The sequence below is a fragment of the Pseudokineococcus sp. 5B2Z-1 genome (genome assembly GCF_037482305.1).
GTDB lineage: Bacteria > Actinomycetota > Actinomycetes > Actinomycetales > Quadrisphaeraceae > Pseudokineococcus.
Map to the genome: position 1 here is coordinate 119693 of NZ_JBBHZG010000004.1, position 57671 is coordinate 177363.

The 57671-nt window shown below is 78.2% G+C and carries 46 protein-coding genes (1 of these 46 cut by a window edge); 28 read left to right on the forward strand and 18 right to left on the reverse strand.

The window, feature by feature from the left end; all coding sequences use genetic code 11:
• Positions 1–192 precede the first annotated feature (192 nt).
• Positions 193–1623 carry a chromosomal replication initiator protein DnaA gene (dnaA, locus tag WDV85_RS11355; RefSeq protein ID WP_445263306.1) on the reverse strand — a complete coding sequence of 477 codons (1431 nt, stop codon included), beginning with the start codon at positions 1621–1623 and terminating at the stop codon, positions 193–195.
• Between the two features lie 624 nt (positions 1624–2247).
• On the opposite strand from dnaA, the gene rpmH reads away from it, so the two are divergent.
• The 9 genes from rpmH (at position 2248) to WDV85_RS11400 (ending at position 9907) form a co-directional block, all read left to right on the forward strand.
• The gene (rpmH, locus tag WDV85_RS11360; RefSeq protein WP_298804998.1) at positions 2248–2385 is read left to right on the forward strand and encodes a 50S ribosomal protein L34; all 138 of its coding nucleotides are present in this window, start codon (positions 2248–2250) and stop codon (positions 2383–2385) included.
• Positions 2386–2392: 7 nt separating this feature from the next.
• Positions 2393–2839, forward strand: coding sequence for a ribonuclease P protein component (rnpA, locus tag WDV85_RS11365; protein WP_339570713.1), 447 nt, complete (start codon positions 2393–2395; stop codon positions 2837–2839).
• Positions 2836–3192 (forward strand): membrane protein insertion efficiency factor YidD, encoded by a 357-nt coding sequence (gene yidD / locus WDV85_RS11370; RefSeq protein ID WP_339570714.1) that lies wholly within the window; start codon positions 2836–2838, stop codon positions 3190–3192. Before rnpA ends, yidD begins: the two co-directional genes overlap by 4 nt.
• Positions 3193–3264: 72 nt before the next feature.
• Entirely contained in the window at positions 3265–4548 is a 1284-nt protein-coding gene (gene yidC, locus WDV85_RS11375) for a membrane protein insertase YidC (RefSeq protein WP_339570715.1), read from the forward strand.
• 165 nt (positions 4549–4713) lie between these two features.
• On the forward strand, positions 4714–5289 hold the full coding sequence (locus WDV85_RS11380) for a Jag family protein (RefSeq protein ID WP_339570716.1): 576 nt from the start codon (positions 4714–4716) through the stop codon (positions 5287–5289).
• Complete coding sequence (rsmG, locus tag WDV85_RS11385) at positions 5286–6026, forward strand: 16S rRNA (guanine(527)-N(7))-methyltransferase RsmG (RefSeq protein ID WP_445263307.1); 741 nt, start codon at positions 5286–5288, stop codon at positions 6024–6026. Before WDV85_RS11380 ends, rsmG begins: the two co-directional genes overlap by 4 nt.
• A 720-nt stretch (positions 6027–6746) precedes the next feature.
• Complete coding sequence (locus tag WDV85_RS11390; RefSeq protein ID WP_445263308.1) at positions 6747–7754, forward strand: ParA family protein; 1008 nt, start codon at positions 6747–6749, stop codon at positions 7752–7754.
• 108 nt (positions 7755–7862) lie between these two features.
• Entirely contained in the window at positions 7863–8960 is a 1098-nt protein-coding gene (locus WDV85_RS11395; protein ID WP_339570719.1) for a ParB/RepB/Spo0J family partition protein, read from the forward strand.
• Positions 8961–9226: 266 nt separating this feature from the next.
• Positions 9227–9907 carry a GNAT family N-acetyltransferase gene (locus tag WDV85_RS11400; RefSeq protein WP_445263300.1) on the forward strand — a complete coding sequence of 227 codons (681 nt, stop codon included), beginning with the start codon at positions 9227–9229 and terminating at the stop codon, positions 9905–9907.
• A 183-nt stretch (positions 9908–10090) separates the two neighbouring features.
• Here WDV85_RS11400 and WDV85_RS11405 read toward each other — a convergent pair whose 3' ends face one another.
• From WDV85_RS11405 to WDV85_RS11445, 9 genes are all read right to left on the reverse strand, one after another.
• On the reverse strand, positions 10091–11251 hold the full coding sequence (locus tag WDV85_RS11405; RefSeq protein ID WP_339570721.1) for an N-acetylmuramoyl-L-alanine amidase: 1161 nt from the start codon (positions 11249–11251) through the stop codon (positions 10091–10093).
• A gap of 187 nt (positions 11252–11438) precedes the next feature.
• The gene (gene trxA / locus WDV85_RS11410) at positions 11439–11762 is read right to left on the reverse strand and encodes a thioredoxin (RefSeq protein ID WP_171203822.1); all 324 of its coding nucleotides are present in this window, start codon (positions 11760–11762) and stop codon (positions 11439–11441) included.
• 95 nt (positions 11763–11857) lie between these two features.
• On the reverse strand, positions 11858–12871 hold the full coding sequence (trxB, locus tag WDV85_RS11415; protein WP_339570722.1) for a thioredoxin-disulfide reductase: 1014 nt from the start codon (positions 12869–12871) through the stop codon (positions 11858–11860).
• Positions 12872–13099: 228 nt separating this feature from the next.
• Entirely contained in the window at positions 13100–14233 is a 1134-nt protein-coding gene (locus WDV85_RS11420) for a hypothetical protein (protein WP_339570723.1), read from the reverse strand.
• Positions 14230–15000, reverse strand: a complete 771-nt coding sequence (gene sigM, locus WDV85_RS11425; protein ID WP_445263301.1) for an RNA polymerase sigma factor SigM — start codon at positions 14998–15000, stop codon at positions 14230–14232. The genes WDV85_RS11420 and sigM overlap by 4 nt, the downstream gene beginning before the upstream one ends.
• A 277-nt stretch (positions 15001–15277) precedes the next feature.
• Positions 15278–17299, reverse strand: coding sequence for a hypothetical protein (locus WDV85_RS11430; protein WP_339570724.1), 2022 nt, complete (start codon positions 17297–17299; stop codon positions 15278–15280).
• 207 nt (positions 17300–17506) lie between these two features.
• Complete coding sequence (murJ, locus tag WDV85_RS11435) at positions 17507–19246, reverse strand: murein biosynthesis integral membrane protein MurJ (RefSeq protein WP_339570725.1); 1740 nt, start codon at positions 19244–19246, stop codon at positions 17507–17509.
• Positions 19243–21993 (reverse strand): DUF6049 family protein, encoded by a 2751-nt coding sequence (locus WDV85_RS11440; protein ID WP_339570726.1) that lies wholly within the window; start codon positions 21991–21993, stop codon positions 19243–19245. Before WDV85_RS11440 ends, murJ begins: the two co-directional genes overlap by 4 nt.
• Positions 21986–22690 carry an NUDIX hydrolase gene (locus WDV85_RS11445; RefSeq protein ID WP_339570727.1) on the reverse strand — a complete coding sequence of 235 codons (705 nt, stop codon included), beginning with the start codon at positions 22688–22690 and terminating at the stop codon, positions 21986–21988. Before WDV85_RS11445 ends, WDV85_RS11440 begins: the two co-directional genes overlap by 8 nt.
• A 340-nt stretch (positions 22691–23030) precedes the next feature.
• On the opposite strand from WDV85_RS11445, the gene WDV85_RS11450 reads away from it, so the two are divergent.
• Positions 23031–24509 (forward strand): CCA tRNA nucleotidyltransferase, encoded by a 1479-nt coding sequence (locus tag WDV85_RS11450; RefSeq protein WP_445263309.1) that lies wholly within the window; start codon positions 23031–23033, stop codon positions 24507–24509.
• Between the two features lie 38 nt (positions 24510–24547).
• Here WDV85_RS11450 and WDV85_RS11455 read toward each other — a convergent pair whose 3' ends face one another.
• Positions 24548–25957, reverse strand: coding sequence for a hypothetical protein (locus tag WDV85_RS11455; RefSeq protein WP_339570729.1), 1410 nt, complete (start codon positions 25955–25957; stop codon positions 24548–24550).
• A gap of 490 nt (positions 25958–26447) precedes the next feature.
• Here WDV85_RS11455 and WDV85_RS11460 point away from each other — a divergent pair, with 490 nt between their 5' ends.
• The 6 genes from WDV85_RS11460 to rplI all read left to right on the forward strand — a co-directional run bounded on the left by WDV85_RS11460 (position 26448) and on the right by rplI (position 32487).
• Complete coding sequence (locus WDV85_RS11460; protein WP_339570730.1) at positions 26448–28799, forward strand: transglycosylase domain-containing protein; 2352 nt, start codon at positions 26448–26450, stop codon at positions 28797–28799.
• 34 nt (positions 28800–28833) lie between these two features.
• Complete coding sequence (locus WDV85_RS11465) at positions 28834–30423, forward strand: hypothetical protein (protein WP_339570731.1); 1590 nt, start codon at positions 28834–28836, stop codon at positions 30421–30423.
• 161 nt (positions 30424–30584) lie between these two features.
• A complete protein-coding gene (gene rpsF / locus WDV85_RS11470; RefSeq protein WP_171203111.1) occupies positions 30585–30875 on the forward strand; it encodes a 30S ribosomal protein S6 in 291 nt (96 codons plus the stop codon).
• 141 nt (positions 30876–31016) lie between these two features.
• A complete protein-coding gene (locus WDV85_RS11475; RefSeq protein WP_339570732.1) occupies positions 31017–31610 on the forward strand; it encodes a single-stranded DNA-binding protein in 594 nt (197 codons plus the stop codon).
• 176 nt (positions 31611–31786) lie between these two features.
• The gene (rpsR, locus tag WDV85_RS11480; protein WP_171203113.1) at positions 31787–32023 is read left to right on the forward strand and encodes a 30S ribosomal protein S18; all 237 of its coding nucleotides are present in this window, start codon (positions 31787–31789) and stop codon (positions 32021–32023) included.
• A gap of 14 nt (positions 32024–32037) precedes the next feature.
• Positions 32038–32487, forward strand: coding sequence for a 50S ribosomal protein L9 (gene rplI / locus WDV85_RS11485; protein WP_298804954.1), 450 nt, complete (start codon positions 32038–32040; stop codon positions 32485–32487).
• A 275-nt stretch (positions 32488–32762) separates the two neighbouring features.
• Here rplI and WDV85_RS11490 read toward each other — a convergent pair whose 3' ends face one another.
• Positions 32763–34121 carry an MATE family efflux transporter gene (locus WDV85_RS11490; RefSeq protein WP_339570733.1) on the reverse strand — a complete coding sequence of 453 codons (1359 nt, stop codon included), beginning with the start codon at positions 34119–34121 and terminating at the stop codon, positions 32763–32765.
• Between the two features lie 420 nt (positions 34122–34541).
• On the opposite strand from WDV85_RS11490, the gene dnaB reads away from it, so the two are divergent.
• Positions 34542–37112, forward strand: coding sequence for a replicative DNA helicase (dnaB, locus tag WDV85_RS11495; protein ID WP_445263310.1), 2571 nt, complete (start codon positions 34542–34544; stop codon positions 37110–37112).
• A gap of 437 nt (positions 37113–37549) precedes the next feature.
• Here dnaB and WDV85_RS11500 read toward each other — a convergent pair whose 3' ends face one another.
• Positions 37550–39082, reverse strand: coding sequence for a dihydrolipoyl dehydrogenase family protein (locus tag WDV85_RS11500; RefSeq protein ID WP_339570735.1), 1533 nt, complete (start codon positions 39080–39082; stop codon positions 37550–37552).
• A 223-nt stretch (positions 39083–39305) separates the two neighbouring features.
• Here WDV85_RS11500 and WDV85_RS11505 point away from each other — a divergent pair, with 223 nt between their 5' ends.
• The 5 genes from WDV85_RS11505 (at position 39306) to WDV85_RS11525 (ending at position 46355) form a co-directional block, all read left to right on the forward strand.
• Positions 39306–39953 carry a class I SAM-dependent methyltransferase gene (locus WDV85_RS11505; protein ID WP_339570736.1) on the forward strand — a complete coding sequence of 216 codons (648 nt, stop codon included), beginning with the start codon at positions 39306–39308 and terminating at the stop codon, positions 39951–39953.
• 66 nt (positions 39954–40019) lie between these two features.
• Positions 40020–42488 (forward strand): SpoIIE family protein phosphatase, encoded by a 2469-nt coding sequence (locus tag WDV85_RS11510; protein ID WP_339570737.1) that lies wholly within the window; start codon positions 40020–40022, stop codon positions 42486–42488.
• Positions 42489–42583: 95 nt separating this feature from the next.
• Positions 42584–44416 carry an asparagine synthase (glutamine-hydrolyzing) gene (asnB, locus tag WDV85_RS11515; protein WP_339570738.1) on the forward strand — a complete coding sequence of 611 codons (1833 nt, stop codon included), beginning with the start codon at positions 42584–42586 and terminating at the stop codon, positions 44414–44416.
• Positions 44417–44501: 85 nt separating this feature from the next.
• Entirely contained in the window at positions 44502–45737 is a 1236-nt protein-coding gene (locus tag WDV85_RS11520) for a cysteine desulfurase-like protein (RefSeq protein WP_339570739.1), read from the forward strand.
• A gap of 9 nt (positions 45738–45746) precedes the next feature.
• Complete coding sequence (locus WDV85_RS11525) at positions 45747–46355, forward strand: GNAT family N-acetyltransferase (protein WP_339570740.1); 609 nt, start codon at positions 45747–45749, stop codon at positions 46353–46355.
• A gap of 55 nt (positions 46356–46410) precedes the next feature.
• Here WDV85_RS11525 and WDV85_RS11530 read toward each other — a convergent pair whose 3' ends face one another.
• The gene (locus WDV85_RS11530) at positions 46411–47163 is read right to left on the reverse strand and encodes a TetR/AcrR family transcriptional regulator (protein ID WP_339570741.1); all 753 of its coding nucleotides are present in this window, start codon (positions 47161–47163) and stop codon (positions 46411–46413) included.
• 212 nt (positions 47164–47375) lie between these two features.
• Between WDV85_RS11530 and WDV85_RS11535 the strand changes: the two genes are divergently transcribed.
• Together WDV85_RS11535 and WDV85_RS11540 are read left to right on the forward strand one after the other, a co-directional pair.
• Positions 47376–48086 (forward strand): GAF and ANTAR domain-containing protein, encoded by a 711-nt coding sequence (locus WDV85_RS11535; RefSeq protein WP_339570742.1) that lies wholly within the window; start codon positions 47376–47378, stop codon positions 48084–48086.
• Positions 48087–48223: 137 nt separating this feature from the next.
• Positions 48224–49138, forward strand: coding sequence for a manganese catalase family protein (locus WDV85_RS11540; RefSeq protein WP_339570743.1), 915 nt, complete (start codon positions 48224–48226; stop codon positions 49136–49138).
• Between the two features lie 511 nt (positions 49139–49649).
• Here the strand turns inward: WDV85_RS11540 and WDV85_RS11545 are convergent.
• Entirely contained in the window at positions 49650–50429 is a 780-nt protein-coding gene (locus tag WDV85_RS11545; protein WP_339570744.1) for an STAS domain-containing protein, read from the reverse strand.
• A 325-nt stretch (positions 50430–50754) separates the two neighbouring features.
• Between WDV85_RS11545 and WDV85_RS11550 the strand changes: the two genes are divergently transcribed.
• Both WDV85_RS11550 and WDV85_RS11555 read left to right on the forward strand, forming a co-directional pair.
• Positions 50755–51624 (forward strand): GAF and ANTAR domain-containing protein, encoded by an 870-nt coding sequence (locus WDV85_RS11550; RefSeq protein ID WP_339570745.1) that lies wholly within the window; start codon positions 50755–50757, stop codon positions 51622–51624.
• Positions 51625–51667: 43 nt separating this feature from the next.
• Positions 51668–52660, forward strand: coding sequence for a quinone oxidoreductase family protein (locus WDV85_RS11555; RefSeq protein WP_339570746.1), 993 nt, complete (start codon positions 51668–51670; stop codon positions 52658–52660).
• Between the two features lie 58 nt (positions 52661–52718).
• Here the strand turns inward: WDV85_RS11555 and WDV85_RS11560 are convergent, their stop codons facing one another.
• Positions 52719–53072 carry an STAS domain-containing protein gene (locus WDV85_RS11560; RefSeq protein WP_339570747.1) on the reverse strand — a complete coding sequence of 118 codons (354 nt, stop codon included), beginning with the start codon at positions 53070–53072 and terminating at the stop codon, positions 52719–52721.
• A gap of 227 nt (positions 53073–53299) precedes the next feature.
• Between WDV85_RS11560 and WDV85_RS11565 the strand changes: the two genes are divergently transcribed.
• Together WDV85_RS11565 and WDV85_RS11570 are read left to right on the forward strand one after the other, a co-directional pair.
• On the forward strand, positions 53300–53755 hold the full coding sequence (locus WDV85_RS11565) for a hypothetical protein (protein ID WP_339570748.1): 456 nt from the start codon (positions 53300–53302) through the stop codon (positions 53753–53755).
• A 64-nt stretch (positions 53756–53819) separates the two neighbouring features.
• Positions 53820–55958 (forward strand): S8 family serine peptidase, encoded by a 2139-nt coding sequence (locus WDV85_RS11570; RefSeq protein WP_339570749.1) that lies wholly within the window; start codon positions 53820–53822, stop codon positions 55956–55958.
• Between the two features lie 24 nt (positions 55959–55982).
• Here the strand turns inward: WDV85_RS11570 and galK are convergent, their stop codons facing one another.
• Positions 55983–57329 (reverse strand): galactokinase, encoded by a 1347-nt coding sequence (gene galK / locus WDV85_RS11575; protein ID WP_339570750.1) that lies wholly within the window; start codon positions 57327–57329, stop codon positions 55983–55985.
• On the reverse strand, positions 57326–57671 hold the 3' portion of the coding sequence (gene galT, locus WDV85_RS11580) for a galactose-1-phosphate uridylyltransferase (protein WP_339570751.1). The gene runs 821 nt beyond the window's last position; the window shows 346 of its 1167 coding nt (coding positions 822–1167); its start codon lies off the right edge, out of view — the gene reads right to left on this strand; the stop codon is at positions 57326–57328. Before galT ends, galK begins: the two co-directional genes overlap by 4 nt.

Below are 57671 nucleotides of genomic sequence, written 5' to 3' on the forward strand. Positions count from 1 at the left end.
CCCGCGCTGGGGCTGGCGCCCAGCACGGGCGCTCGCCTGACGTGCCCCGCACGTCACCCGCCCCCACCTGCGCGGACGTCACCACCGCGCGCGGCGCCCTCAGTCCTGCGCGGCGCCCTCGCACGCGCAGCCCCGTCCGGGCAGACGTGCCCCCGCCGCCGCGCGCCGTGGGCTGCTGCCTCCGGTGGGCGGTCAGGAGCGGTGCTGCTGCTTGATGCGGTTGGTGAGCTCGGTGACCTGGTTGAAGGTCGAGCGGCGCTCGGCCATCTGCTCGCGGATCTTGCGGTTGGCGTGCATGACCGTGGTGTGGTCGCGACCGCCGAAGGCCTGGCCGATCTTCGGCAGGGAGAGGTCGGTGAGCTCGCGGCACAGGTACATGGCCGTCTGGCGGGCCGTCACGAGGGTGCGCGAGCGCGAGGCGCCGGCGAGGTCCTCCATCGTGACGCCGAAGTAGTCGGAGGCCTGCGCCATGATCGTCGCGACGGTGACGACGCCGGTGCCCGTGTCGGTCAGCAGGTCCTTGAGCACCACCTCGGCGAGCGGCAGGTCCACGCCCTGGCGGTTGAGGTTGGCGAAGGCCGTCACGCGGATGAGGGCGCCCTCGAGCTCGCGGATGTTCGTCGAGATTTTGCTCGCGATGAACTCGAGGACGTCGTCGGGCGCCTGCAGCTCGTCGCCTGCGGCCTTCTTGCGCAGGATGGCGATGCGGGTCTCGAGGTCGGGCGGCTGGACGTCGGTGATGAGGCCCCACTCGAAGCGCGAGCGCATGCGCTCCTCGAACCCCGACAGCTGCTTGGGCGGCAGGTCGCTCGTGACGACGACCTGCTTGTCCGCGTTGTGCAGCGTGTTGAAGGTGTGGAAGAACTCCTCCTGCGTCTGCACCTTGTTCGACAGGAACTGGATGTCGTCGATGAGCAGGACGTCGACGTCGCGGTACCGGCGCTGGAAGGCCGACGCCTTGTCGTCGCGGATGGAGTTGATGAAGTCGTTGGTGAACTCCTCGGAGTTCACGTAGCGCACGCGCACGCCCTGGTAGAGCTTGGCGGCGTAGTCGCCGATGGCGTGCAGCAGGTGGGTCTTGCCGAGTCCGGACTCCCCGTAGACGAACAGCGGGTTGTACGCCTTGGCCGGCGCCTCGGCCACCGCCACCGCCGCCGCGTGGGCGAAGCGGTTGGACGCCCCGATGACGAAGCTGTCGAAGGTGTACTTGGGGTTGAGCCGCGTGGGCTCGCTCGGACGACCCGGGTCGCGCGGGCGCACCCCCACGGGCGGCGGCAGGTCGTCGACCGTCCGCTCGAGGCCCCCCGTCGCGGCGGGGCCCTCGTCGTCGTCCGTGGGCGGGGCCCCGTCGACCCCGGCGCCGGCGCCGTCGTCGGCCGGGCCGTCGAGGGCGTCGACGTCGAGCGAGGGGTCGACCGTGATGGCCAGCCGGACCGGGCGGCCCAGCTCCTCGCCGAGGACGCCGACGACGACGTCGCGGACCCGCTGCTCGAGGACGCTCTTCGTCAGGTCGTCGCGCACGACGAGCAGCAGCGTCCCGTCGAGCAGGCCGAGCGGGCGGGTGTGGCGCAGGAACCCCAGGTTGGAGGCGGTGATGCGCTCGTCCTCGCGGAAGCGCTGCATGGCCCGCGACCAGGCCAGGGGCAGGTCGGGCTGCTCACCGCCGTCGGTGCTCACGCGCGCCCTCCCCGTCCGGCGCCCGCGCCGCTCGTGCGTCCCGCCCCGCTCGGGGCGGCGGCCAGCGCCCCCGGTCGGGGGCCGTGCAGCCCCGGCACGAGGGCGCGCCCGAGCCCGGCGGCGCGGTCCACAGAGTTGTCCACACCTGTGGGTAGCACACCGGGACCCGGTCGGGGCCACGCACCCCCGGGTCGGCCCCCGCCTCCGGCCCCGGTGCGACCGTCGGTCGCCAGGGTGGTCCCGGCACGACCGACCGGGCCCTCGACGGACCGGCGGCGTGTCGGTCCGCGGACACTACCCCCACGAGGGGGACCATCGGGAGCCTGCTCGCGCAGGAGGTCGAGAGGACTCCGAGCAGCCGTGGAGGCGCGCGGCGCCCGGCGGCCGTGGACGCCCCGTGGTGCACCGGTGGTTTGACCGGGGGCTCGGCGCGCCCGTACCGTGCTGCGGTCTGAGCCCGGCCCACCACTGACGCCGTCGCCCCTCCGGGGAGGCGTGCGGGAGCGCCGGAGCGCTGACCAGAGACCTCCGTGCGCTGGCCGGCAGCGCGCCAGACCCCGTGGAGCAGACGTGAGCAAGCGCACCTTCCAGCCGAACACCCGCCGTCGGTCCAAGACCCACGGCTTCCGCCTGCGCATGCGCACCCGCGCCGGTCGCGCCATCCTCGCCGCCCGCCGCCGCAAGGGCCGCGGCGAGCTCTCCGCCTGAGCCGGCCGTGCTGCCGGCCGGTCGTCGTGTGCGCACCGCGGACGCCTTCGGGCGCGCGGTGCGCGGCGGCGCCCGGGCCGGCCGCCCGACCCTCGTCGTCCACGTCCTGACGCCCTCCGGGGCGGCGGCGGACGGCGCCACCCCGCCCCCGCGGCCCGCGGCGGCGGGGTTCGTCGTCTCCCGGGCGGTCGGCGGCGCCGTCGTCCGCAACCGCGTGCGCCGTCGCCTGCGGCACCTCGTGGCCGACCGCCTCGAGGACCTGCCCGCCGGGACCGAGCTGGTCGTGAGGGCGCTGCCGCCCTCGGCGGAGGCCACCTCCGCCGACCTGGCGCTCGACCTCGACGCCGCCCTGCGCCGCGCGCGCCGCGGCGGACGGTCCTCTGCGGGTCGTCCGGGTGGCGCTCGGTCGGGCGCTGACCGGTCGGCTCCGCGGCCCGTGGGCGTGGGCGCGTGAGCGCCCCCGTGGACGAGGGCGCCCGGGCCGGGACCGACGGCTCCTCCGCCCCCCGTGGCGGCGCTGCGCGCGGCGTTGCCGACCCGCGCACGTGGCCGCGCCGCCTGCTCGTGCTGCTGGTGCGGGTGTGGCAGCTGGTCGTGTCGCCCTGGTACCCGCCGGTCTGCCGCTTCTACCCGTCCTGCTCGGCGTACGCCGTCCAGGCGCTGGACCGCCACGGCGCAGCGCGCGGGGGGTGGCTCGCCGCTCGGCGCCTCCTGCGGTGCCACCCCTGGAACCCCGGCGGGGTCGACCACGTCCCACCGGTGGGCGGCCGCGCCGAGGCCCCGCCCCACGGGGCGCGCCCCGCCTGAGAGACCCGCCGGCGCTCCCCGCCGGAGCGCACGACGGACCGGCACCACCCACGCCCACCACGGCAGGAGCCCATGCTCGAGATCCTCCGCCCCATCGAGTACGTCGTCGCCTGGATCATGGTGACGGCGCACGACCTGCTCACCTCGGCCGGCATGGACGCCACGTCCGGCTGGACGTGGGCGCTCTCGATCGTGGCCCTCGTCGTCGTCATCCGCGTGGTCCTGATCCCGCTGTTCGTCAAGCAGATCAAGGCCTCGCGCGGCATGCAGATCGTGGCGCCCGAGGTGCGCAAGATCCAGCAGAAGTACAAGGGGAAGACCGACCCCGCCTCCCGGCAGAAGATGACCGAGGAGACGATGGCGGCCTACAAGAAGGCTGGCACCAACCCCTTCGCGTCCTGCCTGCCGATCCTGCTGCAGATGCCGATCTTCTTCGCGCTGTTCCAGGTGCTCAACGGCCTCAGCGCCATCGCCGCGGGCGACCGCGACCCCATCGGCCGCATGACGCAGGACGTGGCGGCGCAGGCCGAGGCCTCCAGCCTGCTGGGCGCGCCGCTGTCATCGACCTTCCTCGGGAGCGACGACCTCGTCACCAAGCTCGTGACGGTGCTGCTCATCGTGCTGATGTCGGTGACGACGTTCACGACCCAGCGCCAGCTGATGACGAAGAACATGCCGGCGTCCATGGCCGACAACCCCATGGCGCAGCAGCAGAAGATCATCATGTACGTCCTGCCGCTGGTCTTCGCCGTCACGGGCGTCAACTTCCCCATCGGCGTGCTCCTGTACTGGCTCACGACGAACGTGTGGTCGATGGCCCAGCAGTTCTACGTCATCCGCAACATGCCCGCCCCGGGCTCGGCCGCCGAGGCGAAGCTCCTCGAGCGGAGGGCGCGGAAGCAGGGCACCACCGTCGAGGACCTGACGAAGGGCACCGCCACGGGCCCGGCCGCCGCCGGCGACGCGCCCCGCGGGCAGCGTGTGCAGCCCCGGCGCAAGGACCGCCAGCGGCGTCCCGGCGAGCCGGCCGCGGGTGAGAGGACCGCCGGTGGCCCGGGCGCTGGCGAGAAGAGCGGTGGCCGGAAGAGCCGTGACCAGCGCAGCGGTGAGCACGAGAGCGGTGACCGGAGGAGCGGTGACGGGGAGGGCGGGGCCGACGGCGACGCCGCGGGCCCGGACGTCACCGGCTCGGCGCGCCGGGACGGAGCCGCGGGCGCAGCCCCGGGAGGCGCGAACGGCACCAGCGCGGCGCACGCGCCGGGGCGCCGTCGCCCGACGGGCAGCACCAGCCGGGGCGGCCAGCGGGGCCGGCAGGGCTCGCGGCCGGCGGCGAAGCGGCCCACGCGCGGGAGCTGACGCGCTCGTCCGGCCCCGCCGCGACCGCCCCGAGACGGCCACGACCGCCGGGCGGACCGTGCACCGCGGGGCGGAGACCGGGGCGCCGAGGCACGACCAACCGGGACAGGACCCACGACGGTCCCCCGACGACTGCGGCGACCGCCGCGCGGTGGAGGAGGCAGCATGACGACTGAGGGCTCGACGGACGACGCCGCGGTGGACGCGCCGGCAGCGGAGGCGGGCGACGGCACCCCCGCCGGCACCGGCGAGGAGGCGCCCACGCGCCGCGCGCGCCTGGAGGAGGAGGGCGACGTCGCTGCCGACTACCTCGAGGAGCTGCTCGACATCGCCGACCTCGACGGGGACCTCGACATCGACGTCGAGGACGGCCGCGCGTCGGTCTCGGTGCTCGAGGACGACGCCGCCCCGGGCTCCCTGCGCCGCCTCGTCGGGGACGAGGGCCGCGTGCTCGAGGCGCTGCAGGAGCTGACGCGCCTGGCCGTCCAGGCCCGCACGGGCGAGCGGAGCCGCCTCGTGCTCGACGTCGCCGGCTACCGCGCCCGGCGCCGCACGGTCCTCACCGGTCTGGCGACCGAGGCGGTCGAGCGGGCCCGCGCCGGCGGGGAGGCCGTCCACCTGGAGCCGATGAACCCGTACGAGCGCAAGATCGTCCACGACGTCGTCGCGGAGGCGGGCCTGCGCTCGGAGTCCGAGGGCGTGGCCGCCGACCGGCACGTCGTCGTCACGGCGGCGTCCTGACCGCCCCGCCGCCGGAGGACGCGGCGCCCGAGCGCCCCGTCGACGGCCCCCCCTCGGGCGCCGGCGACCTCCCCGACGAGCCGGAGGTCGCGGCGCGCGTGCTGGGCCCGGGTCTCGAGGGGGCCCGGGCGCTCGTCCGCGAGCTGGCCGGCGAGGGCGTCGTGCGCGGCGTCATCGGCCCACGGGAGGTGCCGCGGCTCTGGAGCCGCCACGTCCTCAACTGCGCCGTGGTGGCCGAGCTGGTGCCCGAGGACGCGGTGGTGCTGGACGTCGGCAGCGGCGCCGGCCTGCCGGGGCTCGTGCTCGCCCTGGCGCGACCGGACCTCGAGCTGGTGCTCGTCGACTCCGCCCTCCGCCGGGTCCGCTGGCTGGAGCACGCCGTCGAGGTGGTCGACGCCGCGGTCCCGGGTCCGGACCTGCGCGTGCGGGTGGTGCGGGCGCGGGCCGAGGAGCTGGCGGGCCACGAGGAGGCGGACGTCGTGACCTCCCGCGCGGTGGCCCCGCTCGACCGCCTGGCGCGCTGGTGCGCCCCCCTGGTGGCGCCGGGCGGGCAGCTGCTGGCGGTCAAGGGCGGCACGGCGGCGGACGAGGTCGCGGAGCACGGCGGCGCCCTGCGGCGCGCCGGTCTCCTCGACCCCGAGGTGCTCACCTGCGGCGACGGCCTGCTGGACGAGGTCACCACCGTCGTCCGGGCTAGGGTCGGGGCCCGCAGCGCGCGGGCGCGCCGCCGCAGCTGACCCTCGGACGTCGGCGCGGAGGTGCTGCCGGCGGTCGACGAGAGAGGGAGGCGGGCGCGGGTGCGCACCACGACGGCACCGGGCTGGCCCGGCCGGCAGGTCGAGCGGGTCGGTGGAGCCCTCGGGTGGCCGGCCGTTCCACGTGGAACCGACATCGCGACCGTGCCGACGCCGCCGCAGGGCCGCGAGGTGCCGGATCCGGGCGCCGGACCGGCGTCGGACGCGGAGGTCCCACGTGGCCTCGAAGCGGCGGTCACGGGCGAGGCGGGCCCGGGTGACGGCGTCCCGACGGAGGACGTGGGCGACGGACCCGTCGTCGAGCCGAGGCCGGAGCCAGAGCCGGAGATCGAGGCGTCGGCGGTGGCGGGCGCGGCGGGCGGACCGGCCGTCGAGGCGGCGCAGGGCCCGCCCTCGCCGGCACCGGCCGCAGCCGCCCCGACGCCCGTGGAGGACGACGTCGACACGCCCGCGGTCCGTGAGGACCACGCCCCGGTGGAGCCGGTGGCGCCCGTGCGGCGCACCGGCGACGCGACCGACGCCCCCCGCGACGCGCCGAGCCCCGGCGGTTCCGCGGGGAGCCGTGCCGAGCCCCACCACGTCGCCGACGCCGCCGGCGGGTCCGGCGACCTCGACGACGACCCCGACGTGCCCGCAGCGCCGGAGGACGTGGACGGCCCGGGCCCGTCCCCGTCCGCTTGCCGGGCCGCGGTCTCGGCTCCGGTGTCGGCCCCCTCCGACGGCGCCGTGGCGGTGGTCGCCGGTGGGGACGACGCGCAGCGGGCCGAGGTCGCCGGGTCGCTGCCCGAGGTGGACGACTCGACCCCGCTCGCGCGGGAGGTGGCCGACGACGCCCGCCGGAGGATCGCCCTGGCCGGGCGCCCGCTCGCGCCGCCGCCGAGGACGCGGGTCCTCACCGTGGCGAACCAGAAGGGCGGCGTCGGGAAGACGACGACGACGGTGAACCTCGCGGCCGCGCTCGCGCAGGCCGGGCTGCGCGTCGTCGTCCTCGACAGCGACCCGCAGGGCAACGCCTCGACGGCCCTGGGGGTCGAGCACCACGCCGAGGTGCCGGGCCTCTACGACGTCCTCGTCGAGGAGGTCCCTCTCGAGGACGTCCTGCAGCCCTGCCCCGACGTCCCCGGGCTGCTGTGCGCCCCCGCGACGATCGACCTCGCCGGCGCGGAGATCGAGCTCGTCTCGATGGTCGCCCGGGAGACCCGGCTGCGGGTCGCCGTGCGCGGCTACCTCGAGCGCTGCGAGGCGCGCGGCGAGCCCCGTCCCGACTACGTCTTCGTCGACTGCCCGCCGAGCCTCGGCCTGCTCACCCTCAACGCCTTCGTGTGCGCCGAGGAGGTGCTCATCCCGATCCAGTGCGAGTACTACGCGCTGGAGGGGCTGAGCCAGCTCCTCAAGAACATCGACATGATCACGCGGCACCTCAATCCCGGGCTGCACGTCTCGTCCATCCTCCTGACGATGTACGACGCGCGCACGCGGCTGGCCGCGCAGGTGGCCGAGGAGGTGCGGGAGCACTTCCCCCGCTCGGTGCTGCGGACGACGGTCCCGCGCTCCGTCCGCGTGTCGGAGGCGCCGTCCTACGGCCAGACCGTGATGACCTACGACCCGGGGTCCAGCGGGGCCCTGTCGTACCTCGCCGCGGCGCAGGAGTTGGCCGAGCGACCGACCACGGCGCCCGCCGCGGGCGGCACCGCCGCGGGCGGGCGCTGAGCCGCCGCGGCAGCGCAGCGGCCGAGCTCGGTCGTCGTTCCGGCGGCGACGCGCCCGGGCCGCAGCACCAGGACGACGTAGGCAGCGACGAGCAGGACGGGCAGCAGCATGACGGAACGACGACGCGGTCTGGGGCGCGGCCTCGGCGCGCTCATCCCCTCCGGGCCGGAGGGCGAGCGTCCCCGGGACGTGTTCTGGCCCGCCGCCGAGCGCGGCGAGGTGGCGGTGGCCCCGGAGGGCGCCGACGGGAGCACTCCCGCAGGTGCGGAGCCGACCGCCGAGGCGACCGGCGACGACACGCGTTCCACGTGGAACGGGAGCGGTGACGCGTCGCGCGCCGACGAGGCGCTCGTCGAGGTGCCGGGGATCCGGCTCGCCGAGGTGCCCGTCGCGGCGGTGCGGCCGAACCCGCGGCAGCCGCGGCAGGTCTTCGACGAGGACGAGCTGGCCGAGCTCGAGCAGTCCATCCGCGAGGTCGGGGTGCTGCAGCCCGTCGTCGTCCGGCCCGTGCCGGCCGGCGAGACGGCTGACGAGGGCGTCCTCTACGAGCTCGTCATGGGCGAGCGCCGGTGGCGGGCGAGCCGTCGCGCCGGGCTCGACGTCGTGCCGGCCATCGTGCGCGGCACCGAGGACGACGTGCTGCTGCGCGACGCCCTGCTCGAGAACCTCCACCGCAGCCAGCTGAACCCGCTCGAGGAGGCGGCCGCCTACGGCCAGCTGCTCGAGGACTTCGGCTGCACGCACGAGGAGCTGGCGCGCCGCATCGGCCGCTCCCGGCCGCAGATCTCCAACACGCTCCGGCTGCTCAAGCTGCCGCCGCTCGTCCAGCGCCGCGTCGCCGCGGGCGTCCTCTCGGCCGGCCACGCCCGCGCCCTGCTCGGCCTCCCGGACGCGGCCGCCATGGAGCGCCTGGCCCAGCGCGTCGTCGCCGAAGGGCTCTCCGTCCGTTCGACGGAGGAGGCGGTGGCGGCGGGCGACGCCGTCCCCGCGCCCCGGCGCTCCGCCGCCCCGGCCGCACGCGACGAGCGGGCCGACGCCGTCGCGACGGCCCTGTCCGAGCGGCTGGAGACGCGGGTGACGGTGAACGTCGGACGCCGCAAGGGCCGCCTCACCGTCGAGTTCGCCGGTCGCGAGGACCTCGAGCGCATCCTCGGCGTCCTCGCGCTCGAGGGCGTCCCCTCCGCGGACGGCGGCGGCGCGGCGTGACCCGGGCGGCGGGGGGCGTGCGCGGTGCGGCGCGACGGGTCCCCGTGTCGGGCGAGCGCGCGCGTCGCCGTCGCACGACGGCCGCAGCGGTCGGCCTCGGCCTCTCGCTCGGCGCCTCCGCGGCCTTCCTCGGCGCCCTGCTGCAGCCGCGGCGTCGCGGTGCGGGCTACGACCCGCGGCGACCACGCTGACGTGGGCGCGGTGAGAGCGGCGCCGCGCGCGTTCCACGTGGAACGCGGCGTGCGGCGTCCGGGGGTGGTCGGGCCGTGAGCCGGTCGATCAGCGCGCTGTCGCTCGAGCACGTTGCCGCGCTCCCCGACCCGTGCCGTGCCTGCGTGCGCTGGGAGCTGGACGCCCCAGCGGCGGACGCCGCGCGGCGGTCGGGCGACCCGGCCTTCGAGAAGGAGGCGTGGTTGTCGAGGACGCTCCTCGAGTGGGGGTCGTGCGGGCGCGTCGTCCACGTGGACCGCGAGCTCGCGGCGTTCGTGACGTACGCCCCGCCGCACCTCGTGCCGCGCTCGCTCCAGTACCCCACGTCGCCCGTCAGCGCCGACGCGGTGCTCCTCATGACGGCGGGCGTGCTGCCCGGCCACCGCGGGGGCGGCCTCGGGCGGATGCTCGTGCAGGCCGCGGCGAAGGACCTGACCCGTCGCGGCGTGCGGGCCGTCGAGGCCTTCGCGGAGGCCGGCGGTGGGGAGGGGGCCTCCGCCGACGCCCTGCCACCGAGCTCCCCCCGGGGGAGCCTCGACGTCCCGGCCGCCCGGCTCGGCGGCGGGTGCCACGTGCCGGCGGGCTTCCTCCTCGAGGTCGGCTTCGAGGTGGTGCGCGACCACCCGCGGTGGCCCCGGCTGCGCCTGGAGCTGCGGACGGCGCTCGCCTGGCGCGAGGACGTCGAGCGGGCGCTCGACCGCATCCTCGGCGACCTGCGCGTGCCCGCCCTGGGCTGAGCCCGGGCCACCGCGCCGGCGCCCCCCGCGGGCGCGGGTGCCCCTGACCGCCTCGGGCGGTCACCCCCGCTCGCGTCGGCGCCGGCGAGGGCGGGGCCCACGGAGGGGCGCGCGACGCCGGTGGGAGCGGGACCAGCAGGGCGCGCCCGCGTCAGCGCGGGGCGACCCGACGCCGGAGCGGTCTCAGGCGCCGGCACCGACGACGGGCAGGAGGCCGGTCGGCACGTCGTCCTCCTCCTCCAGGAAGAAGCGGTGCAGGGCCACGGCGAGGGCCTCGGCGCACCGGTCCCGGAAGGCGGGGTCGCGGACGAGCGCGGCGTCGTCGGGCGAGGTGAGGTAGCCGACCTCGACGCGGACGGCGGGCATCCGGGTGAGCCGGAGCAGGTCGGTGTTCCACGTGTGCGTCCGGCAGTCGACCAGACCGGTGCGCGCGAGGAGCTCGCGGTGCACGAGCCCGGCGAGGCGCGCACCCTCCGTCGAGCGCGCGGTGGCCGAGCCCCACGAGAAGGTCGCGAGGCCGGAGGCGGCGGCCGGCGGGAGAGCCTGCCCGGCGTCCAGGCCGGCGGGGACGAGCGCGTCGCAGTGGAGCGACAGGACGACGTCCGCCGCCACCGACTCGGCGAGCTCGGCGCGCTCCTCCGCGGAGGGCCGCTGGTCGGCACCCCGGGACAGGACGGCGGTGGTGCCGGAGGCGGCCAGGCGGCCCTCGAGGCGCTGGGCGAGGTCGAGGACGACCTCCGCCTCCTCCAGGCCGTGCCCGACCGAGCCGCGGTCCGCGCCGCCGTGGGCGGGGTCGAGGAGCACCACGCGGCCGCTGGCCCGCCGTCGGGCCTGGGCGGTGCGCTCGAGGTCGCGCAGGCCGCTCGCGTCGCCACCGCCGACCGACCGGTTCAGGCGGCGCAGGGCGGCCAGCGTCTCGGGTCCCAGGACGCCGTCCACGGCGGTGCCGCTGCTGCGCTGCAGCTCGCGCACCCCCGCCTCGGTGCGCGGCCCGTAGCGCCCGTCCCGGCGGTCGTCGAGCAGGCCGAGCTGGAGCAGGCGGTCCTGGAGGGCCGTGACGTCGTCGCCGTGCAGCAGGTGGCCGGGGACGAAGCGGAGGACGCGGTCCCCGAGCCGCCAGCGGGCGCCGTCGAGGGCGCGGGAGGTCTGCGGCCCGACGACGCCGTCGGCCCGCAGTCCCCGCTCCTGCTGGAAGGCCCGGACGACCCGCTCGAGCGCGTCGTCGAAGACGTCCTCCTGACGGTCCGTCCCGGCGGGGGCGCCGGCGCGGGCCAGCTCCTCGCGGAGGCCGACCACGCGGGGTCCGGTGTCGCCGCGACGCAGGAGGTGCGGGGGGACGGGCACGGGTCCTCCAGTGGGGGTGTCGAGCCGGGTGTCGGGCTCGGGACGTCGGTCGAGGGGCGCCGGGGCCGGTCCGTCGTCCGGTGGCCGTCCCGGAGGGTGTCGTACCACGCACGGGGGACCGGTAGCTCCCGGCGGACGACGACGGCCCCCGGCGGGGGGCCGGGGGCCGTCGGTGGTGCGGGTGCGCTCAGGCGAGGAAGTCGGACAGCTCCCGCACCAGGGCCGGCTTCGGCTTGGCGCCGACGACGGACTTCACGAGCTCGCCGCCCGAGTACACGTTGAGCGTGGGGATCGAGGTGATGCCGTAGCTCGCCGCGATGCGCGGGTTCTCGTCGGTGTTGACCTTCACCACGTCGATCTTGTCGGCGTACTCCGTCGCCAGCTCCTCGAGGATCGGGGAGACCTGGCGGCACGGGCCGCACCAGGGGGCCCAGAAGTCGACCAGGACCGGCTTGCCGGCCTGGAGGACCTCGGCGTCGAACGTGGCGTCGGTGACGGTCTTCGTGCTCACGGGTGCTCCTGCTCTCCTGCGGTGGGGTGCTGCGGTGGGTCGGCCTAATGGCCGGGCCGGGACGTCGACGGGCGCGGCCGGCGGCCGCAGCCGGGTCAGGGGCGGTTGCCCGCCGTGCCGGCCATCTCCGGCTTCTCCTCGGTGAGGGCGGCGTCGGGGGTCGGGCCGCCCGCGTCGCCGAGCTCGGCGAGGTAGCGCTCGGCGTCGAGGGCCGCGGCGCACCCGCTGCCCGCGGCGGTGATGGCCTGCATGTACTCGTGGTCGATGACGTCGCCGCAGGCGAAGACGCCCGGCAGGTTGGTGCGCGACGAGCGGCCGTCCACGTCGATGAAGCCGTGGTCGTTGATGCGCACCTGGTCGCGGACCAGCTCGACGCGCGGGTCGTGGCCGATGGCGACGAAGAGCCCCGTCACGTCCATGTCGCGCTCGGAGCCGTCGGTGGTGCTGCGCACCCGCAGGCCCGTGACCTTGTCCTGGCCGAGCACGTCCACGACCTCGGTGTCCCACGCGAAGCGCATCTTCTCGTTGGCGAAGACGCGGTCCTGCATGACCTTGGAGGCGCGCAGCTCGTCGCGGCGGTGGACGAGGGTGACCGACCGCGCGAAGCGCGTGAGGAAGGTGGCCTCCTCGACGGCCGAGTCGCCGCCGCCGACGACCGCGATGTCCTGGTCCTTGAAGAAGAAGCCGTCGCAGGTGGCGCACCAGCTGACGCCGCGGCCCGAGAGCCGCTTCTCGTTCTCCAGGCCGATCTCGCGGTAGGCCGACCCGAGCGCGAGGACGACGGTGCGCGCGCGGTGCACCTCGCCGCCGCCCAGCACGACGGTCTTGACGTCGCCCTCGAGCTGCATCTCCGTGACGTCGTCGAAGACGACCTGCGCGCCGAAGCGCTCGGCCTGCGCCTGCATCTTCTCCATGAGGTCGGGACCCATGAGGCCCTCGGGGAAGCCCGGGAAGTTCTCGACCTCCGTGGTGTTCATGAGCGCCCCGCCGGCGGTCACGGAGCCCGCCACGACGAGCGGCTGCAGGTTGGCGCGGGCCGCGTAGATGGCGGCCGTGTAGCCGGCCGGGCCGCTGCCCACGATGATCACGTTGCGGACGTCGTCGGTCACGCTGGCTGCGCTCCTCGCTGCTGGTGTGCTCGCTGGTCGGACGGGTGCGGGCGCTCATGCTCCCAGCACCTCGGCTCCGTCGGGGCCGTCCGAGTCCCTGCTCGGTCGACGGGCCCAACGCCGGGCGGTGCCGCGGCTGTTCCCGCGCCGCGGCGCCGCCGCCCGTCCGGCCGCACCGCTCCCCGGAGGCGCCCACGGCCCTCCCCGGACCTGGGGAGGGCCGGGCGGTCAGCGCGGGACGACCTCGTAGTGCAGCAGCGTCCCGTCGCCCCCGCGGCACCCGGTGCGGACCACCCAGACGGCCAGCGGCGCGGCCGCGGGGTCCTCGGCGCCCGGCTCACCGGTCGCCGGTCCGTCGAGCACGAGGACGTCGGCGGGGCGTCCCTCCCACCGCGCCGTGTCGACCGCGAGGACCCGCGCGTCCGGCCGCCCCAGCGCCGCCAGGCACGGCTCGAGCTCGTCGGCCCGCGCCAGGCCGCTGGGCCGCGTCGGCGCCGGGGCGACCTCCTCGCTCTGCGCCGCGGCGGCGCCGTCCGCCGGGGCGCTGCCGGGCCGCCCGGCGGCCGCCCGGTCGCCGGAGGCGCCACCACCGGCCTCCCCGTCGTCGCCGAGCGACGGCGTCGGGCGGTCGGGGGCGGCTCCGGAGGAGGCGGAGGGCTCGGCCAGGACGGCGCGGACCTGGGCGCCCAGGGACCCCAGGCCGTAGTCGGTGCCCGAGGCCATCACCAGCGGCTCGTCGGCGGCGGGGGCGGCGACGACGCCCCCCCGGGGCGCCGCCTCCTGCACCTGGAGGGGGCGCACCTGGAGGGCGACGGCCGTGCCGAGGCCGCCGACGACCACCGCCGAGGCGGCGAGGGCCAGGCCGGCGCGGCGGCGTCGGGAGCGTGCGGCGCGGCGCTCGCGGGCGGCGTCGTCGGCCACGGCGCGGGCGATGCGGTCCGCGAGGTCGTCGGGCGGGGGAGGTGCACCGGCCCCCTGGCGACGCAGGAGGCCGCGCACGGCCCGCATGTCGGCGAGGACGCCCTGGCAGCGGGGGCAGCCGAGGACGTGCGCCGCCGTGAGCGCCTCGGGCGGAGGCGTGCCGTCCGCCCGCTCGCGCCGCTCGTGCACCGCGACGAGGTCGGCGTCGAGGAGCGCGTCGACCTCCTCCTCGGTGGGGTGGGCGGCCGGACGGCCCTCCGGCGCCGTGCCGGGGCTCTCGCGGGGCCGCCCCTGCGCCGGCTCGCCGGAGCCGCGGACGTCCGCGGCGCGCTCGTCGCCGTCCGTCGGGGCACCGGGCACGTCGCCCCGGACGTCGGGGGGGACGCCGTCGGGGCGCTCGTCGTCGTCCGACGGGTCCGCGGGGAGGGGCCGGTCGCTCACGGCACCTCCTCGGGGTCGCGGGGGTCTCGGTCGTGCGGATGGGGGTCGTGCGGGCGGGGGTCGTGCGGGTCGACGTGGTGCGGGGCGGGGTCGTGCGGGGCGGGGTCGGGGGCCACCCGGTCGCGGACGCCCGTCACTGCGGGCCGCTCCCCACGGGAGCCCGCCCCGTCCTCTCGGACGTCGCGCCGGCCGGTGCGGTTCCCCCCGGGACCGGCCGGTCGCGCGGGGGCGCGGGGGTCGAGGCCGCGCTCGCGCAGGAGCGCGGCGAGGGCGGCGCGTCCGCGGGCGCACCGCGACTTCACCGTGCCGACGGCGACGCCGAGGACGGCGGCGGCCTCCGCCACGGGCAGGTCCTGGAGGTCGACGAGCACCAGGGCCGCGCGCTGGTGGTCGGGCAGGCGGTCCAGGGCGGCGCGGACGTCGACCTCGAGGTCCACGTCCGCCGCCGCGTCACCGCGGGCGGGCAGGCGCTCGAGGGCGTCGCGCGGCGCGTCCGCGCCGGTCGTCGGGGCGTCCAGGGGCACGGTCCGCCGCACCCGCGCCCGCCGCAGCCGGTCGAGGCTGGCGTTGACGACGATCCGGTGCAGCCACGTCGTGACAGCCGCCTCGCCCCGGAAGCGGTCGGCGCCCCGCAGCGCCGAGACGAAGGCGTCCTGCACGGCGTCGGCCGCCTCCTCCCGGTCCCCGAGCACGCCCAGGGCGACGGCCCACAGCCGCGGCCCGTGGCGGCGCACGAGCTCGGCGAAGGCGTCGGGGTCCCCCCGCACGTGGGCGCGCAGGAGGGCGGCGTCGTCCTGGTCCCCGACGTCCTGGTCCCCGACGTCCTTGTCACTGTCCTCCCGGTCCGCCGCGCCGGTCGCAGCCGGCTCGGGCCCCGCGCCGCGCGGGACGGGGCCGCCGCCGGGCCGGTCGAAGCCGGCTCGGGCCCCGTGCCGCGTGGGACGGGGCCGCCGCCGGGCCGGTCGGCGCCGCTGCGCCCCTGCGCGCCCGCTCCGCCCTCGTCGCGCGGCCCCGGAGGGCCGGGCGCGCCGGGGCGCACCGCGCTCACCGCACCTGGACGGAGGACATCTCCACGCGGAAGCCGTCCCCGACGTCGGGCAGGCGCGTGAACCACAGCAACAGGTAGGGCGTCTCGACGGGCTGCGGCAGCGCGACGTCGGTCGTCCCGCCCGAGAGGTCCACGGTGGCGACGACCTGGGAGTCCTCGAGCTCGGGGCCCGGGGCGGTGCGGACCTCGACGGTGCCGCCGGAGCCCGCGGTCGTCAGGGCCACGCCGCTCACCGTGGAGCCCTCGCCGAGCTGCAGGGCGTAGCCGAAGCCCTCCTTGAGGTTGCCGAGCTCCGCCGTCGTGTACGTCGAGGAGGTCCAGGCCGTGGCCGGGTCCCCGTCCAGCGCGGCGCCGACCGAGTCGTCGCCCTCCTCGCCGTCGCCCAGCGGGTCGATCGACTCCGCGCCGACGACCTGCGGGGGCGCCGGCGCGGGGGCCGGCTCCGGCGACGGCTCCTGGCCCTCCGCCGGTGCGGAGGCGCTGGGCGCCGGCGACGACGTCGCCGCGGGCGCGGGTGCGGCGTCCCCGCCGCCGCCGAGGTCGCGCAGGACGCCGAGCGCGAGCCAGGCCGCCACCACCACGGCGGCGAGGACGAGCACGAGGACGACGGCGGTCTGGGCCCGCGCCGGCCGCTCGGGGGGCTCGGCCGCGACGGCGTCGCCCCCGCGGGGCCCGCCGCCCGCCCCGTCCCCGCCGGAGCGCTCGCCGCCGGCCGCGACGGAGCCCGCCCCCGGGCGGGCCGGTCGGCCCGAGCGGCCCGGTCGGGCCGACCGGGGCCCGGGCAGCGCGGAGGCGCCCGGCGCGGCGGCCGAGGCCGTCATCGCCCCGGTCGCGACGCCGCCCGCGCCCACCGCGGGCGCGACCGTGCTGGAGCCGGCCAGCGCGGCCGCCGGCTCGCGCACGGCGGCCACCTCGCGGGTGCGCTCCTCGTCCGTCCGCACGCCCTCGACCTCCTCCTCGCTCGCCCCCACGTCACCGCCGCCGGCCCGGGGGGCGACGCCGTCGGGCCGCGGACCGGACGCCGGCTCGTCGGGCCGCCGGGCACCCGGCACGGCCCCCGCGACGAGCCGCCCGAGGCCGTCGCGGCGCGAGCCGCCGGCGGGCCTGCCGTCGCCGTAGGGGGAGACCCAGGGGGCCAGCTGCTCGGCGAGCTCGCCGGGCGTGCGCGGGCCGTCCTCGTGGGGGCCGAGGGTGACGGCGCAGAGGACGTCGAGGTCGGCGGGGACGCCGTCGACGAGGTCCCCGGGCGCCACCGGGCCGTCGCCCGCGCGGGGCGCCAGGGGGAGCGGCGGGGCGTCGGCGTCCTCGAGGGCGTCACCGGCACCGGCGGGCTCCTCGGCGCGCAGGGGACCGGGCCAGCGCCCCGTCAGCGCGGCGTGCAGCAGCGCCACGAGGCCCACGGCGTCGGCCCGCGCGGCCACGGCGGGGTCGACGTCGCCGTCCCGGCCGTCGTCCCGGGCGTCGTCCCGGCCGTCGTCCCGGGCGCCCGTCCCGGGCGACACGTCCTCGACGACTGCCGCGTGCACCTCGACGCCGGCGACGACGACGCCGCCGTCGGCCGCGCGCAGCAGCGAGGAGGGCGTGAGGCGGCGGTGGTGCAGGCCCAGCGCGCGGGCGCGCTCGAGGGCCTGCGCGGCCTCGCCGACGAGGGTGCGCGCGAGCGCCGGCGGCAGGGGCCCGCGGCGGTGCACGAGCGCGGCGAGGGTCTCGCCCGGGACCACGGCGGTGACCACGTAGGCCCAGCCGGCGTCCTCGCCGACGTCGAGGACCCGCAGCACCCGGGCGTCGTCCACGAGGGCCGCGCGGCGCGCGGCGTCGACGACGAGCTCGGCGCCCCCGGCGACGAGCAGGAGGTCGACGGGGCGGTCGAGGACGACGTCGTGGCACCGCCACGTGCGGGCCCCCCGGTGCCCGGTCGGACGGCCGTCCTCGGCGTCCCGGCCGCCTCCCACGGGCCGCACCAGCCGGTACCGCCCTCCGAGCACGCCGCCCTCGACGAGCGGGCTGCCTGCCTCCACGTCCTGCCACCTCCGTCGTCCGCGCGGCTCGCGCCCGCGCCCGGGCCGCCGACGGCCCCTCGCCCCCGCTGCTCCCCGCGGCCGCCAGGGTAGGCGGCGCGGGGCGCGCGGTCCGTGAGGCCGGTCCGTGAGGCCGGTCCGTGAGGCCGGTCCGTGAGGCCGGTCCCTGAGGCCGGTCCGCGGGGCGGCTCCGGCGACCCAGGCGCCTCAGCGCCGGCGGACCTGCGCGAGGACGTCGTCGAGCTCGCGCACCCGCGTGGCCCGGAGCATGAGGACGTAGACGCCCACGACGACGGCGCCCGCGACGAGGACGACGGCGAGCGCGGTGGGCCGGCTCGTGATGCCGGCCAGGAGCGCCTGGACGCCGCTGCTGGCGCCCCAGCCCGCGAGCCCGGCGACGACGGCCGACAGGAGCACGCGCACGTGCAGGCGCAGGACGCGGGCGCCGTCGAAGGAGCCGGTCCGGCGGTGCAGCAGCACGAGGGCGGTGGCGAGGCCCGCCACGTTGCCGACGCTCTGGGAGACGCCGAGGCCCACCACCACGAGCTCCGCCGGCACCGCGAGGGCCACGACGACGTTGAGGACGACCGAGACGGCCCCGGCCACGACGACGCCGATGAAGGGCCGCTTGCCGTCCTCGCGGGCGTAGAAGCCGCGCTGGACGAGGTAGAGGGCGCTGTAGAAGGGCAGCCCCAGCGCCATGGCGCCCGCCGTCGCGCCGATGACGTCGCCGCCGCCGGGGCCGAAGAGCAGGACGCCGACGGGCGCGCCGAGCACCACCAGCCCCGTCGCGGACAGGACCGAGACGACGCCGAGGAGCCGCAGGCCGAGGGACATGTCGGCCCGGGCGCCGGTGACGTCGCCGGCGCTGATGCGCCCGGAGAGGCGGGTGAAGAGGGCCGTCACGACGGACACGGCGACGAGCGAGTGCGGCAGGACGTAGAGCAGGTAGGCGTACCCGAGCACGGCCGGGCCCGGCAGCACGACGCCCTCGGGCACGGGCTCGCCGGCGCCCTGGGAGCCGTAGACGGCCACCTGCACCGTGACGAGGTACCCCGCCTGGGAGACGAGGATGCCGGCGAAGGTCCACAGCGCCACGGTCCCGGCGCTGCGCAGGCCCACGCCGCGGACGCCGAAGCGGGGGGTCCACGTGAAACCGAGCCGACGCAGGGGCACGAGGAGGACCAGCGCCTGGGTGACGACGCCGAGCGTCGCCGTCCCCGCCAGCACGGCGACCTGCGTGGGGTCGAGGGTGTCGAGCCCCGTCGTCTCGTCCGCGCGCCCGAAGAGGCCGATGAAGACCGCGAGCCCCGCGATGGAGACGACGTTGTTGACGACGGGCGCCCACATGTAGGGGCCGAAGCTGCCGCGGGCGTTGAGGACCTGGCCGAGCACCGTGTAGAGGCCGTAGAAGAAGAGCTGCGGCAGGACCCACAGGGCGATGGCCGTGGCGAGGCGCAGCTCGTCGGGGCCCCACGACGAGGCGTAGGCGCGCACGAGGAGCGGCGCGGCCACCATGCACAGCGCCGTGACCGCGGCGAGCCCCGTGACGATGAGGGTGACGAGCCGGTCGACGAAGGCCGCGCCCCCGTCGGGGTCCCGGGAGGCGCGCACGATCTGCGGCACGAGGACGGCGTTGAGGACGCCGCCGGCGATGAGCAGGTAGACGATGTTCGGCAGCCGGTTGGCGACGTCGAAGGCGTCCGCGCTCGTGCCGACGGCGCCGATGGCGACGACGAGCACGACCGACCGGACGAGGCCGAGCGCGCGGCTGACGGCGGTGCCCGCCGCCATGACGGTGCTCGAGCGCAGGAGCGAGCGGACGCCGGCGGGACCCCGCCCGCCACCGGTGGTGTCGCCGGCGCCGCTCGTGCTGGCGGCGGCGTCGGGCCCGGCGTCGGGCGGGGGCGCGGCGCCCCCGGCGGGGCTCGTGCTGGGCGTGCTCATGGGGACTCCTCGACGGGGGCGCCCGTGCGGGCGGCTCCGCCCGTCCGGCGGGCGGGCGGGGCGCCGGGTCGGCGGGGGCGGGTCTGCGGGTCGTCGGCCGGCTGGGCCGCGGGGGCGCCGGGCTCCGGCGGCGGGCGGCCCGGTGGCGAGGTCCGGGCCGGCGGGGTCGCGGCGGTCGGGGCCCCGGCGGTCGGGGCGCGGGCGGGCGAGCCGGGCGGCGGCCCCGCGCCGGCCGCGACCGCCGGCTCTGGCGAGCGCGGCCCCTCGCCGGGCGGACGCCGTCGCACGCGCCGGACGCTGCGCACGAGGCCGGCGAGCAGGACGAGGCCGCCGAGGGCGGCGACGCCCGCGGTGCCCCACTCGGCCCACTCCAGCCGCACGCGCACGGGCACGACCACCTGCGGTCCGAGCGCGCCGCCCTCGGGCGAGCGCAGCTGCAGCAGCAGGCGCGCGTCGCCGCCGCCCACCGCCTCGACGGGCACGAGCACCTGCGTGCGGGACGCCGCCGCGACGGTCGTCGTCACGTCCTGGCGCACCCGCACGCGGGGGGAGGAGGAGGCGGCGGCGACGACGACGCGCACGTCCTGCCCGAGGTCGTTGGAGACCGTCACGGGGACGGAGGCCTGCGAGCCGACGACGGTGACGGCGCCTCCCTGCAGGAGCCGCACGCCGTCGGAGAGGGCGGCGACGTCGCGGAGGACGGCTCCCGCCGCGGCGGCCCAGCCGTCGTCGCCCCGGTGCGCCAGCGCCGCGGCCGCGACGAGCGACCGCCGCGCCGCGGTGAGCGGTGCGCCGTCCGTGAGGGTGCCGTCGAGGGCGTCGGTCGCAGCGAGGGCGCTCGCGGCGGCGTCCAGGACGTCGCGGTCCAGCGGCGGGGGCGGCGCGCCGTCCGCGCGCTCGGGCAGGGCCTCCTCACGCCCCGACCCCGCGGCGGCGGCCGTGCCACCGGGTCCGCCGGGCAGGTCGGTCGCGGGCGTCGCCCGGGTCCAGGGCGCCTCGAGGAGGGCGGTGAGCGCCCGGGCCCCGGCGGAGGGGTCGACGTCCCAGCCGCGCGGGGCCACGACGAGGGCCCCCGCCGGGCCGCCCGAGCGGTCGGGCGAGCCGCCGCGGGCGAGCACGGCCGTCTCGGCCAGGAGGCGGGCGGCGGCCCGCGGGTCGCCCTCGCCCCGGGTGGCGGCGCGCTCGAGGAGGGTCGCGAGGTCCTCGTCGCCGACGAGCCCCGTGAGCGCCGCCCCCTCGTCGTCGCCGGCCGCGCCGGCGCCCGGGTCGAGGGGCACCGCGGCCGCGCCGTCGGGCGTCCCGCCGGCGGTGGGGGCGAGGAGGGCGGCGACCGCGCCCTGGTCCGCCGCCAGCGCGGCCGCGCGCTCGCCCAGCTCGCCGCGGGCCGACCAGACGACGTCGGTGCGGACGCCCGCGCCGGCGCCGCCGGTCGTCGGTGGGGCGTCCGCCGGCGGGTCGTCCGCCTGCTGGTCGTCCGCCTGCTGGGGGGGCTCCACGAGCCCGGCGCGCACCAGCGAGGCCCGACCCTGCCGGACGCCGGCGGCCCACAGCGACGGCTGCTCGGCGGCGGCCACGGAGAGCAGGTCGACGTCGCCGCGGGGCAGCGCCAGGACCTGGTGGTCGGGAGCGGCGGCGAGGAGGTCCGAGCGCCAGGCGGCCACGCCCTCGGTCGGCTCCGCCGCGGTGACGGCGCGGGGGGCGCCCGTGGTCGGCGCGGTGGCGCCGGCGGGGGGAGCCGTGGTCGGGACCCCGCCGTCCGCCCCGTCCCCGGCCTCGCCGGCCCCGTCCTGCTGCCCCGGCTCGACGCGATCGTCGGCGTCCGGCGACGCCTCGCCCGCGGACGGCTCGCCCGTCCCGGGGTCGGAGGAGTCGAGCAGGAGCGGGTCGAGGGCCCAGGTCGTGCCGGGGACCGCGGCCAGCTCGAGCAGCCGCCCCAGGGGGCCCTCGCGCGAGCCCGCCGACCCCCCGTCGACGAGGTCGGCCATCTCCGCGTCGGGGACGAGCGCCGTCCGCACGTCGGGCGCCGCGCCCGTGAGGGGCACGACGACGCCGACGCGGGCCGGGTCGTCCACGCCGGGCGCCGCGGCGCCGTCCGCCACCGGGTACCAGACGACGAGGCCCCGGTCGGCGGACAGCCGCGAGCCCCGGGCGTCGACGACGTCCACCGCCACGCCGCGGGGACCCCAGGAGGCGTCGTCCTCCGGGAGCCCGAGCCCGTCCGCGGGCAGGCGCAGGACGAGGTCGCGCACGCGGCCGGGGGCCAGCGGCTGCAGGAGCGGCTCGCCCAGGACCACCTCGCCGGCCGCCGCGTCGTCGGGCGCCCCGCTCCAGGCGCCCAGCGCGTCGCGCGTGCGCAGCAGGTCGGGCTGGAGCCGCAGCTCGGCCGTCAGGCCCTCGACGGGCTCGTCGGTGCCGTTGGTCACCCGCACCCCGACGGCGAGGACGTCGTCGGGCCGCAGCGGCGCGCTCGTCAGCGCCGTGATGTCCACCTCGACCGCCTCCGGGGCGTCCTCGGCGGCGGGGGCGTCGGCCGGCCGCTGGGCGCTGGGGTCCTGCGCCTGGGGGTCCTCGGCGCCGGGGCCCTGGGCGTCGGGGCCCTGGGCGTCGGAGGGGCCCGGCTGCTGCGTCGGCGGCGGGGTCGGGAGGGCGCCGGCGCGCGCGGCGGGCGCCCACCCCAGCGCTCCCGCCGCCCCGGCGACGAGGGCGACGAGGGCCACGGCGGCGCGACCGCGCCGCGCCTCAGCCACCGTCGCCGAGGAGGTCCCCGGCCGCCCGGGCGATGCGGCGCTCGTTCGGGAAGGCCAGGCGGCGCTCCAGCTCGGGCGCCGGCACCCACGCCGCCTCGACGGCCTCCGCGTCCGGGTCGCCCTCCACGCCGAGCCGGCCCCCGGTGGCGCGCAGGAGGAAGTGGTGCACGGTCTTGTGGATGCGGCGGCCCTCGGCGGTGAACCAGTAGTCGATGGTGCCGAGGGGCCGCACCGGGTCGCCGACGATGCCGGTCTCCTCGGCGATCTCCCGGACGGCGGCCTCGACGGGCGTCTCCTCGCCCTCGAGGTGGCCCTTGGGCAGGCACCACTCGAGCCGGCCGGCGCGGTTGACGCGCGCGATGAGGGCCACCTGCGCGACGCCGTCGGCCTCGCGGACGACGAGCCCGCCGGCCGACGTCTCCTCGACCGTGGCGCCGCGCGCGCGAGGCCCCCGGGAGCGGGGCGCCCGCCCGTGCTCGCGCGGACCGCCGCGGCCCGGCAGCGGCCGCTCGTGCGCCGACCCGGCGGCGCGGCTCCCGACGGGGGCCTCGTCCCGTGCCCCCCCGGGGACCCCCCACGCGGGCTGCTCGGCGCCCGCGGAGGCGCTCCCGCCGGCCTCCTCGCGGGGAGCCCGCAGGCCGTCGTCCTCCCGCGGCGCACGCGCCCGCGGCAGCGGACGGCCAGGCGGGACGGGCATGCCAGCACTGTAACGACGGCCCCTGCGCCGCACCGGGGCGCGACGGCGGTGCCGGACCAGTCGTGACCGCTTCGGAACACACGGCCCGGCCGCGACGGCGGCCGCCGTCCGCCCCGTGCGCCCGGGCGGGCGGGAGGCCGGCGGGAGGTCGGGCGGGGCCGTGCAGGCCCGCGGGGTCTGGCACCCTCGGCGCGTGCCCGACGCCCCCGACGACGCCCGCCCCGGGGCCCGCCCGCAGGCCCCGTCCGAGGCTCCCCCGGAGCCGTCCTCCGAGAGCCGGGAGCCGGCGGCGCCGGCCGGGTCCTCCGGGCAGGACGCGGACGGCCGGGGCGCCGGCGGCCTGGCCGCCGCCGTCGCGGGCGCGCGCGACGAGGCCGTGGCCGCCCTCCTGGCCTTCGCCCCGGACGCCGTCGAGCTGGGGCGCCGCTTCGCCGCCGAGGGCCACGAGCTCGCGCTCGTCGGCGGACCCGTCCGCGACGCGCTGCTCGGGCGCCTCACCGGTCCGGCCGACGTCGACCTCGACCTCGCCACGAGCGCCCGCCCCGAGGCCACGGCGAGGCTGCTCGCGGCGTGGGGGGACGCCACCTGGGACGTCGGCGCGGCCTTCGGCACCGTCGGCGCGCGCCGGGGCGACGTCGTCGTCGAGGTGACGACGTACCGCAGCGACCTCTACGACCGGCAGAGCCGCAAGCCCGTCGTCGAGTTCGGCGACTCCCTCGAGGACGACCTCGTGCGTCGCGACTTCACGGTCAACGCCATGGCCGTGCGCCTGCCCGACGGCGCCTTCGTCGACCCGTGCGACGGGCTGCGCGACCTCGCGCACCGGGCGCTGCACACGCCGCGCTCGCCGGAGGACTCCTTCGCCGACGACCCGCTGCGGATGATGCGCGCGGCCCGCTTCGCCTCCGTCCTCGGGCTGCGGGTGGCTCCCGCCGTCGTCGAGGCGATGACCGAGCGGGCCGGCACCGTCGCCATGGTCTCGGCCGAGCGCGTGCGGGTGGAGCTGGAGAAGCTGCTCCTCGGCGCCTCGCCCCGCGAGGGGCTCGAGCTGCTCGTCGGGACCGGCCTGGCCGAGCACGTCCTGCCCGAGCTGCCCGCCCTGCAGCTGGAGATCGACGAGCACCACCGCCACAAGGACGTCTACGAGCACACGCTGACGGTGCTCGAGCAGGCGATCGCCCTCGAGGACCCGCCCGGCGCGGACGGCGAGGGCGCCGTCCCGGGCCCCGACCTCGTCCTGCGGCTCGCGGCGCTGCTGCACGACGTCGGCAAGCCCGCGACGCGGCGCTTCGAGCCCGGCGGCGGCGTGAGCTTCCACCACCACGAGGTCGTCGGCGCGAAGATGACGGCGCGGCGCCTGAAGGCCCTGCGGTTCGACTCGGCGACGACGAAGCAGGTGGCGCGCCTCGTCGAGCTGCACCTGCGCTTCCACGGGTACGCCGGCGGGGAGTGGACCGACTCGGCCGTGCGCCGCTACGTCACCGACGCCGGGCCCCTGCTGGGCCGCCTGCACCGGCTGACCCGCTCGGACTCGACCACCCGCAACCGCCGCAAGGCGGCCCGGCTGGCGGCGGCCTACGACTCCCTCGAGCACCGCATCGTCGAGCTGCAGGAGGCCGAGGAGCTCGCCGCCGTGCGCCCCGACCTCGACGGCGGCCAGATCATGGCGGCGCTCGGCGTCCCGCCCGGGCCCGTCGTCGGGCGGGCGTACCGGCACCTGCTCGAGCTGCGCCTCGACCGCGGCCCGCTGGGCGAGGAGGCGGCCCGCGAGGCGCTGCTCGCGTGGTGGGCCGAGCAGCCGGAGGCGGCCGGGGGCTGACCCGGCGGGCGCGGTGCCGTCGCGCCGGCCGGGGGCCGTCAGCCGTGCGCGTCGCCGGGAGCGGCGTCCGCCGGCGCGCGGTGCCGTCGTCCGCCCATGAGCGCGGACGCGGCCACGAGGAGCGCCGCCAGCGGCAGCAGCAGGCCCGTCACCGCGGCGTCGGAGGGGCCGAGCGGCAGGACGAGCGCCGCCACGAGCGCGCCGAGGACGAAGCACCCGTTGAAGACGGCGTCGTGGACGGCGACGACACGGCCGCGGTGCTCCTCGTCGACGGCCCGGAGCACGACGGCGTCGACGCAGATCTTGAGCCCCTGCCCGCCGAGGCCGAGCAGGCCGGCGCCCCCGACGAGAGCCGGCACGGCGACGGCGCCGACCGGCAGGGCTGCGGCGAGCGCCGCCGCGGCCAGCGCCCCGAGCGCGAGGCAGGCCCCGCCCCAGGGGCGCGGGCCCCAGCGCGCGGCGGCGCTCGGCGTCACCGCGACGGCGACCGCGACGCCGGCCGACACCCCGCCGAGGACGAGGCCGGTGAGGGCGAGGGCGGCGTCCGCGTCGTCCACCGGGGCCAGCCGCGTGCGGGCGAGGACGACGACGAGCACGAGCAGCACGCCGTAGGCCGCCCGGGAGGCCCCCAGCGCGCCGACGGCGCGGGCGGCGGCAGGCCGGGCGGCGAGGTGGCGCAGGCCGTCGCGCAGCTCCCGCAGGGCGCCGGCCGGCCCTCCCGCGGTGCGGGGGCCGCTCGACGGGGCCCCGCCCCCGCCGAGCTCGTCGGGGCGCAGGCGCGCGGCGGCCAGGGCGGACGCGGCGACGAGGGAGGCGGCCAGCACGAGCACGAGCCCGTCGGCGTCCGCGCCGCCGGCCCCGAGCCGCAGCGCCGTGCCGGTACCGGCGCCCAGGGCGAGGGCGAGGGTGCCGACGGTGGGGACCACGGCGCTGGCCAGGACGAGGTCGCGGCCGGCGACGACGGCGGGCAGCCCCGCGCCGAGGGCGGCGAGGACGAGCCGGTTGACGGACAGGACGACGAGGACGGCCGGGACGAGGAGCGCGTCGGAGGCCGCCGGGCCGGCGAGGACCACCCCCGCCGTCGCGAAGACGGCGAGCGCCCGCAGCGCGCCCGCGCCGACGAGCACGGTGCGGCGCCGCCAGCGGTCCAGCAGCGTGCCGACGAGCGGACCGACGAGCGTGTACGGCAGGAGGACGAGGGCGAGCAGCCCCGCGACCGCGAGCGGCGTCGGCGCGCGCTCGGGCGAGAAGAGCAGGAGCCCTGCCAGGCCGAGCTGGAAGGCCCCGTCCCCCGACTGGGACAGGAGGCGGACGACGAGCAGCCGGCGCAGGCCGCGCCCGCGCAGCAGCCGCGGCAGCGCGGCGAGCCCGGCCGTGGTCCGCCCCCGCCCCTGCCCCCTCGTCGCGGCCGGCGGCTCGCCCCGGGGCGGGGCCGGCGTCGCGTCCACGACGCCATGGTCCCCCGGGCCCGGCGGCGACGTGCGGCCGCGTCGCCCTCGGGGGCCGCTGGTGGGCGACGTCCGGCTGTGCCGCCCCTCGGACGGCCGCCGCGGGATGACGGCGCGGCCGGCCGGCGTTGTCGACGGCGCCCGGAGGCACGGGCCACGGGTCTCCCGGGGCTCGCCGTCAGCGTCCGCCCAGGCTGGGTGCGCATACTCTCGGGCGCCGGCGGGTCGCGACGAGCGCCGCCGGGGGGCCGGGACACCGTGCTCGAGCGCGGTGAGGGCACGGCGCTCAAGCCCCCGGGCGCCGGTGCCGATCACCCTGACGGGTGACGGCCCCGCACGACGGGACCGGCGTCGACCGGTCCGGCACGACGAGGGCGCCCCGCCACGGGGTCGTCCACGAGGACGGCGCCGCCGTCCCCCGCCGGCCCCGGCCAGGGCCGACCAGGCACGCGACCGGTGCCGACGACGGACGACCGAGGGACGACCACCTGTGGCAGCAGCCCCCCGACCCACCTCCCGCCCCGCCCGACGCCCCGCGCCGCGGCGGCGCCGCTCGACCGGCCGCCGCGTCCTGCTCGTGCTCCTCGCCCTCCTGCTGGGGGGCGCGGTGCTCGGCGGGGCGGCGTTCGCCTACGGCTACGCGACGACGGACGTCCCGGAGCCGACCGAGCTGGGGCAGAAGGCGACGACGACCGTCTACTACTCGGACGGGACGACCACGCTCGGCACCTTCGCCGACGTCAACCGCACGCCGGTGACGACGGACGCGATCCCGCAGGACATGAGGAACGCGATCATCGCGGCGGAGGACCGCAGCTTCTACGAGAACCGCGGCGTCTCGCCCACGGGCATCGCCCGCGCCTTCGTCTCGAACCTGCGGGGCAACGCCACGCAGGGCGGCTCGACGATCACCCAGCAGTACGTGAAGAACTACTACACGGGCGACGACACGCAGTCGCTGCAGCGCAAGGTCCGCGAGGCGTTCATCGCCCTCAAGGTCGACAACGAGCTCGACAAGGACCAGATCCTGACCGACTACCTCAACACCATCTACTTCGGCCGGGGCGCCTACGGCGTGCAGGAGGCGGCGCAGGCCTACTTCGGCGTCGACGTCGGCCGGCTGACCACGTCGCAGGCCGCGCTCCTCGCGGGCGTCGTCCCGGCGCCGTCGGCCTACGACCCCGCGGTCGACGCGGACGCGGCCGAGCGCCGCTGGGAGTACGTCGTCGACGGCATGGTCGAGACGGGCGCCATCACGCAGGCCGAGCGCGACGGCCTCGAGCTCCCCGAGACGGTCCAGCAGCAGGACGAGCAGACCTACGCCGGCCCCACGGGCTACCTCCTCCAGGCCGTGCGCGACGAGCTGACGACGCGCGGCGGCTTCACCGAGGACGAGCTCGACGGCGGGGGCCTGTCCATCACGACGACCTTCGACGCCCGCATGCAGGCGGCCGCGGTCGCGGCGATGCAGGACGAGGACGCCTTCCCGTCGGAGGACCGGCCGGAGGACGTCGCCGCCGCCCTGGTGTCGATCGACCCGGCCGACGGCGCCGTCCGCGCGATGTACGGGGGGCCCGACTACCTCGAGCGGCCCCTCAACCTGGCGATGCAGGAGAACGTGCAGGCGGGTTCCATCTTCAAGCCCCTCACGCTCGTCGCGGCCCTGGAGGACGGGGTCTCCCTCCGGACCCGCTACAACGGGAACAGCGGGCTCTACTTCTCGGAGTACACGAGGGACGGCGTGACGCCGCAGCGCGTCCCCAACTTCGGGGACCGGGACCGCGGGCGGCAGAACCTCGTCCAGGCCACGGTCGACTCGACGAACACCGTCTACGTGGCCCTCAACATCGACGTCGGGCCGGAGAGGACGCGCGAGGTCGCCGTCCGCGCCGGCCTGCCCGAGCAGACCTCCGGCCTGGAGGACAACCCGGCGAACGTGCTCGGCGTGGCCTCCCCGCGCGTCATCGACATGGCCCACGCCTACGCCACCTTCGCCGCGCAGGGCGTCCGCACGACGCCGCACGTGGTCACCGAGGTCAGCCAGGACGGCGAGGTGGTCTACCGCGGCCAGACGGGCGGCGAGCGGGTCTTCGCCGAGGACGTCATGGCCGACACGACCTACGCCCTCTCCCAGGTCGTGGAGGACGGGTCCATCAGCAGCACGATCGACCTCGACCGGCCGGCGGCGGGGAAGACGGGCACGACGGACGAGGCGAGGTCGGCGTGGTTCGCCGGCTACACGCCGCAGCTCGCCACCGTGGTCTCCGTCTTCTCCACGGACGGCCAGGGCATGCGGCGCTGGGACAGCGCCGGGCGCGGCAGCGCCGTCACGGGCTCCTCCTACCCCGTGCGGATCTGGCAGGACTACATGGCGACGGCCACGGACGGGATGCCGGTCGTCGACTTCCCCGAGCGGGCCGACATCGGCTCGACGAGCACCTCGCGGTCGCGCAGCAGCTCCTCCGAGCGCGAGCGCGACAGCTCGTCGGGGTCGTCCTCCCGCCCGGCGCCGGCGCCCGAGCCGGAGCCGGAGCCGGAGACCGAGCCGGAGCCGTCCGCCGCGCCGACGACCGCGGCCCCGGAGCCCACGCAGGCGCCCGAGCCGACGGCGACGGCGCCCGCGGAGCCGGAGCCGGCTCCCGAGCCCACGCAGCAGCCGGAGGCCCCGCGCCCCACGGCGACGCGGCCGCCCGCGCCGCAGGAGCCGTCGACCCCGCCGGTGGAGCCCCCCACGGGGGAGGCCGGTGCCGCGGGCGAGGTGGCCCGGCCGGGCGACGGGCCGCAGACCCCGCCGGCCCCGGGCCCGGGCGCCGACGGGGACGCCTCTCGAGCGGACGGCTGACCCGCGGGCACCCGCGCCTGCGAGGATCACAAGCGTGAGCCCGCAGGACGACGTCGTCGCGCGCCGGGCCCCGCACCGGGGCGACCCGCTCGAGCCGTCGGAGGGGCCAGGGCTCGAGGAGGAGCGCGAGCCGGGCGACGACGGCGCCGCGGTGGTGCTGCCCACCCACGACGACGCCCTGGCGTCCGCCGCCTCGGCCGTCCTCGGGGGGCCGGCGGGTCGTCGCGTCCGCACGGGCCGGCGCCCGCTGCGGGGAGCCCTCGCGGCGGGCAGCGCCCTCGGCCTCGTCGTCCTGGCGGCGGCCGTGCTGCTGCGCGAGCACTGCCGGGAGACGCTGTGGGCCTCGCCCGGCGTCTACACGCACGCCTGCTACAGCGACGTGCCGGCCCTCTTCGCCGCCGCGTCCCTGGACCAGGTGGTGCCCTACCTCGAGCGCTTCTCCGACGACGACCCGCTGACGGCGCCCTTCGGCGTGGGCTGGCTCCTGTGGGGCCTGGGGCGCCTCGTCGGCGCGGAGGGGACGGACGGGCCGCGCGACGTCTTCGACGCCTCCGTCGTCCTCGGCGCGGTGGCGCTCGTCGTCCTCGCGGCGGGGGTGGCGCACCTGTCGGGGCGCCGCCCGTACGACGCCGTCCTGGTGTCGGGCTCACCCGTGGTCCTGGCGTGCGCCCTCGTCGGCGTCCAGCTGCTGCCCGCCGCCCTGGCGGTGGCCGCGCTGTGGGCCTCGTCGCGGGGGCGGGCGCTCGCGGCGGGGATGCTGCTGGGGCTGGCCGCGCTCGTCGCGCCGCCCGTCGGGCTGGCGGTCGGCGGGGCCCTGCTGCTCGTCCGCTGGCGACGCCGGCGCGACGACGCGGCGGCCCGCGCCGAGCGGCCGGAAGCGGGCGCGGCCGCCGGCCCGGGCGACGACATCGACGGCGACGAGGACGACGAGGTGCGCCAGCCGCTCGTCGTCCCGGAGCTGCGCACGGCGCTCGTCGCCCTGCTCGTGTGGGTCCTGGGCGGGCTGCCGGTCCTCCTGCGGAGCCCCGAGGTGTGGTCGGGGGCAGTGACGGCGCGCGTGACCGCCGGACCCGGCTACGGCTCGGCCTGGCTGCTCGGCGACCTCGCGGGCGCCCCGCCCGCCGACGTCACCACCACGGCGGGCTCGGTCCTGCTCACGGCCGCGGGGGTCGCCGGCACCGCCGTCCTCGCGCTGCGGGCGCCCCGCGCCCCCCGCGTGCCCGTCCTCGCCCTCCTGCTGCTGCTCGCCGTCCTCGCGCCCGCCCCGGCGCTCCCGCCCCAGGCGGCCGTGCTCGTCCTGCCCCTCGCCGTCCTCGCGCTGCCGCGCTGGCGGCTCCTGCTCGTCTGGGGCGCGGTCGAGGCGGCGGCGGCCACGGGCACCTGGCTCTACCTCTACGGCCTCTCGGTGCCCGACCGCGGGCTGCCGCCGTGGGCGTACGCCGTGCTCGTCGTCGCCCGGCTCGGGATGCTGGTCGTGCTGGCCCGCGGCGCCGTCCGCGCGTCGCTCGCGCCGGAGCAGGACGTCGTCCGGGCGCCCCGCGCGGCGCCGCACCTGGGCGCCGACGACCCGGCGCGCCCGCCCGAGCACGCCCCCGCCGGCGCAGGGGTGGGCGAGCCGGCCTGAGGCGGCGGCCGGAGCCCCTCCGCCGGGCCGCTACCCTGGTGCCCGACCGGCCCCGCGGCACCCGTGCGCCCTGAGCGCGGGAGGCCCGGGTCCGCGACGCAGACACCCTCCTGCCACGGAGAGACCGTGGCCGCGAAGACCACAGGAGGTGGGGTACTCGCATGCGTCACTACGAGATGATGATCATCCTGGACGCCGAGCTCGAGGAGCGCACCGTCGCCCCGTCGCTCGACAAGTTCCTCGACGTCGTCCGCCGCGGCGGCGGCTCGATCGACAAGGTCGACATCTGGGGCAAGCGCCGGCTGGCCTACGAGATCGGCAAGAAGGCCGAGGGCATCTACGCGGTCGTCGACATGAAGGCCGAGCCCGACGTGGCCAAGGAGCTGGACCGCCAGCTCAACCTCAACGAGTCGGTCCTGCGGACCAAGCTCGTCCGCCCCGAGCTCCACTGACCCCTCGCCGCCCGGCCGGGCGGGGGTGTGCACGGCGCCTGCGCGTCGTCACCCCTCCCGCCTAGCGTCCGGGCGACCGAGCGGCCCGCCCCCCGGCGGTCCGCGCCCACCCGGGCACCGTCCACCCCGCGAGGAGGAGCCATGGCAGGCGAGACCCAGATCACCCTGGTCGGGAACCTGACCGCCGACCCCGAGCTGCGCTTCACCCCCTCGGGGGCGGCCGTGGCCAACTTCACCGTCGCCTCCACGCCCCGGCAGTTCGACCGCCAGAGCAACGAGTGGAAGGACGGCGAGACGCTGTTCATGCGCTGCTCGATCTGGCGCGAGGCGGCGGAGAACGTCGCCGAGTCGCTCGGCAAGGGCCAGCGCGTCATCGTCACCGGCCGCCTCGTCTCCCGGTCCTTCCAGACCAAGGAGGGCGAGAACCGCACCGTCAACGAGCTGCAGGCCGACGAGGTCGGCCCGTCGCTGCGCTACGCCACGGCCAAGGCCCAGCGCACGCAGCGCGGCGGCGGTGGCGGTGGCGGCTTCGGCGGCGGCGGTGGCGGCGGCCAGCAGGGCGGCGGCTACGGCGGCGGCCAGCAGCAGGGCGGCGGCTACGGCGGCGGCGGCCAGCAGTCCGGCGGCGGCTACGGCCAGGACGACCCCTGGGCCACCGGCCCGTCCTCCGGCGGCGGGCAGCAGCCCTCCGGCGGCGGCTGGGGCGGCGGCCAGAGCGACGAGCCGCCCTTCTAGCCCGACGTCCGCGACCGACGACCTCGGTCGCGCGCGGCACCGGTCCGCCGGTGCCGCTCCCCGCGGCGGCGCGCACGCGCCGCCGCCGGCCCTCGGGACCACCCGGTCCCGTCGGCCCTCCCCACCCCCATCCCGGGCCCTCGGCAGGACCCGGGCTCCAGACGAGGAGCTCCACGATGGCCAAGCCGGCTCTCCGCAAGCCGAAGAAGAAGTCGAACCCGCTCAAGGCGGCGAAGATCAGCTACGTCGACTACAAGGACACCGCGCTGCTGCGGAAGTTCATCTCCGACCGGGGCAAGATCCGCGCCCGCCGGGTGACGGGCGTCTCCGTCCAGCAGCAGCGCCAGGTGGCCAAGGCGATCAAGAACGCCCGCGAGATGGCGCTGCTGCCCTACAGCAGCTCCGCGCGCTGAGGAAGGGGCACGAGATGAAGCTCATCCTGACGCAGGAGGTCTCCGGCCTCGGCGAGCCCGGCGAGGTCGTCGAGGTGAAGGACGGCTACGGGCGCAACTACCTGCTCCCGCGCAGCCTCGCGACGCCCTGGACCAAGGGCGGCCAGAAGCAGGTCGACGACATCCGCCGGGCGCGCCGCGCCCGCGAGATCGCGTCGGTCGAGGAGGCGCAGAGCGTGCGCGCCACCCTGCAGGAGCAGCCCGTGCGCCTGTCCGCCAACGCGGGCCAGGGCGGCCGCCTCTTCGGCGCCATCACCCCGGCCGACGTGGCCGAGGCCGTCCGCGCCGCCACCGGCAAGGACGTCGACCGCCGCAAGGTCGAGATCGGCCAGCCGATCAAGTCGCTCGGCAGCTACACGGTCACCGTCCGGCTCCACCCGGACGTGCAGGCCAGCGTCGACGTCGAGGTCGTCCCCTCGGCCTGACGCGCCGCACCAGCACCACCGACGACGGCCCCCTCGCCCCCGCTGCGAGGGGGCCGTCGTCGTCCGCCGGCCCTCTCACCTCGTCGCCAGAGCGCCGGCCCGCGGTCAACCCCGGCACTTCGTCGTCACCGTGCCGGGGCGGCGGGCGCTGACCGGGCACTTCGTCGTCACTCTGCCCGCCTGGAGCCTTCCTCCCGACACTTCGTCGTCAGAGTGCGCGGGCGGTGGGGCTTCTCCGGGGGCACTCCGTCGTCAGAGCACCCGGCCGCGAGCCGTCAGCGGACGGCGCCCGTCACGGCCCAGGCGTCGCCGCGGGCGCGGCGCCAGAGCGTCAGAGCGCGGACGGCCATGAAGCCGCCGGCGAAGGCCACCCAGAGCCAGACGAGCCCCGCCGCGCCGTCCGGCGCCCACGTGACGACGGCGACGACGAGGGGCGCGTAGGCGAGCAGCCCCACGAGCCCGGCGAGCGCGAGGTAGCGCCCGTCGCCGGCGCCGATGAGGACGCCGTCGAGGACGAAGACGTACGCCGCCAGCGGCTGGGCCAGGGCGACGACGACGAGCGCGGCGGCGATCGCCGTCCGCACGCCGTCGTCCGGCGAGAAGAGCGGGGCCACGAGGTCGCGCCCGGCGAGGACGACGACGCCGCTGAGGACGCCGAGGACCGCGCCCCAGCCGACGAGGCGGCGCAGGACGTCGCGCGTCGCGCCCACGTCCCCCGCCCCGAGCGTGCGCCCGGTGATCGCCTGCCCGGCGATGGCGAGGGCGTCGAGGCCCAGCGCCAGGGCCGACCAGATCGTCACGACGACCTGGTGGGCCGCCAGCGCCGTGTCGCCGGAGCGGGCGGCCGCCGCGGTCGTCAGCAGGAGGGTGGCGCGCAGCGTGAGGGTCCGGGCGAGCAGGGGGACGCCGTCGCGCGCCGAGCGCAGCACGCCCGCACCCCCGGGAGCGAGGGGGACGCCGTGGCGCCGCGCGCCCCGGACGACGACGACCACGAGCGCCGCGGCCATGCCGAGCTGGGCCACCGCCGTCCCCAGGCCGCTGCCGGCGATGCCGAGGGCGGGGAGGGGCCCGGGGCCGAGGACGAGGACCACGTTGAGCGGCACGTTGACGAGCGCCCCGCTGACGGCGACCACGAACGGCGTCCGCGTGTCCTGCAGCCCCCGCAGCACCCCGGTGGCGGCCAGGACGACGAGCATGGCCGGCAGGCCCGGCAGCGAGGCGCGCAGGTACGTCGCGGCGGCGTCGGCGACCTCGGGGCTCGTCCCCAGCGCGAGGGCGAGGTCCCGGGCCAGCGGCCACGCCGCGGCGGCGGTGACGAGGCCGAGCACGAGGGCCAGCCACATGCCGTCCACGCCCTGGCGCAGGGCGGCGGGGAGGTCGTCCGCCCCGAGGCGGCGGGCCACCGCGGCCGTCGTGGCGTAGGCGAGGAAGACGAACACGCCGACGGCCGTCGTCAGGACCGTCCCGGCGGCACCCAGGCCGGCGAGCGGGACGACGCCGAGCGAGCCGACGACCGCGGAGTCCGCCAGGAGCAAGAGCGGCTCCGCGACGAGCGCCGCGAAGGCCGGGACGGCGAGGCGCGCGACCTCCCGGTCGAGCGCTCGCGGCCGGAGGGCGGAGGGCAGTCGCGGCACGGGCGCGATGCTCGCACCGGCCGGACCGGCGGGGCGCCATGCGGTCACGAGCCGGTCACGAGCGCGCCAGGACCGCGCCGCCCGGACCGGACGGACACCGCGCGTCCGAGGCGTGGACACCTGCTCGTCACGACGGCGTCCACACCCGGTGCACGACGTCGGTGCTGGTCACGGGCCGTGCGCGGACGTGGCGGGCGGCGACCGTCCACACCTCTGTCCACGGCCTGTGGACGCCGCGCCGGGTCTGTCCACAGGTGTTCACAGCGCTGTGCACAGGGGGTGTGCGTGCGCGGTTCGACGGCTGTCGGTGGCCGCCCCTAGCGTCCGGCGGGCGGACCTCCCCGGAGGCCCGCGCAGCCCGGTGCCGGAGACGGTCGGCACGGGGCGCCGAGGTGGGAGAGGGCGGATGGGCGCATGAGCCTGGCGGAGGTCGACAGGTTCGAGGCGTCCGGTCCGCCGTCGGAGGACCTGGGGCGCACGCCGCCGCAGGACGTCGCCGCGGAGCAGAGCGTCCTCGGCGGCATGATGCTCAGCAAGGACGCCATCGCCGACGTCGTCGAGGTGCTCCGCAGCACCGACTTCTACCGGCCGAACCACGAGAGCGTCTTCGAGGCGATCACCGACCTCTACGGGCGGGGCGAGCCCGCCGACGCCGTCACCGTGGCCGCCGAGCTCAACCGCCGGGGCGACCTCGGCCGGGTCGGCGGCGCGGCCTACCTGCACACGCTCATCGCGTCGGTCCCCACGGCGGCCAACGCCGGCTACTACGCCGAGATCGTGCGCGAGCGCGCCGTGCTGCGGCGCCTCGTGGAGGCCGGCACCCGCATCGTGCAGATGGGCTACGCCGCGGGCGGGGGCGACGTCGACGGCATCGTCGACTCCGCGCAGGCCGAGGTCTACAAGGTCACCGAGCGGCGCAGCAGCGAGGACTACCTGCCCATCGCCGACATCATCGAGGGCACGATCGACGAGATCGAGGCCTCGAGCCACCGCGGCGAGGGCATGGTCGGCGTGCCGACGGGCTTCGCGGACCTCGACCAGCTCACGAACGGGCTGCACTCCGGCCAGATGATCGTCATCGCCGCGAGGCCGGCGATCGGCAAGGCGCTCGCCCTCGACACGCCGCTGCCCACGCCGACCGGCTGGACGACGATGGGCGAGGTCGCGGTCGGGGACGAGCTGGTCGCCGCCGACGGCACCCCGACGCGGGTCGTGGCCGCCACGGAGGTGATGACGGGGCGACCCTGCTACGAGGTCGTCTTCGACGACGGCACCAGGGTGGTGGCCGACGCCCTCCACCAGTGGGTGACCGAGACCCGCGCCTCCCGCCGCACGGGCGGAGCCGCCGCCGTCCGCACGACCGAGGAGATGGCCGCCACCGTGCGGTGCGCGACCGCCGACCGGCGCGTCAACCACTCCGTCGCCACGGCCGCTCCCCTCGCGCTGCCCGAGGCCGACCTGCCGCTGCCCCCCTACGCGCTCGGCGTCTGGCTCGGGGACGGGCACGCAGCGGGCGCCCGGTACACGTCGGCCGACCCGGAGATCGCCATGTACCTCGAGGCCGAGGGCCTCGTGGTGCAGGAGCAGACGGGGATGACCTGGTCGATGCGGTGGCCCGTCGCGAGGCCGGCCCCGCGCGACTGCGTCGTGTGCGGGGTCTCCTTCACCCCGCGGACGTCGCAGGTCCGGACCTGCGGCCGCTCCTGCGGGGGGCGTGGGAAGGCCGTGTCGGCGCCGGTCCCGGCGCCCACGTGCCCCGACTGCGGACGGCCGTCGTCCGGCCTGGTCCTGTGCCAGGCGTGCCGGGACGACCATGGCACCGTGACGGCCCTGCTCCGCGGTCTGGGCGTGCTCGGCGCCAAGCGCATCCCGCGGGCGTACCTCCGCGCGTCGGAGAGGCAGCGCCGCGCGCTCCTCGCCGGTCTGCTCGACACCGACGGCACGGTCAACCCGACCGGCAGCGTGCAGATCGCCCTCACCGACCGATCGCTCGTCGAGGACGTCCGTGAGCTCGTGATCAGCCTGGGGTACCGCTGCGGCACGTCGGCCCGACCGGTCAGGGGACGCACCGAGGCCTCCTCGACCTGCTGGACCATCACCTTCACCACGCACGACGACGTCTTCCGTCTCGAGCGCAAGCGCCTCGTGCACAAGGAGCGGACGAAGGACCGGGTCGAGCAGCGCACCCGCCGTCGCTACGTCACGGAGGTCCGGCCGGTGGCCTCCGTGCCGGTGCGGTGCGTCCAGATCGAGCACCCCGACCACCTGTACCTGGCGACCCGCTCGATGGTGCCCACGCACAACTCCACGGTGGGCCTCGACATCGCGCGGTCGGCGGCCATCAAGAACGGCCTCCCGTCGGTCGTCTTCTCGCTCGAGATGAGCCGCAACGAGATCACCATGCGCCTGCTGTCGGCCGAGGCGACGGTCTCGCTGCAGCACATGCGCAAGGGGACGATGCGCGAGGAGGACTGGACGCGCCTCGCCCGCACCATGGGCAAGGTCAGCGAGGCGCCGTTGTTCATCGACGACTCTCCCAACATGTCGCTCATGGAGATCCGGTCGAAGTGCCGCCGGCTCAAGCAGCGGCACGGGCTCAAGCTCGTCGTCATCGACTACCTGCAGCTCATGAGCTCCGGCAAGCGCGTGGAGAGCCGCCAGCAGGAGGTCTCCGAGTTCTCCCGTGCGCTCAAGCTGCTCGCCAAGGAGCTCGAGGTGCCCGTCATCGCCATCTCGCAGCTCAACCGCGGACCCGAGCAGCGCACCGACAAGCGGCCCGCGATGTCCGATCTGCGGGAATCGGGGAGCATTGAGCAAGATGCCGACATGGTGATCCTCCTGCACCGCGAGGACGCCTACGAGCGCGAGTCCCCCCGCGCCGGCGAGGCCGACCTCATCGTCGCCAAGCACCGCAACGGGCCCACCGACACCATCACGGTCGCCTTCCAGGGCCATTACTCGCGCTTCGTCGACATGGCCCAGGGCGGCTGAGAGCCGGAGGGCGCGGACCTCTCGGGGCGAGGGTCGCCGTCGGCGCCCCCCTCGGTGAAGCAGGGGGCGGGGCCCGCGCGCGGCGAGCACGACCCACCCCGCGCCGGTGCACGAGCGGGCGGGGCACGTGCGCGGGGAGCACCCCAGGCCCGGACGGATGCACGAGCGGTCGGGGCCGTGCGCGCGGAGAGCACCCCAGGCCTGGACGGATGCACGTCCACGACGCCGCCCGCGCGGGGAGCACCCCAGGCCTGGACGGATGCACGAGCGGTCGGGGCCGTGCGCGCGGAGAGCACGTCAGGCCGGCGCCCTGACCCCAGCGCTTCCCGACCGCAGAGCGCCGAGCCAGTGCCGGAGCGCGCGCGACCCCGCCCGCGGACCCGCCCGGACGCGCGGACCCGCCCGGACGCGCGGACCCGCCCGGACGCGCGGTGGGCTCAGCCCCGCACGGGCAGCCGCCGCCGGACGGCGACGAGCGCCCCCGTCACCGCCCGCACCGGGGCGGTGCCGAGCCAGCGGCGGTAGTCCGCGATCGCCGCGTTCCACGGCCCGTCGCCGTACGTGGGGTAGGGGTGGGTGCGGGCGACGAGGACGCTGGTCGTCGTCCCGTCGACGACGGCGGCGGTGAGCTCGGCGAGCACCTCGCCGGCGCGGGGGCCGACGACGGTGGCGCCGCGCACCCGCCCGCGGCGGTCGACGACGACGCGCGTGAAGCCCTCGGTCCGGCCCTCGGCGACGGCGCGGTCGACGTGGTCGTGCGCCTGGTGCAGCACGCGCCGTCCCGGTCGTGCGCCCGTCGTGGGCTCGCCGACGGCGGCGAGCTCGGGGTCGGTGAAGGTGACGCGGGGGACCACGCGGCTGGGGCGCCGGGGCAGGCCGAGCACCGCGGCGACGGCGGCGTCCGACCCGCGCACGCCCGCCGTGTGGGTGTAGGTGTCCTCGCCCGTGACGTCGCCGGCGGCCCAGACGCGCGGGCTGGTGGTCCGCAGCCCGTCGAGGACGAGCCGTCCGTCGTCGCCCACCTCGACGCCGGCCGCGCGCAGCCCGAGGCCCTCGAGCCGGGGGCGGCGCGGGCCGGCGAGGAGCAGGCGGTCGTAGGGGATCTCGGTGCCGTCGGCCAGGACGAGCGACCCCGCGCCGCCGGCGCCGGGCTGGACCGAGGAGGCCCGGGCGCCGGTGCGCACGTCGACGCCGTCGGCGCGCAGGGCGTCCGCGACGACGGCCGCGGCGTCGGCGTCCTCGCCGGGCAGGAGGCGGGGGCCGGCCTCGACGAGGACGACGCGCGACCCGAGCCGGGCGAAGGCCTGGGCCATCTCGGCGCCCGTGGTGCCCCCGCCGACGACGGCGAGGCGGTCGGGGAGCTCGTCGAGGTCCCACACGTCGTCGGGCACGAGGGGTGCGGCGCCGTCGGTGCCGGGCAGCGTGAGGACGGCGGGCTGCGAGCCGGTGGCCAGGAGGGCGCGCGCGAAGCGCACCTCCCGGCCGTCCACCGCGGCGGTGGTCGGGCCGGTGAGGCGCACCGTGCCCCGGACGGCGCGGACCCCGGCGGCCTCGAGCGCCTCCGGGGCGTCGACCGGCCGGATCTCCTCGACCGCCGCGCGCACGTGCGCCATGACGGCGGGGAAGTCGACGCAGACCTCGGCCCGCACGCCCAGCCGGTGCGCGCGGCGTGCGTCCGCGGCCGCGGCGGCGGCCGCGAGCAGCGCCTTGGACGGCACGCAGCCGGACCACAGGCACTCCCCGCCCGTGCGGTCGCGCTCGACGAGCAGCACCCGGGCTCCCAGGGCCGCGGCCGTCTGCGCGCCCACGAGCCCCGCCGTCCCGCCGCCGACGACGAGGAGGTCCCACGCGGTCGCCGCGTCGGCGTCGTCGAGCCGCGAGCCCGCCGGCCAGGTCCGCGCGGCGGGGTCGGGGTCGTCCCGGGGCACGTCGAGCGGATGGTCCTCGAAGCGCTGGGACGGTGGCGTCACGCTCGCTCTCCCTCCGGGCGCCGCGGCGCCGTCGTCGCTCCCGCCGACGGGAGGTCGAGGGACGTCCACGAGTCGGGACGTCAGTCTCGCGGACGACCTCCCGGAGCGCTCGTCGTGACGGCGCGGGCGCCGGGCGGCAGGCTGGGGCCCGCCGCGCGCCCCCCTCACCCACGGCGTCGGAGGCACCGGCCGCGCGAGCGGCACCCGACCCGAGGAGGCGCTCGTGGCCGCACCGGACGCAGGGCGCGCGCGCTACGCCCTCCTCGGCCGCTGGTACGACCTCGTCTCCGCCGAGCCGCTGTACGCCCCCGGCCGCGAGGTCGCGGTGGAGATGATCCACGTGGAACCGGGCGCGAGGGTGCTCGTCGTCGGCTGCGGCACCGGCCCGGACCTGCCGGCCCTCCTCGCCGCCGCCGGGCCCCGCGGCGTGGTGCTCGGGCTCGACGCGAGTGCGAGCATGCTCGGCGCCGCGCGCCGACGCGCCGCCCGTCTCGGCCCCGACCGGGTCCGCCTCCTGCGGGCCGACGCGCAGCGGGTGCCGGCCGCGCGCCTGCGGGACGCCCTCGGCGGGCCCGCCGACGCGGTGCTGGCTCCGTACAGCCTCTCGCTCATGCCGGACTGGCGGCGGGCGTGGGCCACGGCCCTCGAGGCGGCCCGGTCCGGGGCCCGCGCGGCCGTCGTCGACACCACGGTGGCGCGCGGGGCGCTGCCGCTGCGCCTGGCGTCGCGGGCCGCCTGCGCGCTCGGGGGCGTGGACGTCGCCGCGCGCCCCTGGCGGGCCGTCGAGGAGGAGCTCGACGACGTCCGCTCGGCCAGCCTCGCCCGCGGGCACGTCGAGGTCAGGGCCGGCGTCCTCCCGCGGCGGACCTAGCGCGGCGGCCTCCGCAGCGCCCGCGGTCGGGCAGGATGACGGGCGGCCGACGAGCGAGGAGGGCCGATGACGACGCCGACGTCGCCTGCGGGCTCCCCGGGGGCCGAGGGCCCCACCCCGCGCGAGCGGCTCGCCGGGCTGGCCCGCCGCGTGCTCGCGGCCGACGGCGTGCGGCTGCACGCCGACCCCGCCGACCTGCGCGCGGACGCGCTGCTCGCAGCCGCCGTCGACGGCCCCCTCGTCGTCCCCGACGCCGTCCTCGACCCCCGGACCGCCGCCGCGCCCGAGGTCCTGGCGGGTGACGTGGGCGCGCTGCTCGCGGTGCCGCTCCTGGCCGCCGGCCGACCGGTCGGGGCCCTCGCCGTCCACAGCACGGCACCGCGCCCCTGGACCGAGGACGAGGTCGCGGTGCTCGTCGAGCTGGCGGCCGCCGTCGTCACCGAGGGCGAGCGCGGGGACCTCGCCAGCGAGCTCGAGAGCAGCCGGCTGCGGTGGGGCCTCGCCATCGAGGCCGCCGGCGTCGGCGGCTTCGACCTCGACGTGGCGACGTCGCACCTGGAGTGGGACGACCGCCTCATCGCCATCTTCGGCTACGACCCGGCCACCTTCGGCCGCTCCCTCGCCGACTTCGAGGCGCGCCTGCACCCGGAGGACCGGGAGCGCGTCATGGCGGACGTCACGGCCGCCGTCGAGGCGGTCGGCGACTTCGCCTCCGAGTACCGCATCGTCCTCCCCGGCGGGGTGGTGCGGTGGATCTCCGCGCGCGGCCGGGCGCTGCACGGCGGCGACGGGCGGCTGCGCCTGCTGGGCGCCGCCTACGACGTCACCGACGTCCAGTCGGCCGAGGCGGGCGTGCGGCGCGTCCTCGAGTCGATGTCGGCGGCGTTCTTCTCCCTCGACCGCGAGTGGCGCTTCACCTACGTCAACGCCGAGGCCGAGCGGCTGCTGGGGCTCCGGCGCGACGAGCTCCTCGGCGGCGTCGTGTGGGAGCTCTTCCCGGCCGCGCCGGGCAGCCCCTTCGACGTCGAGTACCGCGGCGCCGTCGCCGAGGGGCGCCCGCGGGTCTTCGAGGCGCACTACCCCGCGCCGCTCGACCGCTGGTACGAGGTCCGCGCCTTCCCCGTCGACGACGGGCTCTCGGTCTACTTCACCGACGTCACCGAGCGCCGGGCCCTGCAGGAGCGCGAGGTGCAGGAGGCGGCGCGGCGCGAGGTGCTCTCCCGCGTCAGCGCCGAGCTCGCCGCGACGCTGGACCCCGAGGCGGCGGTGGCGCGCCTCGCCCAGCTCGTCGTGCCCCTCCTCGCGGACTGGTCCGTCGTCACCCTCGTGCGCGACGACGGGCGCCTGCAGGACGTCGGGTGGTGGCACGCCGAGGAGGAGCTGCGCCCGCTCGTCGAGGTCTACGCCCGGCACCGGCTGGAGGCGCTCGAGGACGCGAGCTACCTCGACCGCGCGCTCGCCGAGGGGCGCCTGGTGGAGGTGCCCGAGCCCGCCCACGCGTCCATCGCCCGCATCCTGCGCCCGGGTCGCGCGGCCGAGGTCCTGGCGACCCTCGCCCCGCGCTGGGCGGCGATCGTGCCGCTCGTGGCCCGCGGGCGGACGCTCGGCGTCCTCACCGTCTTCCGCGGCGAGGGGCGCGGCGGTCCGGGCGAGGAGGACATGGCGGTGGCCCGCCAGCTCGCTGAGCGCGCGGGCGTCGGCCTCGACAACGCGCGCCTGTACCGGGCCCAGCTGTCGCTGGCGGAGGAGCTGCAGCGCAGCCTCCTGACGGCGCCGCCGGCGCCCGACCACACCGAGATCGCCGTGCGCTACGTGCCGGCGGCGGAGGCCGCGCGCGTGGGCGGCGACTGGTACGACGCCTTCCTCCAGCGCGACGGCGACACGGTCGTCGTCATCGGCGACGTCGTCGGCCACGACACGGCCGCGGCCGCGGCGATGGGCCAGCTCCGCGGGCTGCTGCGCGGCATCGCCTTCCACCACGGCGCCGGCCCGGCGGAGACCCTGGCCGGCCTCGACGCGGCGATGGAGGGCCTCCTGCTGGAGACGACGGCGACCGCCGTCGTCGTGCGCGTGGAGCAGACGCCGGACATGCGCGCCGAGGGCCTGACCCGCCTGCGGTGGTCCAACGCGGGGCACCCGCCGCCCATGCTCGCGACGCCCGACGGCGAGGTGCACCAGCTGCTGGCGGCCCGCACCGACCTCCTGCTCGGGATCCTGCCCGACACCCGGCGCCACGAGGGCACCGCCGTCGTCGACCGCGGCAGCACGCTGCTGCTCTACACCGACGGGCTCGTCGAGCGCCGCGACCAGGGCCTGCAGCAGGGCCTGGCGCGCCTGCGGCGCGAGCTGTCCGACGTCGCGCACCTGCCGCTCGAGGAGGTGCTCGACGAGCTCCTCGAGCGGCTGCGCCCGGAGGCGAGCCACGACGACGTCGCGCTCCTCGCCGTCCGGCTCCACCCGCAGGACGGCCCCCGCCCGCCGGAGGCGGGTCCGGAGGTCGTGCCGCCCGAGGTGCCCCCGGAACCGACGGCCTGACCGCAGCCTCGATGTCGCAGTGCCGCACCGCGTCCGGCGTGCCTAGCCTGGCCCGCGGCCCGGCGCGCACGCGCCGGCCGGGAGGAGAGCGGACCATGTGCGGCATCACCGGCTGGGTGTCCTTCGAGCGGGACCTGGGGGAGCCGGGGCACCGCGCCGACGCGGAGGCCATGACGGCGACCATGGCATGCCGGGGACCGGACGCCGAGGGCCTGCACGTCGAGCGCCACGCGGCGCTCGGGCACCGCCGGCTGGCCGTCATCGACGTCGAGGGCGGCGCCCAGCCGATGTCGGTGCGCACCGACGACGGCGAGGTCGTGCTCCTGCACAGCGGTGAGGTGTACGGCTTCGAGGACCTGCGGGCCGAGCTCGTCCGCCGCGGGCACCGCTTCCGCACGCGCAGCGACACCGAGGTGGTCCTCCACGGGTACCTGGAGTGGGGCGAGGCCGTCGCCGAGCACCTCGACGGCATGTTCGCCTCGGCGATCTGGGACGGCCGGGTCGAGCGCCTCGTGCTCGTCCGTGACCGGCTCGGCATCAAGCCCCTCTACTACGCCGAGACGCCGGACGGCGTCCTCTTCGGCTCGGAGTCCAAGGCGCTGCTCGCCAACCCCCTGGGGGACCGCACGGTCGACCTGGACGGGATGCGGTCGATGCTCAGCCTCGCCGTGCCGCCGGGCGCGTCGCTGTGGCGGGGCATGCGCGAGGTGCTCCCCGGGGGGCTCGTCGTCGTCGACCGCGACGGCCTGCGCGAGCACCGCTACTGGACGCTCGCGACCCGGCCCCACACCGACGACCTGCCGACCACGCTCGAGACCGTCCGCGGGCTGCTCGAGGACGTCGTCGCGCACCAGACCGTCTCCGACGTCCCCCGCTGCACCCTGCTGTCGGGCGGGCTCGACTCCAGCGTGCTGACGGCGCTGGCCGCGAAGGCGCTCGCCGCACGGGGCGAGCAGGTGCGCAGCTTCGCCGTCGACTTCGTCGGTGAGGGGGACGGGGAGGGCGCCACGCCGGACAGCCCCTTCGCCACGGAGGTGGCCGAGCACGTCGGCACGCGCCACGAGCGCATCGTCCTCGACCACCTGGCCATGGCCGACCCGTCGGTCCGCCGCGCGGTCATCGCGTCCCGCGACAGCCCCGTCACGTGGGGCGACATCGACTCCTCGATGTACCTGCTCTTCAGGGCCATCCGCGAGCACTCCACGGTGGCGCTGTCCGGGGAGGGCGCCGACGAGCTCTTCGGCGGCTACGAGTGGTTCACCCACCCCGAGCGGCGGGCGCACGACAGCTTCCCGTGGATGGAGGTGCTCGTCCGGCGCTCGCAGGCGCAGCTGTCCTCGCGGCTCAGCGGCGACCTGCGGGCGGCGCTGGACCTGCCGGCCTTCGTCGACGCCCAGTACGCCTCCGCCGTCGCCGAGGTGGGGCACCTCGACGGGGAGGGCGAGCAGGAGCGGCGCTACCGGGTGATGTCCTACCTCGCGGTCACCCGCATCGAGCGCTCGCTGCTGGAGCGCAAGGACCGCCTGAGCATGGCCGTGGGCCTGGAGGTGCGCGTCCCCTTCTGCGACCACCGGCTCGTCGAGTACGTCTACAACGTCCCGTGGGCGCTGAAGAGCTACGACGGCCACGAGAAGAGCCTCCTGCGCGGTGCGGCGGGCGACCTCCTGCCGGCCTCGGTGCGCGAGCGGCGCAAGCTGCCGTACCCGGCCAACCCCGACCACGACTACACCCGCGCGCTGCTGCAGCAGGGCGCCGACCTGCTCGCCGAGGGCCACCCCGTCCTCGAGCTCGTCGACGACGGGTGGCTGCGCGACGTCGTGCGGCAGGACCCGGCCGAGACCCCCCTCGGCGTGCGCGCCGGCGTGGAGCGGGTCCTCGGCCTCGGCGTCTGGCTGGACCTGTACCAGCCGCGGCTCGTGCTCGGCTGAGGCCGAGGGCGGCACCGACCGGCGGTGGCGCGACGGCCGCGCGTCGGGGCTGCCCCGGCCCGGCCCCGGTGCCAGGGTGGCGGGCGTGAGTGACACGAGCACCGCACCGCCCCTCGACCTCGACGGCCTGCGCGCGCAGGTGCCCGCCCTGGGCGAGGGCATCGCCTTCTTCGACGGCCCCGGCGGCACGCAGGTGCCGGCGCCGGTGGCGGACGCCGTCGGCGCGATGCTCGGCTCCGCCGTCTCCAACCGGCACGGGCCGCACCACGCCAGCCGCCGGGCCGAGGAGGCCGTGGCGGCGGCCCGCCACGCGGTGGCCGACCTCGTCGGCGGCGTCCCCGAGGGCGTCGTCCTCGGCCCGTCGATGACGCACCTGACGTACGTCATGGCGGGCGCGCTCGCCAAGGGCTGGGGCGAGGGCGACGAGGTCGTCCTCACGCGGCTCGACCACGACGCGAACGTGCGCCCCTGGGTGCAGGCGGCGGCGCGGGCCGGTGCGTCGGTGCGCTGGGTGGACGTCGACCCCGCGACGGGCGAGCTGGTCGAGCCGCTCGCGGCGGTCACGGACCGCACCCGGCTCGTCGCTGTCACCGGCGCGAGCAACGCCCTCGGCACCCGCCCGGACGTCGCCGCGATCACCGCCGCGGCGGACGCCGTGGGAGCCACCTCCTACGTCGACGGCGTGCACCTGACGCCCCACGCGCCCGTCGACGTCGCCGAGCTGGGCGCCGACCTCTACGCGCTGTCGCTGTACAAGCTCATGGGCCCGCACATGGCGGCCGTCGTGGCGGACCCCGTCCTCCTCGAGGGGCTCCAGCCGGACAAGCTCGTGCCCGCCTCGGACGAGGTGCCGCTGCGCTTCGAGCACGGCACCCCGCCCTTCGAGCTCATGCCGGGCGCGACCGCGGCGGTCGACCTCCTCGCCGGCCTGGTGCCCGGCGGCCCCGACGACGACCGCCGCACCCGCGTGGTCCGCTCCGCGGCCGCCCTCGAGGCGAGCGAGGAGCGGGTGTTCGCCCGCCTCCTCGACGGGCTGACGGGCACGGACGCCGTCACGGTCGTCGGCGCGCCCGCCCGCCGCACGCCCACGGTCTCCTTCCGCGTCGCCGGCGCGAGCCCCCGGGAGACCTCGCGCTGGCTGGGCTCGCGCGGGGTGGCCGTGAGCGACGGCGACTACTACGCGCGCGAGCTCGTCGAGGTGCTCGCGCTCCGCGCGTCCGGCGGGATGGTGCGCGCCGGCGTGGCGCCGTACACGAGCCACGACGACGTCGACCGCCTGCTGGCCGCCGTCGCCGAGGTCGCCGACGGCGCCCGGGTCTGAGGGGGCGCTGTGACGGACGGCGGTGTGACGGGCAGGGGAGTGACGGACGGCGGCGTGGCGGACGGGACGGCGCGGCTGCGGACGGCCGCCCTCGACGACGTGCCCGCGGTCGTGGCGCTCGTCGAGCGCGCCTACCGCGGCGAGGCCAGCCGGGGCGGGTGGACGACCGAGGCCGACCTCCTCGAGGGCCAGCGGACCGACGCGGCGTCGGTCGGCGAGCTCGTGGGGGCGCCGGGCTCGGAGGTGCTGCTGCTCGAGGAGGACGGCGCCCTCCTCGCCTGCTGCCACGTGCGCCTCCTGCCGGCCGCGGGCGGGCCCCGACGGGCCTACGTCGGCATGGTCGCCGTCGACCCCGCGCGCCAGGGGAGCGGGACGGGGCGCGCGGTCCTCGACGCGGCCGTCGAGCACGCCCGCAGGCTCGGCGCGCAGGTGCTCGAGATGACCGTCATCACCCAGCGCACCGAGCTGGTGGCCTGGTACGAGCGGCGGGGGTGGCGGCGCACGGGCGAGCAGCGGCCCTTCCCCTACGGCGACGAGCGCTTCGGTCGCCCGCGGCGCGGCGACCTGGCCTTCGACGTCCTCGAGCGGTCCCTCGCCGGGCCGTCGGCGGGCGTCTGACGGCCCACGGGCGCGCGGCGGCCCCGCTCACGCCGCGGGCGCGCGGCGGCCCCGCTCACGCGTCGACGACGTCTCCCTGGCTGTCGAAGCAGCGCTCGAGGACGGCGGTGAGCGCCTGGGAGCGCGCCGTCGAGGAGAGCGAGCCGGCGCGGCGGGAGCCGCTGAGGTGCACCGCGCTCAGCAGGCCGGTGATGCTCGCCACGGCGATGACCCCCTCCGGCGGCACGGACTCGTCCACGACGCCCTCCGCGGGCGCACCGGCGGCCGGCGGCACCGGGCCGCGCCCGTCCTGGCCGCGGGCCCCGAGGACGGCGTCGTCGCTGCGCCCGCGGGTGGCGGCCATCTCGCGGGCGACGCCCAGCGCCACGAACTCCGACCAGGTGTCCTCGACCCGCTGGGCGACGCCGTCGTCCGTCGCCGCCGTCCTCAGCAGGGAGCGCCAGTAGTCGCGCGTCTCGGGGTCGTCCCAGCAGCGCTCGACGAGCCCGGCCAGGTAGGCGGCGCGCTCGGCGCGCGGCAGGGCCGCCATCGCCTCGAGCTGGTCGTCGAGGGCGCTCGGCCGCTGCACCACCTGCTCGAAGAGGTCCTGCTTCGTCGAGAAGTAGTAGCGCACCAGCGCCGGGTCGCAGTCGGCGTCGCGGGCGATGGCGCGCGTCGAGGCGCCGTCGTACCCGTGGTCGGCGAAGGACCGCACGGCCGCCTCGGTGATGCGGCGCCGGATCTCCCCGCGGGCGCCGCGGGGCCCGCGGGTCGGGGCGCTCGCGGTGGGCGCGGCGGGGGAGGCGCCGTCCTCGGTCGGGTCTTCCACCGTGCTCGTCCTCCACTACGTCGTACACCAGCCCCTGCGGGTGCATCATCGCCCGAGGTCTCGCCCGGCGCCCGGCGCCGTGCCGGTGGCCGCCGCGTCTTCCAGATCGCGCGGGTGCTCCTACGCTGGGGAAGTCGCGGTCCACATGACGGGCGGCGACCGAGGGCGTCGCACGGGCGGCGCGGAGGGGGGGACCCGTCGTGGACGCAGACGTGAGAGAGCGCTCCCACGGCCCCTCCGGTGGTCCGGCGCCGCACGTGGCCGAGGTGGCGGTCGCGCGGCGGGTGGCCGAGGAGGTCGCGGCCGACCGCGTCGCGCTCGTGCTCATCACGGGCGACGAGCACTACCCCGTGCGCGGCTCGGACGCCGTGCTCGTGCGCCTGGCCGAGCAGGAGCGGCTGGCCGGCGAGGGTCCGGGCACCGACGTCGCCCGGACGACCCGGGCGACCTGCGTGGGCGACCTGCACGAGGCCGTCGTGCGGTGGCCGGCGCTCGCCGCCTGCGGTCCGCCGGCGCAGGTGCGGACGCTGCAGCTGCACCCCCTCCTCGGCCGCGGCGGCGACGACCGCCCGCAGGTGCTGGGGATGCTCGCCCTCAGCCGCTCGCGGGTGCGTCCCTTCTCCGCGGCCGAGACGGCGGTGGTGGGCCACCTGGCGGACCTGCTCTCCCACATGCTGCAGGCGCGGGCGCTCGACGACCTGGCCGCCGACGAGGCCGGCCGCCTCGGGGGGCGGCTCGACGAGGTGCTGGACCCCTCGGCCCACGTGCTGCCGATGGCGGTGGGCCACCTCATGGTCCGCGAGGGCCTCGGCGAGGACGAGGCGCTCCTGCTGCTCGAGCGCCGCGCCTCCGCGTGCGGCCGGTCGGTGCACGACCTGGCGCGCGAGGTGGTCCGCAGCGGACCGAGCGCCGTCGACACCTGACGCGCGGCCCCTCGCAGGAGGCGCACGGTCGTCCGCCGAGGGCGCCCGACGGGCGGGTCCGGGGCAGGAGGGGCAGGCTCGCGGCGGGGGCTGGAGCAGCGCGGCTCCCTGGTACCTCGCGCACCGCAGGAGGCCCGATGTTCCGCCACGTCAAGGAGCTGCAGTTCGAGGCGAAGCCGGAGAAGCCGGACGCCCTCTACGCCATGAAGTTCCAGGAGATCCTGGGCGGCCAGTACGGCGAGATGACCGTGATGATGCAGTACCTCTGGCAGGGGTGGAGCTGCCGCGTGCCGGGCAAGTACAAGGACATGATCATGGACATCGGGACGGAGGAGATCGCGCACGTCGAGATGCTCACGACGATGCTCGCGCGGCTCCTCGAGGGCGCCCCGGCCGAGACCACGGCGGCCGCCGCGGCCGCGAACCCCGTCCTCGCCGCCACCCTGGGCGGCCAGAACCCCCAGCAGGCCATCGTGGCCGGCGGGGGCGCCATGCCGACGAACAGCATGGGCGTGCCGTGGAACGCCGGCTACATCGTCGCCAGCGGCAACCTGCTGGCCGACTTCCGCGCCAACGCGGCGGCCGAGGCGCAGGGCCGGCTCCAGACGTCGCGCCTCTACGGCATGACGGACGACCCGGGCGTCAAGGCCATGCTGAAGTTCAACCTGGCGCGAGACACCTGGCACCAGCAGCAGTGGCTCCTCGGCATCGAGCAGCTCATCGAGGAGGGGTACTCCGAGGTCGTCGAGCACTCGAACGCCGAGGAGGAGGACCAGCGCTGGAACAAGGCCTTCTACTCGCCCAACCCCGGCAGCGCGGCGGGCGAGGGCCGGTGGGCGCAGGGGCCGACGCTGCTCGGCGACGGCGACATCGAGTTCGTCGCCGACGCACCGCCGCTCACCGACGACGACGGGACGCTGCCGGCGCCGGACCCGAACCTCTTCGCGACGTACGACGGCTCGCAGGGCCCCGGGACGCCGGGCACGCCCGGCGGCCGGGCGAAGGGGGCCGCCGAGGGCGTCGTCGGCAAGATCAAGGACGCGCTCGACTGACCGGGCCGGGCCCGCCCGCGGCGCGCCCAGCGCCCGGGCGGGCCCACCACCCGCTCCGCCGCACGAGCACCGTCCGCCCGACCAGCAGGGCCCGCAGGACCAGCACCGCCCGCACGACCGCGCCACCAGCCACGGGGGCGCCCGCGCAGCACCCCCGGGGGTCCCGTGCGCCGACCGCCCCGCCCCACCGTCCTCTCGCGCACCCTGCACGTCCTCGGGGCGCCCTTCCCCGGTCCGCACCGGTCCGCCGCCGGGCCTCGCCGCCCTGACCCGCCGCCCGGTCGGAGGTCCCGCCGGCGAGGGACGTCCTCCCGCGGGGCGTCCGCCCTGCTGCGCGAGCTCGACGCCATGGCCGAGGACGTGGAGGGCGCGCGGCCGGGCGCGGCCCGTGCCGGCGCCGTCGAGGACGAGCCACCCGCGGGGAGCCGCTGACCGGCGCGGTCCCGCGGCCGGCGGACGCACCCGGCCGAGGAGGTCGTCGGAGCCGGTCCGCTCCGGGCGTCGGCCGCCGTCAGGGCAGCGGCGACCCGTCCACGGCGCGCACCCCGCAGCCGAGCTCGCGCAGCCGCTCCACCGCCGGGCGCAGCGACGCCGGGACGTCGCCGGACGGGGCGTCCACGAGCAGCACCAGTCGCGCCGGGTCGAGCCCGTGCTCGGCGAGGGCGACGCGCACGCGGCCGGGGGTGCCGGCGTGCCGGACCTCCTCCTCCGCGAGGCGCACCTCGACGCGGCGGGGTCCGCGGTCGCCGAGGGCGTCGTCCCAGGCGGTGAGCTGCGCGCAGGCCGCCCGCACCGCCCGGGCGCCGTCCGCTCCAGCGCCGACCGCTCGGGCGCCGTCCGGCCCGGCGCCCCCGCGGCCCCGCCGCGGGAGCACCTCCACGGCGTCCGCCCGTCTCCCGGCCCGGAAGCCCAGCACGAGCGCGCCGGCGCTCCCCCCGCCGTCGTCCTCGGACGCCTCCACGAGGAGGGCGGTCGCCCCGCCCGTGGCGGCGAGGACGCGGGTCACCGCCCTCGAGGGCGCGCGCACGATGAGGCGCCCGCCGGCGCGGGCCGCGGCGTCCTCGAGGAGGCGCAGGCCGGTGCAGTCGGCGAAGGGCACGTCCCGCGCGTCGACGACGAGGTCCTCGCCGTCCGCGAGCGCGTCGGCCGCCTCGTGCAGGGCGGCCGTCCAGCGCTCGCAGCCCCCGAGGTCCAGGTCGCCGTGCAGGACGACCCGAGGGGCGCCGGCGCCGGACGGGTGGGCGCGCTGGAGGACGACACCGGCGTCGTCGGGTCCGTGCTGTCCGCTCATGCGGGCTCCCAGCGTCCCGTCCGGTGACCGCCGTCGTGCTCCAGCGGGGAGAGGGGGGGCGCAGGGGGAGAGTAGGGCAGACCGGGCGCGTGGTGCCCGGTGCGGTCGAGCGGGCCGGTCGGCCGTGCTCTCGTCCGGAGCCGGGCGCCGGTGCACCGCGGTCGGCGGGACAACAGGTACCTTTCCTCCGCCCGCGGAGGCGGGGCGCCCGCCGCCCCGCCGAGTTGAGACGCCAGCTCGCGCGTGGCCGCCGTCGGGGTCTGGCCGAGCTCTGGCGAGCGCTAGTGCGCGCCGGCAGGCGCACGAGGCCGCAGGACCACCGCACATGTCGTCGCACGACCCGAGCGAGCCGCGCCCCCGCGCCCCGGAGCCCTCCTCCCCGCCGCCGGCGCGGCCCACCCCGCCCGTCCCCGCCCCGCCCTCGCCGCCGGCCCCCGCCCCCGGGGGCGCGGGCGCCCCGGCCCCGGCGGCGCACCCCGCGCTCGCCGCCCTCGGGCAGATTCCGCTCGACCAGCCGCTGGGTCACGTCCTGCAGCAGGTCTGCGACCTCGCCGCGCAGGTGCTCGTCGACGTGGACGCCCTCTCGGTGACGCTCGTCGACGAGGCCGGCGGCGCCCGCAGCGCCGCCTTCGCCGGTGTCGTCGCGGCGACGCTCGACGAGCGGCAGTACGAGGACGGCTTCGGGCCCTGCATGGACGCCGCGCGCTCCGGCGGGGTCGTCCGGATCCGCGACACGGGCGCCGACGCCACCTACCCGGGCTTCAGCGCGCTCGCGCACCGCCAGGGGGTGACGTCGGTCGTCTCGGTGGGCGTCCCCTGGGCGGACCGGGTCGTCGGCGCCCTCAACCTGTTCAGCACCGGCGGCGCCGTCCTCGACGACGAGGCCGTCGAGGTCGCCGGGGTCTTCGCCGGGTACGCGGGGGCGGCCCTCGCGCACGCGGCCCTGCTCACCTCGACGGCGGAGCAGGCCGGTCAGATGCAGGAGGCGATGCGCTCGCGCGCCGTCATCGAGCAGGCCAAGGGCGTCCTCGTCGCCGCCCTCGGGCTCGAGCCGGAGGAGGCCTTCGCCGAGCTGTCCCGGCGCAGCCAGCGGACCAACACCAAGCTGCGCGACGTCGCGGCGCAGGTGGTCGGGCAGGCGCTGCGGGCCCACGCCGGCACCGGGACCGACGCCGACGGCGGTGACCGCGCCTGAGGCCCACCGGGCGGGGCCGCGGCGCGCGCGGCAGGCTCGGTGCATGAGAGCAGCGCAGGTGCGGCGCACGGGCGGGCCGGAGGTCGTGGAGGTCGTCGACGTCGAGGAGCCGCGGCCCGGGCCGGGCCAGGTGCTCGTCGAGGTGGACGCCGCGGGCGTCAACTTCATCGACACCTACCACCGCAGCGGCACCTACCCCGTGGCGACGCCGTTCGGCCTCGGCCTGGAGGGCGCCGGCCGGGTCGTCGCGGCGGGCGAGGGCGCGGACCTCGCCGAGGGCGCGCTCGTGGCCTGGAAGCAGGCGCCGGGCAGCTGCGCCGAGCGCGTGGTCGTCGACGCCGCGGAGGCCGTGCCCGTGCCCGACGGCGTGGACGCCGAGACGGCGGCCGCGCTCATGCTCCAGGGCCTGACCGCGCAGTACCTCTGCGCGTCGACGTACCCCGTGGCGCCGGGCGACGTCGTCGTCGTGCACGCCGGCGCGGGCGGCGTCGGCCTCCTCCTCACCCAGATGGTCGTGCTGCGCGGCGGTCGGGTCCTCGCGACGACGTCGACGCCGGAGAAGGCCGAGCTCGCCCGGGGCGCCGGCGCCGAGGAGGTGCTGGGGTACGACGACTTCGCCGCGCGGGCCCGCGAGCTCACCGACGGGGAGGGCGTCGCGGCCGTCTACGACGGCGTGGGCCGGGCGACCTTCGCGCAGGGCCTCGACGCGCTGCGCCCCCGCGGCACCATGGTGCTCTTCGGCGGCGCGAGCGGGCAGGTCGAGCCGCTGGACCTGCAGCAGCTCAACGCGAAGGGCTCCCTCTACGTGACCCGGCCCTCGCTCGCGGCCTACACGCGCACCCGCGCGGAGCTGCTCGAGCGGGCCGGCGCCGTGCTCGGGGAGGCGCGGCAGGGGCGGCTCTCGGTGCGGGTCGGCGGGCGCTACGCCCTGGAGGACGCCGCCCGGGCCCACGAGGACCTCGAGGGCCGCCGGACCACGGGCAAGCTCCTCGTCCTGCCCGAGGGCGCGGCCGAGGCGGAGCTCGGGCGCAGCTGAGCCGTCCCGGCCCCCCACGAGGTCGGCGCGGTCGGGCGGGGCGCGGTCGGGGGCGCGGTCAGGCGGCGACGGGGCCCGTGGCGGACCGCCGGAGCGGGCTCGCCGGCCCGGCGACCAGGCGGGCCAGGCCGTCGACGGCGTCACCGCTGCGCGAGAGGCGCACCCGGTCGCCGCCGAGCACGAGGCAGCGCTCGAGCGCGGTCAGCCCGCAGCAGTCGACGAACGCGACGGCCGAGACGTCGAGGACGACGTCGGCGCCGCCGTCGACGAGGGCCAGGACGTGGTCGGCGAGGCCCGGGGCGGCGGACAGGTCGAGGTCGCCCGACAGCCGCACCTCCACGGACGGGCGCCGGGGACGCCGTGCCCGGGGGGTGGTCGAGCGGGTGCGCGGAGCAGTGGTGGCGGTGGTCACGTCGTCTCCCGGGGCCGGGGTCGTCGTCCGCGGGCGACCTGGTGCCCCCAGGGCACACCCGCGGGCCGTGAGGGACGTGGGCGCCGGCTGGTGGTCTCCTGGGCGAGCGGGACGCCCCCGCCGGGAACCGCGTGGGGACGGCGGTGCGTCCCACCGCCATGAGGACCGGGAGCGGGACGGCGACGGCGCCGAGGGGGCCGGCAGGGAGGAGCTCGGCACGACGGGCCGTGCTCGTGCTCGCCGTCGCCGCCGCGTGCGGGGCCTGCGGGGACGGGGGAGCGCCCGCGGCCGGCGGACCGGCGTCACCACCCGCCCCGTCGACGTCACCCGCCCCGTCGACGTCGGCAGCGCCGCCGCCGACGGGCAGCGGCGCGCCGCCGTCCGCCCCCGGCGCGGGGCCCGCGGCGGGCTCGTGCCTCGCGGCGGTCGAGGTGGCGGGGAGGACCTACGTGTGGTGGGAGCCCCCGGCGGGCGTCGAGCCGCCGCCGCCGACGGGGCCGGAGCTGGCGGCCCTCGTCCCGCCCTGCGCGGACGCCGACCTCTACGAGGGCGTGCCGACCACGCCGTCCCCGGTGCGGGTGCGTGCGCTCGCGGGCGTCCCGGTCGAGGAGGCCGTCACGCTCGCCGGACGCGTCCACCTGGCCGACCCGTCCTCCCCGCCGGCGGCGCTCAGCGCGCCCTGAGGTGGCAGCGCCGTTCGTGCGGAAGCCCTCCACTCCCCGGCCCGGGCGACCGATGATCCGTGGCGTGACCCGAACACGCCGCGCCGGCACGACCCTGCTCACCGCTGCCGCCCTGGCGCTGCCGGCGGCCGCACCGGCCACGGCGGCGCCCGCGGTCGCTGCCGCGTCGACCGCGGTCGTCGAGCAGCTCGAGGGCGTGCTGCCGGAGGAGGTCGCGGAGGAGCTGCCCGCCCGGGCGGCGGCCGAGGTGGCCGACGCCCTCGTCGAGGACGGTGACGGCGCCGTCGTCGCGCTCGCCGTCCCGACCGACGACGGCGGCCTGACGGTCGAGCGCGTCCCCGTGGAGCCCGCGGAGGCGGTGGACGTCGTCGAGCTGCTCGAGGCGCTGCCCTCCGTGGAGGCCGCATCGGTCGACTCCCGCGTGCGCGCCATCGGCGAGGTCGCGACCTCCGCGCGGGTCAGCGCCTCCGCCGCGCCCGACCCGCTGCGCAGCCGGCAGTGGGGCCTCGACGCCCTCGGCGCGGAGCGCCTGCGCGCGCTCGCCGCCCCGGACGCACCCGTGGTCGCGGTGGTCGACACCGGCGTCGACGGCCGGCACCAGGACCTCACGGGTGCGGTGCTGCCCGGCCTGGACCTCGTCCGGCCCGGCGGAGACGGCTGGCGCGACGAGAACGGCCACGGCACGCACGTGGCCGGCACGGTCGCCGCCCTCGTCGGCAACGGGCTGGGAGGCCAGGGCGTCCTCGCCCGCGCTCGGGTGCTCCCGGTCCGCGTCCTCGACGGCGCCGGCGAGGGCTACACCTCCGACATCGCCGAGGGCGTGCTCTACGCCGCGGAGCAGGGCGCCGACGTCGTCAACCTCTCCCTCGGCGGTCCCGGACGGGACCCGGTGCTGGCGGCGGCCGTCGCCCACGCCGTCCGCAGCGGGGTCGTCGTCGTGGCCGCCATGGGCAACGAGGGGCAGGAGGGGTCCCCGACCTCCTACCCCGCCGCGCTCCCGGACGTCCTCGCCGTGACCGCCCTCGACCGCACCCGGGCACGGGCGCCGTACTCGTCGCAGGGCGGGCACGCCGACCTCGCGGCGCCCGGCTCGGACGTCGTGTCGACGATCCCCGGGAACCGGTACGCGAGCGCCGACGGCACCTCCATGGCGGCCCCCCACGTGTCCGCGGCGGCCGCCGCCCTGGCCGCGGCCGTCCCCTCGGCGACGCCGGCCGAGGTCTCCGCCGCCCTCACCTCCACGGCCGACGACCTCGCGACCCCGGGGCGCGACCCCGGCACCGGGTACGGGCTCGTGGACCCGGACGAGGCGATCGCGCTCCTGCGCGCCAGCACCGCGGTGCTGCCCGCGGCGCCCCAGCGACCCGTCGTCACCTCGAGCGACCGCCGCGCGGTCGTCTCGTGGTCCGCGCCCGGGACCACCCGGGGTGGTGGCCGTCCCACCTGCTACGAGGTCGAGGTGCGCGGGAAGGGGCAGCCGGTCCAGCGCCCCGTCCTCGACCCCGGCACGACGACCTGGGCGGCCACCGGGCTCGTCAACGGCCTCGGCTACGAGGTGCGGGTGCGCGCCCGCAACGACGCGGGCGTCGGGCCGTGGACCGCGACCGTGGTCGCCCGGCCGGCGACGAAGCCCTCCGCCCCGCGCGGCCTCGCCGTCCGTGACGGCGACCGCTCGGCCGTCGTCAGCTGGTCGCCCCCCGCCTCCCACGGCGGCTCGCAGATCACCCGGTACGACGTCGTCGTCCGCGGCAAGGGGCAGCCCGAGCAGCGGCTGAGGACGACGGCCCGCTCCCTGCAGGTCACCGGCCTCGTCAACGGGCTGGGCTACGAGGTCCGCGTGTCCGCCGTCAACGCCCAGGGCGGGTCCCCCACCGCCTACGTCGTCGCCCGCCCGCGGACGCTGCCCTCGGCGCCCCGCTCGCCGTCCGCGTCGAGCGGGTCGACCCGCGACCGGGCCGCGACCGTGACGTTCCGCTGGGCGGCCCCGAGCTCGCACGGCGGTGCGGCGATCACCGGGTACCGCGTGGTGGTGCGGGAGAACGGCACCACCCGCGACGTCACGCTCACCGCGCCGAAGGGCGCGACGTCGCTCACGGCGAGCGGCCTGCGCCGCGGCGCCGGGTACACCGCCGTGGTCCGGGCGGTGAACGCGGCGGGTACCGGCCCGGCGTCGGCGCGCACGGCCGCCGCGACCGCCCGGTAGCCGCCGGCCGCGGCAGCCGGCGTCTCAGGCGACCCGCTCGGCCCCGGCGGCCGCGACGACGGCGACGAGCTGCGGCCGCGGGTGCCCGGCGTCCGCGCTCGCACGGCCCACGGCGTCGGCGACGGCGTCGACGCCGTCGGCCCGCACGAGGGCCACCGCGGAGCCGCCGAAGCCGCCGCCCGTCATGCGCGCGCCGAGGGCTCCCGCCTCGCGCGCGGCGTCGGTGACGACGTCGAGCTCGGGGGAGGACACCTCGTGGTCGTCACGCAGGGACGCGTGGGAGCCGTCGAGGAGGGGGCCGATCTCCTGGGGCCGGTCGGCGCGCAGGAGCCGCACCACCTCGCGGGTGCGCTCCTCCTCGGTGAGCACGTGCCGCGCCCGGCGGACGACCTCGTCGTCCGCCCCGGCCGCCCGCAGCCGCTCGAGCACGGGCCCGACGCCGTCCTCGCCCGCCGCCCGTGCGAGGTGCCGCACCCCGAGCAGCTCGGCCGCCCGGGTGCACGCGGCCCGTCGCTGCGCGTACTGCCCGTCGACGAGGCGGTGGGGCGCGCGGGTGTCGACGACGAGGAGCACGAGCCCGTGCTCCTCGAGGGCGAGGGGCACCTGCTCGACGGACCCGTCGGCGGAGTCCAGCAGCAGGAGGTGACCGGCGCGGGCGCGCAGGGAGGCCTGCTGGTCCATGCCGCCCGTCGGTGAGCCGGCCACCTCGTTCTCCGCGCGCACGCAGGCCGCCACGAGGTCGGCCCGCAGGGCGTCGTCGTCCTCGTGGCCCAGGAGGTCGGCGACGGCGAGGGCGGTCGAGCAGGTGAGCGCGGCCGAGCTCGACAGCCCGGCGCCCACGGGCACGTCGGAGGCGACGGCGAGGTCCACGCCCGGCACGTCCCGTCCCGTCCCGCCGCTGCCCGTCCCGCCGCTGCCCGTCCCGCCGCTGCCCGCCGCCCCCTGGCCGAGGGCCCACAGCACACCGGCCGGGTAGGCGGGCCAGCCCTCCACGGAGCCGGCGCGGCCGCCCTCGCCCGGGCGGACGTCCGCCAGCGCGCCCTCCCACGGCTCGTCCGGGGCCCAGGCCGACACGAGGCGCACCCGTCCGTCCTCGCGGGGGCGGACGGCGACGAGCGTGCGGTGCGGCAGCGCCAGGGGCAGGGAGGTGCCCCCGGCGTAGTCCACGTGCTCGCCGACGAGGTTCACGCGCCCCGGGGCGGCCCAGACGCCGGCGGGCTCGCCGCCGTGCGCGGAGGCGAAGACCTCGCGCACCTGCGCCAGCAGGCGCGCCGGGTCCGGGTCGGGCACCCGGTCGACGCCGGTCCCGCGGGCGGGCTCCTCGCGCACCGTCTCCACGCTCGCCGTCGTGTGGTCCGTCGTGCCGCTCACCGGGCCACCTCCCGCAGCCGCTCGGCGATCGCCTCGGGCGTCCTGTCGTTGATCCACGCGGCCACGCCCGACTCCGAGCCGGCCAGGTACTTGAGCTTCCCGGGCGAGCGCAGCAGCGAGAACGCCTGCAGGTGCAGGCGCCCGAGGTCGCGGCCCTCGCCGGTCGGGGCCTGGTGCCACCCGGAGATGTAGGGCAGGTGCTCGACCTCGTCGAAGAACCGGTCGAGCCGCTGCACGAGGTCGAGCTGGACGTGGGCGAGCTCCTCGCGCTCGCCGTCCTCGAGCGCGGCGAGGTCGGGGACGTCGCGGTGCGGCGCGAGGTGCACCTCGACGGGCCAGCGC

Excerpts from the sequence above, each read along its gene's own strand:
- WDV85_RS11545 (WP_339570744.1), bottom strand. The coding sequence starts at position 50,429 with ATGAGCGGACAGCACGGACCCGACGACGCCGGTGTCGTCCTCCAGCGC.
- yidC (WP_339570715.1), top strand. The coding sequence starts at position 3,265 with ATGCTCGAGATCCTCCGCCCCATCGAGTACGTCGTCGCCTGGATCATG.
- rplI (WP_298804954.1), top strand. The coding sequence starts at position 32,038 with ATGAAGCTCATCCTGACGCAGGAGGTCTCCGGCCTCGGCGAGCCCGGC.
- WDV85_RS11395 (WP_339570719.1), top strand. The coding sequence starts at position 7,863 with ATGACGGAACGACGACGCGGTCTGGGGCGCGGCCTCGGCGCGCTCATC.
- dnaA (WP_445263306.1), bottom strand. The coding sequence starts at position 1,623 with ATGCAGCGCTTCCGCGAGGACGAGCGCATCACCGCCTCCAACCTGGGG.
- WDV85_RS11445 (WP_339570727.1), bottom strand. The coding sequence starts at position 22,690 with ATGCCCGTCCCGCCTGGCCGTCCGCTGCCGCGGGCGCGTGCGCCGCGG.
- WDV85_RS11475 (WP_339570732.1), top strand. The coding sequence starts at position 31,017 with ATGGCAGGCGAGACCCAGATCACCCTGGTCGGGAACCTGACCGCCGAC.
- WDV85_RS11555 (WP_339570746.1), top strand. The coding sequence starts at position 51,668 with ATGAGAGCAGCGCAGGTGCGGCGCACGGGCGGGCCGGAGGTCGTGGAG.
- WDV85_RS11550 (WP_339570745.1), top strand. The coding sequence starts at position 50,755 with ATGTCGTCGCACGACCCGAGCGAGCCGCGCCCCCGCGCCCCGGAGCCC.
- WDV85_RS11380 (WP_339570716.1), top strand. The coding sequence starts at position 4,714 with ATGACGACTGAGGGCTCGACGGACGACGCCGCGGTGGACGCGCCGGCA.
- rpsF (WP_171203111.1), top strand. The coding sequence starts at position 30,585 with ATGCGTCACTACGAGATGATGATCATCCTGGACGCCGAGCTCGAGGAG.
- WDV85_RS11510 (WP_339570737.1), top strand. The coding sequence starts at position 40,020 with ATGACGACGCCGACGTCGCCTGCGGGCTCCCCGGGGGCCGAGGGCCCC.
- WDV85_RS11540 (WP_339570743.1), top strand. The coding sequence starts at position 48,224 with ATGTTCCGCCACGTCAAGGAGCTGCAGTTCGAGGCGAAGCCGGAGAAG.
- rpsR (WP_171203113.1), top strand. The coding sequence starts at position 31,787 with ATGGCCAAGCCGGCTCTCCGCAAGCCGAAGAAGAAGTCGAACCCGCTC.
- asnB (WP_339570738.1), top strand. The coding sequence starts at position 42,584 with ATGTGCGGCATCACCGGCTGGGTGTCCTTCGAGCGGGACCTGGGGGAG.
- murJ (WP_339570725.1), bottom strand. The coding sequence starts at position 19,246 with ATGAGCACGCCCAGCACGAGCCCCGCCGGGGGCGCCGCGCCCCCGCCC.